Genomic DNA, 41635 nt, shown 5'->3' on the forward strand with positions numbered 1-41635 from the left:
TGTGTCATCGATTGCACACAAACGGAACACGATTCCACGGAAATCCTTACACTACCGAACACCGTTGGAAGTATTTTTGAGTTACTTAGATGAAGCAGTTTTGTCTAGCTTAATTTGACAAATCAAAAAACTAAAAAATATAGTAAGCGATTTACATCAGGTAGCTTCAAAGTTAAGCATTCATAGACCTGAGCACCTACTCCGAGATTTCTATTAGAAAATAATTTGAAATTATCTATATTTTATAATTGTGATTGATTGACTAATTAACAAAATAGTCATATGATAGTATGTGTGGTTGCACACTATTTATTTTACTTAATTTTAACACTAAAATGAATACTTTAAAATTACATAGATCAGGAGGTGACTCATATGGACTTTATGTCAATCGCCTTCGCGATCGTTGCTTTAATAGTTGGAATTATAATCGGCTTTTTAATCAAAAAAGTGTCAGACAATAAACGTATTGAGGGTGCGAAAGCAAATGCTGAAGTCATTGTTGACGATGCAATTAAACAAGCTCAAAATCTTAAACGAGAAGCGCTATTCGAAGCGAAGGAAGAAAATCTAAAGTACCGTAATGAGATTGAGGCGGAATTAAAAGAGCGTCGCAATGAAGTCAGTAGATCCGAGAATCGTTTAATTCAAAAAGAAGAAAATTTAGATCAAAAAGGTAATAATTTAGACAAAAGAGAATTAAATATTGAATCTAAAGAAGATGATTTGAACAAACGACTACAAAGTGTTACTGATAAAGAAGCAAGAGTGAATGAAATAATTCAACAACAAAAAGATGAATTAGAACGTGTCGCAGCATTGTCTCGAGACGATGCAAGAGAGTTAATTATTGACGAAACAAAAGATGGTTTAGCTCAAGACATAGCAATAATGGTTCGTGATGCAGAGCAACAAGCTAAAGACGAAGCAGACCGTAATGCGAAAAATATTATACTACAAGCAATTCAAAGAACATCCACCGATATTGTCACTGACAATTCAGTGAGTGTTGTTCAATTACCTAACGACGATATGAAAGGTCGTATTATAGGTAGAGAAGGTAGAAATATTCGAACATTCGAAAGCTTAACTGGTATCGATTTAATTATTGATGATACACCAGATACTGTCGTATTAAGTGGATTTGATCCAATTCGACGCCAAATTGCAAAAATTGCTTTAGAAAAATTAATCCAAGATGGACGAATTCATCCTGCTCGAATTGAAGAAATGGTTGAAAGAGCTAGAAAAGAAGTCGATGAAAAAATTCGAGAAGTCGGTGAAGAAGCTACATTTGAATTAGGCATTCATTCACTGCATCCAGACTTGATTAAAATCATTGGTCGATTAGCTTATCGAACTAGTTATGGTCAAAACGTCCTAAAACATTCCATCGAAGTAGCTAAATTAACGAGCTATATGGCGGGTGAGTTAGGTGAAGACGTTGTCGTAGCTAAACGAGCTGGTTTATTACATGATTTAGGTAAAGCATTAGATAATGAAATCGAAGGTACACACGTTGAGATTGGGACAGAGATTGCAAAACGTTATAAAGAATCAGACGTTATTATTAACGCAATTGCTTCCCATCATGGAGATACTCAACCAACTTCAATGATATCAGTGTTAGTTGCTTTAGCAGATGCATTTTCTGCAGCAAGACCTGGTGCTAGAAGTGAATCACTTGAGAATTATATACGTCGACTTGAACAATTGGAAGAAATTTCAACAAGTTTTGATGGAGTCTCTCAAGCTTATGCAATTCAAGCTGGACGAGAAGTCAGAGTAGCAGTTAGACCAGACAAAATCAATGACGCACAAGCGGCTAAAGTGGCTCATGACATTCGAAAACGTGTTGAGTCTGAAATGAATTATCCAGGAAACATTAAAGTAACGGTAATTCGCGAAACAAGATCTGTCGAATATGCCAAATAATTGAGTTAAAACTACGAGCGTTAATGCTCGTGGTTTATTTTTTTGGGTATTAAAGTAATTTTAAAAAGCTAAATAAGATAAATATAATGCAACAATCAGATGAAGTCGGATCATTCTGTCGACTTTATTTTACATGAAAATATTGATATGATACTAGGTAAGATTAACTGGAAAGAGGACTTGCATGAAAATATTATTTATAGGCGACATTGTTGGAGTAAGTGGGCAAGAGGCAATAAAAAAATATTTAACTCAACTGAAACAAGAACACAAACCACAAGTTACGATAGCAAATGGTGAAAACATTGCAGACGGGCATGGAATTACAGAAACACTCTATAAATGGCTAATGTCATCAGGAGTAGATGCGATTACACTAGGAAATCACGCTTTTGATAACCGAAATATTTACGAATTTATTTCAGACGCAAAGTGTTTAGTGCGCCCAGTCAATATGCCAGAAGGAACTCCAGGTAAAGGTGTTCACTATGTTAGAGTGAATGATATGGAATTGGCTATTATTAATGTCATAGGGAATGTATTTATGAAGCCTTCACTTGATGCATTTAATTACTTGAAGCCGTTAATTGAATCGGTTAAGAAAAGAACAAACCATATTTTTATTGATTTTCATGGTGAAACAACGAGTGAAAAACAAGCGATGGGCTTTTTATTTGATGGGCAAATCTCTGCACTTGTAGGAACGCATACACATGTTCAAACAAATGATGGCAGAGTCCTGCCACAGGGAACCGCTTATATATCAGATGTCGGCATGACAGGTGCTTTAAATAGTGTGATTGGTTTCCGTAAAGAGGATTCCATTCGGCGTTTTACAAGCCAATTGCCAACGCGCTTAGAACAAGAAATTTCGAATGAAGCTGTTATTAGTGCAGTTGTCATCGATATCAATTCGTCAACAGGATTAGCAAAATCAATTAAAACAATATATCAGCAAATTAGATAGGAAGATATAAATGGCAAAAAAGACGAAACAAACGCCAATGATGGAACAATATTTAAAGATTAAAGAAAGTTATCCGGATGCGTTTTTATTTTATCGGTTAGGTGATTTTTATGAGTTATTTCATGAGGACGCAATCCAAGCATCGAAAATATTAGAAATCACTTTAACATCCAGAAATAAAAATGCTGATAATCCGATACCTATGTGTGGGGTTCCGTATCATTCTTCAACAGAGTATATAAAACGCTTAATTGAAGCCGGTTATAAAGTTGCGATTTGTGAACAAATGGAAGACCCTAAGCAAGCAAAAGGTATGGTCAAAAGAGAAGTCGTCAGAGTGGTGACACCCGGGACAATTCTTGAAGATGATGCGATACCAACAAAAGAGAACAATTATCTTGCATGTATCCATATCGGTGATAATGGCTATTATTTAAGCTACATTGATATCTCAACGGGGGAATTATATTTGACCAAAACGACTATTTGGAATCAATTAGTCAATGAAGTCAAAGGGATTAATCCTTCAGAGGTGATCATTGATTCCAAGATTGATAGCGAATTATTAGAGAAATTAAAACAACATTTAGGTAGTTTCTTTACTTTATTCGAAAGTAACCATGAAATAACACATTCATGGAAGATAGCTGAACCAACAAAGGATGAATTAATAAACTTAAATATGCTTTATGGCTATTTGGAAAGTATTTATATTACTAATTTAGAACATATAAAGGAAGTTGAACGTTACGAACTCAGTTCTTATATGCAAATGAACTATTATGCGAAGTCACAATTAGAATTGACTCGCTCATTGCGTTCACAAAAGAAAAAAGGTTCCTTACTCGACTTAATTGATAAAACTAAAACAGCCATGGGCGGCCGAAAATTACATCAATGGTTAGACAAACCCTTGCTAGATATGAATGATTTAACTGATCGACATCAAAAGGTTGAAAACTTAATGGGTTTTTATTTTGAGCGTGTAGACTTAATGGACAGTTTGAGCCAAATCTATGATTTAGAACGACTTATAACAAAGATTAGTTTAGGGAATGCAACTGCACGTGATTTAAATCAATTACGTAATTCATTGCAAGGCATTCCTAGAATCAATAAAATATTAGAAGTCATTAACAATCATTTAGCTCATGATGTCAATACTACGCCATTTAAATTATTAGATGAATATAAATCATTATTAGAATACGTCGATTCAGTATTAGTGGATGATCCTCCCATTTCAATCACTGAAGGAAATATTATAAAAGATAAGGTCAATGAACAATTAGATACATATAGAGATGCCTTGGAAAACGGACAAAAATGGCTCTCAGAGCTACAAAAAAGAGAGCGCGAACAGACAGGTCTTAAAACGTTAAAAGTGGGTTACAATAAAGTATTTGGCTATTATATTGAAATTAGCCGACTCCAAGCAGCAAACTTTAATGATGACCGCTATATTCGTAAACAAACGTTGACGAATGCTGAGCGATATATTACTGAAGAATTGAAAGAAATTGAAGCGACTATTCTCGGTGCCCAAGAGAAATCAACGTCTTTAGAGTATGATTTATTTATTGCACTGAGAGAACACGTAGCAAAATATGTGAGCGACTTACAAGAGCTAGCTCATGAAGTAGCTACATTAGACGTACTAGTCAACTTCGCTAATATTAGTGAGTCTGAAGACTATGTTCGTGCGGAATTAACCCATGAAGCTAAAAGAATTGAATTAGAAGATTCACGACACCCAGTTGTCGAAAGTTTAATTGGAAAAGCCAATTTTGTGCCTAATTCTTTATCCGCTGATGATGATCGATCTTTATTTTTACTAACTGGGCCAAACATGTCAGGCAAAAGTACATTTATGCGTCAAATTGCATTTTGTGTTATTTTAAATCAAATCGGCTGTTTTGTTCCGGCTAAACGTGCAAAACTACCAATCGTAGATAAAATCTTTACACGTATTGGAAGTTCAGATGACACGACAAGTGGTCAAAGTACATTCATGGTTGAGATGATGGAGACGAATGTGGCCTTGGAAGAAGCGACAGAGAATAGTTTACTTTTATTTGATGAGATAGGACGAGGAACAGCGACCTTCGATGGGATGGCCTTGGCTGAAGCAATTATTAAATACATTGCTAAAAACGTCAAAGCGTTGACTATCTTCTCAACTCACTATCATGAACTGACTGAATTGGATAAAACCATTGATGAAGTGAAAAATATTCATGTCGGTGCCCAAGAATACGATGGAAACTTGATATTCTTACATAAAGTTCTTGATGGACCGGCAGATAAAAGTTATGGGATTCATGTGGCTAAGTTAGCAGGTTTACCTGAAAGAGTCTTAGAGGAGAGTCAAGAAATTCTATTCGAACTCGAAACCAATGCGAAAAACTTACGTGAATCTGGAGCAGTTCAATTAGATTTATTTGCTGAACGAGAAGCTGAAGTCATTCAAGAAGTGGTACCAGATAATATTCAATCAATTGTGGATGATTTACGTTCACTTAATATTAATCAAATGACTCCCATCGAAGCAATGCAAAAACTTTACGAATGGAATCAAGAACTATAGTATATTGTTGGAGGTGATATAGTGGGAATTATTAAGCAAATGCCTGACTTTTTGGCGAATCAAATTGCTGCAGGGGAAGTCGTTGAACGACCAGCCTCGGTAGTAAAAGAATTAGTGGAGAATGCCATAGATGCTGAAAGTACACAAATTATTGTTGAATTAATCGAAGCAGGTATTCAAAAAATTAAAGTGACCGATAACGGTAAAGGGATTATTGCCGAAGACTTGCCAATGGCGTTTATGGCACATGCAACAAGTAAGATATATGAATCAACAGATTTATTCAATATCAATTCCTTAGGTTTCCGTGGAGAAGCTCTAGCAAGTATTGGTTCTGTAAGTAAGGTTCGTGTCGAGTCAATGACAGAAGATGACGATAGTAGACATTTTATTGAGATAGAAGGGTCTAAAATCATTGAAGAAGGATTGACTCAAGCAAAAATTGGTACAACGGTTGAAGTGAATAGTTTATTCTACAATACACCAGCCCGTCTTAAGCATTTAAAGACAATCAAGACAGAATTAAGTCATTCCTTGAAATTCATACAAAATATTGCTTTAGCCTATCCTGCTATTCGGTTTAAACTGACCCACAATGGTCAAGAGATTTTCGCCAGTCATGGAAACGGTAATCTCCAACAAGTGATTGCGAGTGTGTATCAACCTGCATTTGCAAGAGATTTAATTTCAATCCAAAGCGAATCGGATGATTTTTCAATCAATGGATTTATATCTAAACCGACCTTAACTCGTACGAGCAAACAATATATCCATTGGATTATTAATGGTCGTTCAGTGAAGAGTTATATGTTAGATGAAGTGTTAATTAAAGCGTATGGTAGACAATTGATGATTGGGCGTTATCCCATCGCTATTATTCGAATTCAACTCGACCCAAGACTGGTGGATGTGAATGTGCATCCAACGAAACAAACGTTACGTTTAAGTAAGGAAGATGAATTAAGTGAGTTAATTACACAAGCGGTGCACCAAACGTTAGATGTAGTCAATCCAATTCCTTCTTTAGAAGAAAGTGATTTGCCCAATGTTAATAGAAACAATACAAATTATAATCCAGTTCAGTTTAACTTTTCGCAAAAAGCACCGCCAACAAATATCGAACCGGACTGGGTTCAAAACACAGAATCCGAAGCGAAACCGATGGATTATAAAGAACAATTGCAACATGCGCTCAATAATAATGGCACAAATCGAAGTGGTTCCATTGGAGAACCAACTGATGTAATCTATCAGCGAAGTGAACCAACGAACGAAACAATTCAAACAAATGACTTCGATTCTTCAACAACAAACAAGCAACCTGTAGAAGAAAGCAAACGATATTCCTTAGACTTTTACAGTTTAAGATATGTCGGTCAAATTCATGGGACCTATTTAATCGCAGAAAATGAGACTGGATTTTATTTAATTGACCAACATGCGGCTCAAGAACGCATCCGTTATGAAGACTTAATGAACGAAGAGGTCGATGTTACTATCCAACAACAGCTACTTATGCCAATTATCATCAATTTTACGACAAGTGAAATGGAGATCATTAGCGAATTAGAAAATCAATTCGAGAAATTAGGTCTTTATTTGGAATTGATGGGGCCTACAAGCTATAAGTTGGAAAGTTATCCGGATTGGTTGTATTATGAAGAGGTCGAAGGATTAGTAACGGATTTAGTAGAACTTTTGAATAAGCAACCGAATCTGACAGTTCAAGAATTAAAAGAACGGTCAATTATTATGCAAAGTTGTCGGGGCGCGATTAAAGCGAATCATTATTTAGATGATAAACAAGCAATTGCTTTAATTCATGGACTAGATGGATTAGAAGATCCATACCATTGTCCACATGGCCGTCCTGTATTTGTCGAATTTGATCACAACACATTAGAAAAACTATTCAAACGAATCCAAGATACACACGAGAGAGGGGTATTTAGATGAGTAAAGCAGAAAAATCCAATGAAAATATTAAAAAATTAAATGAATTACAGTATAATGTGACACAAGAAAGTGCGACGGAGCGTCCGTTCACTGGAGAATACGATGATTTCTATGAAAAAGGTATATATGTCGATATTGTCAGTGGAAAACCGTTATTCTCAAGTTCAGATAAGTATGATGCGGGTTGTGGTTGGCCATCATTTTCACAGCCAATTGAAGAATCATTTGTTACTGAACATGATGATTTCAGCTTGAACCGTAAACGTACTGAAATCCGCAGTTCCGATGCCGATTCACACTTAGGTCATGTATTTCCAGATGGGATAGAGGAATTGGGTGGCCTGCGCTATTGCATTAACTCAGCGGCATTAAGATTTATTCCTGAAGAAGAGATGGCAGAAAAAGGATATAGCGAATATCTTAAATATGTAAAATAGGAGTGAGTATAATGGCTAAATTAGATTATCAAGAACAAATTAAAAATTTAAATGAAACTCAATATCAAGTAACACAAAACGAAGGAACAGAAAGACCTTTCACGGGAGAGTATGATGACTTTTATGAAAAAGGCATTTACGTAGATATCGTAAGTGGTGAACCTTTATTCTTAAGTAGTACTAAGTATGATGCGGGTTGCGGATGGCCATCTTTCTCACAACCAATCACGAAGACAAATATTGTCGAAAATACCGATTTAAGTCATGGGATGGTTAGAACTGAAGTGAGAAGTACCGATGCTGATTCACATCTAGGACATGTATTTAACGATGGACCACAAGATCAAGGTGGCTTACGTTATTGTATTAACTCAGCTTCATTAAAATTCATTCCTTTTGAGGAAATGGATGAAGCGGGCTACAGTGAATATAAAAGCCAAGTGGAGTAATTAGACTATGTATGAATTTATAGAAGGAATATTACACTCTGTTACGCCACAATATATTGTTATTAATGTGAATGGGATTGGCTATAAAATTATTACAGCCAATCCTTTTCGTTGGCAAGACTACTTAAGTCAAACCGTTCAATGTCAAGTTGAGTTAGTCACTCGAGAAGATTCGATGACTTTATACGGTTTTTACGATGCCAACGAAAAACAATTATTCCATAAATTAAATAAAGTATCCGGGATTGGACCTAAAAGTGCTTTATCTATCTTAGCTTTAGATGATCATGATGGGTTAATTCAAGCGATTGAATCGGGAGATAGCCAGTATTTAACGAAATTTCCAGGTGTGGGTAAAAAGACTGCCCAACAAATGGTACTAGACCTAAGAGGGCAATTAGACTTTGCCTCTGAAGTAGCTAAGAGTGACACATCACAAAGCACAAGTGCATCAGATGAGATTAATGAGAAAGTCATCGAAGCACTCGAAGGTCTTGGTTACTCGCAACGTGAAATTAAACGTGTTGAGAAAGCAATAAAGGCTGAGCAATTTAACTCAACCCAAGACGGCTTGAGTTATGCCTTCAAATTATTAATTAAAAACTAACAAGGAGGGCAGAGTATGAGTCATGAAGACCGTATTTTACAAAACGAACCGTTAAATGAAGCAGAAGAAATGCAAGAACAATTACTGCTTCGACCTAAATTACTTAAAGATTATATTGGTCAAGACAAATTAAAAAAAGAATTGTCAGTCTATTTACAAGCAGCTAAAATGCGTGAAGAAGCATTAGACCATATTTTAGTTTATGGCCCTCCAGGCTTAGGTAAAACAACATTAGCAATGATTATTGCAAATGAGTTAGAAGTTGGAATACAAACAACGAGTGGTCCAGCCATAGAAAGACCTGGGGATTTATTAGCGATATTGAATGAACTAAATCCAGGCGACGTTCTCTTTATCGACGAGATTCATCGTCTTCCTCGTATAATTGAAGAAGTATTGTATTCTGCGATGGAAGATTATTTTGTTGATATCGTCATTGGGCAAGGATCAGCAAGTCAGCCTATCCACTTTGAATTGCCACCGTTCACACTGATAGGGGCAACAACGAGAGCAGGAATGCTTTCACAACCTTTAAGAGACCGATTTGGGATTGTGTCTCATTTGGAATACTATAATACAGAGGATTTAAAAGCAATTGTTAATCGAACAGCAAATGTTTTCCAAATTGAGATTGATGACCATGGCGCGCAAGAAATTGCTTTAAGGAGCCGAGGAACTCCCCGAATTGCGAATCGATTGCTAAGACGTGTGCGAGATTTTGCACAAGTTAAAAGTAATGGAAGAATAACTCAATCAGTAACAGACGAATCTCTGCAAATTCTTGATATTGATGAGTACGGTTTAGATGGCGTAGACCGAAAATTACTATCAACAATGATTGAATTGTATGATGGTGGTCCGGTTGGGCTAAGTACGATTGCGATAAACATCAGTGAAGATACAGAGACAGTCATTGATATGTATGAGCCTTACTTATTACAGAATGGCTTTATCCAAAGAACACCCAGAGGCCGAGTAGCAACTAAAAAGACATATGAACACTTAGGCTACCCATGGATGGAAACGAAAGAGGAATAAAATGTTAACGACAAAAGATTTTGATTATGAATTACCAGAGCATTTAATCGCTCAAACACCCCTAGAAGACCGAAGCGCTTCGCGTCTCTTAGTTCTTAATAGAGAAGACGATACCTTGGAAGACACAGATTTTAAACATATCCTAGATTATGTAAATCCTGGAGATGCTTTAGTAGTCAATGAAACGCGAGTAATTCCAGCACGCATCTTTGGTGTAAAACCAGATACCGGTGGACATCTAGAAGTATTACTATTAAATAATACTCAAGGTAATGAGTGGGAAGTGTTAGTTAAACACGCGCGTCGAGCCAAAGTAGGAACGGTCATCGAATTTGGTAAAGAAGCTCAACTTCGCGCAGTAGTTAAAGAAGAATTAGAGCATGGTGGGCGAATCATTGAATTTGAATACGAAGGTGTCTTTTTAGAAATATTGGAGACATTAGGTCAAATGCCGCTCCCACCATATATTAAAGAAAGACTCGAAGATCCAGAGCGTTATCAAACGGTTTATGCAAAAGAAAATGGTTCGGCAGCTGCACCAACAGCCGGTTTACATTTTACAAATGAGTTGTTTCAACAAGCAAAAGAAAAAGGAATTGAAATTATTCCACTAACACTGCATGTAGGTTTAGGAACATTTAGACCAGTGTCTGTTGAAAATCTAGAAGAACATGAAATGCATTCTGAGTTTTATAACTTAAGTGCTCAAAGTGCTGAGCGCATTAACAAAATTAAAGATAATGGCGGAAAAATTGTAGCAGTTGGAACAACTTCTGTTAGAACCCTAGAAACAATTGCAAATGATAATAACGGAGAAATTAAAGCAGGTTCAGGTTGGACATCAATCTTTATTACACCTGGTTATGAATTTAAAGCAGTGGATCATTTAATAACGAACTTCCACTTACCTCAATCAACGTTAGTGATGTTAGTTAGTGCATTCTATAACCGAGAAAGAATACTGCAAGCTTATAGACATGCTGTAGACAATGAGTATCGATTCTTTAGTTTTGGAGATGCAATGTTAATTTTGTAAGTAAATTTGAGCGCTTTGTTGGTCAAACCAACAAGGTGTTTTTTTCTCTCTCAAAGTTTGAAGATAGAGGGAATAGAAGCGATATGGTATGATATTAACGAGAATGATTAGGAGGTGAACCGATGTTATTAAATGTTCAAAGTGAGTATTCACTTTTGAGTAGTACGTTAAGAATCAATGATTATATTAAAGAAGCCAAACGATTAGGTTATGATGCGATTGGCTTAGCAGATAATCAAGTGCTTCACGGAGCGTTACAATTTTACACACAAGCGAGAAAGATGGGTTTGAAGCCTTTAATTGGTTTAAACATTACGCTAATTGGTGGAATCAGACAAGATGAGCGTTACCCATTTATGCTGTATACAAAGAGTGAAACAGGTTATCATCATCTAATAAAAATTTCAAGAATGGTCGAAAATAATCACATTGATGATTTAGAAGTTTGGGCTTATTTAGAACAACAAGCAACTGATTTAGTATATATATCATCGGGAAGATTGAGTGAGATGGAACAAGCCATTATTCATGAGGATGGCGAACATGGAAAGAAGATAGTAACTTATCTTAATCAAGTATTCGGAAATAATCATGTATTTATGGGAATGACAATCTATCCCTACAACAAATTCGAAATTGAGATGTTATCACATTTTGCGCAGGAAAATCATATCCAACAAGTGATAGCTCAATTAGTAAATTCATTAAAAGAAGACGAAGCTTTCAGTTTACAAATCCTCAAATCCATTAAAGACAATGAAACGATTGATCATTCATTACGTTATTCAAAAGGATCAAACTTTTTATTTCCAAAAGAAACACTTCGTTCAATGTATGTTAATAACGGATTAGAAGAAGTTTGGAATAATACAGAAAAACTTGTTGAAAAATTGAATGTGGCCATTGATTCAAGCCAATCCTATTTACCAAAGTATCAAGCGCCTGATGATTTAACGGCCTCAGAATATGTCAAAGAATTGACGTTCAATCAACTAGAGAAAATAGGCAAAAGTCAAGATGAAACATACATCCAGCAATTAAATCATGAATTGCAAGTCATTGATCGAATGGGCTTCAGTGACTACTTCTTAATTGTATGGGATATTATCAAATATTGTCATGAGAAAAATATTCGAATCGGACCGGGTAGGGGTTCGGCAGCGGGTTCACTGGTCAGTTATTTATTACAAATTACATTAGTTGATCCTATCGAATTTGATTTATTATTCGAACGTTTTTTAAACCCAGAACGCTACAATATGCCCGATATTGATATCGATATTCCAGATAATAAAAGAGAAGCAGTATTAAAATACATTCAAAAAAGATACGGACATGAACAAGTCGCTCAAATTGTAACTATGGGAACCTTTGGTGCGAAAGCTTCAATTCGAGATACTTTGCGTGTCGTTGGTGCGGAAAGTGATCAACTAAAACGTTGGTCGCAAGCAATACCATCTGATCAAAACCAATTAATGACTTTAGAGAGAGCAGTCAAACAATCCAAATTATTACAAGCAATTGTGTCAGAGAGCGAATTTAATCGAGACATTTTTAATGCGGCACAAACTATAGAAGGATTACCTCGTCATAATTCGACCCATGCGGCAGCAGTAGTAATTAATGATTTTCCGCTTGATTCGATTATTCCCGTCAAAGATCGTGAGAATGATTTGTTAATCACACAGTTTACAATGAACGATGTCGAACAAATGGGCTTATTAAAGATGGATTTTTTAGGATTAAGAAACTTAACAATTCTTGATAATATTATCCGAAATATTAAAGTAAATAAAAATATCGATCTCTTAGCACAAGATATACCAATGAATGATTATGAAACGATTAAACTGTTTCAGGAAGCCGATACAAATGGGGTATTTCAATTTGAATCAGACGGAATTAAAGATGTACTAAAACGATTGAAGCCAGAAAACTTTGAAGATATAGTCGCCGTTAATGCACTGTATCGACCAGGACCAATGAAACAAATTGATTCCTTTATTCGAAGAAAGCACGGCAAGGAAAAAATCGAGTACGTCAACGAAGTCTTAGAACCAATATTGAATACGACTTATGGAATTATTGTTTATCAAGAGCAGGTCATGCGAATTGTCGTTGATATGGCTGGATTTTCTCTGGGTGAAGCGGATATTTTACGGCGTGCGATGGGGAAAAAACAAGTAGACGTCATGGAAAAGGAAAGAGAGCATTTTGTGAATGGAGCCATCAATAAAGGTCATACAGAACAGGCTGCTAAAGTTGTCTACAATTATATATATGAATTTAGTAATTATGGGTTTAATCGAGCTCATGCCGTTGTTTACTCAACCCTGGCCTATCAATTAGCTTATTTGAAAGCTAATTATACAGAAGAATTTTATCAAGCGATATTAAACAATGGGCGCTCGCAATCGACTTCTTTTAATCATTATATCCAAGAGGCTAAACATAGATTACAGAAATTATTACCGTTGGATATTAATAAAAGTGGGGCAGGATTTAATGTTGATGAAGGTTTGCGCATTGGTTTCAACTCAGTCAATGGTGTTAGGGGAGAACTTATTGACCATATCCTGGAAGACCGGAGTCAAATGGGAGCATATAAAAATCTATTGAACTTTCTTCAGCGATTACCACTCAAGTTATTAAAAGTAGATATGATATCGCCATTAATTTATGCTGGCGCTTTTGATGGATTTGGTGCAAATCGGGCAACATTGGTACATAATTTACCTGCTATGATCCAATCCGTTGAATTCAGTGGCCAAAATATTAATTTATTTCAAGAAATGGAACCTAAAATTGAATGGAAAGAAGATTTTTCACTGATCGAACGGTTGAATCATGAGAAAGAAGCACTCGGATTTACAGTTTCAGGGCATCCGCTAGATGCGTATAAAGATATTATTAATAATGATCCTGATTTTATTAATATTTCTGATGCTGTAAACGCTCCATTAAAGAAAAAAGTAAAACTAATCGCACTGGTTCAGACTGTAAAAGTAATCCGAACAAAGAAAAATGAATTAATGGCTTTCTCAACAGTTGGAGATGAATTTTACACCATCGACCTTGTTGTTTTTCCAATGATTTTTCAAAAAAGTATGCAATTACTGAGAGAGGATAATATATTAATTATCGAAGGTACGATAGGTGTTGACCGGCGCGACAACTTACAAATCGTCGTTGACGGATTAAAACCCGTCAGTAAATATAAAAATAATCAAAAAATGCCACCACCAACAAATACCATTCGTCGTTGTTTTATACAAATAGAAGATTTCACCCAAGATCATGCAAAAATTGAGAATGTGAAGCAATTGGCCTTGGACAACTTTGGACCAGCTGATATCATTTTAGTCGACCGAAATCGACAAACAATTCAATTGGATTCGCCTTATACAATTAGTTATAGTTATCGAGTTCAACAACAACTTAAAGAAATCTTTGGTCAGGAACGAGTAGTTTTTAAATAAATCATTTAATTACCGATATTAAAGCAAGAAAATGAAAATGAAAACGTTCCTTTCATAAAAAAGAATTGAAATTATATGACTTTATATATGAATAATGATAAAATAACGGCAGTGGTAAAAATCTTACCAATCTGTATTATTGAATTAGAGGTGGAAAATGGAAATCAAACGTATTGCCGTTTTAACTAGTGGTGGTGATGCTCCTGGTATGAACGCAGCTGTTCGTGCAGTCGTTGAGCAGGGGATTCATCATGGTTTAGAAGTTTATGGAGTATACTATGGTTATCGTGGTTTAGTAGAAGGAGATTTCCGACTACTAACACTCTCAGATGTGCATCATAACATTCGACGTGGTGGAACAATGTTATATTCAGCACGTTATCCTGAATTTAAAAACAAAGAGTATCAAGAAAAAGCAATTAGCCAATTAGAAAAATTTGGTATTGATGCTTTAGTTGTTATTGGTGGTGACGGATCATTTGCCGGAGCTTTAAGTTTATCTAAATTAGGTTTCCCAGCCGTAGGAATACCTGGAACAATTGATAATGATATCCCTGGAACAGAATACACTATCGGATTTGATTCAGCTGTCAGTGTCGCCTTAGACGCGATTGATAAAATTTCAGATACTGCTGCATCACATAATCGGACATTTGTTGTAGAAGTGATGGGAAGACACGCTGGAGATATCGCAATTTGGGCAGGGGTAGCTGCGGGTGCAGATGCAATTATTATCCCTGAAGAAGAATTTTTAATTGAAGATGTTGTTCGCCGTACAGAAGCAGGACGCTCAGCAGGTAAAGATTATTCTCTAGTTGTTCTAGCTGAAGGGGCGATGGATGTTGATAATTTCGTTGAACAATTCCAAGTATTAGCACCGGATCAAAGTGTTCGCGGTGTTACGTTATCACATATTCAACGTGGTGGAACACCTACTGCACGTGACCGTGTCTTTGCAACTTTAATGGGAGCTCGATCTGTTGACTTAATAATTGAAGGACAAAAAGCTATCTACTTAGGTGTTCGTGAAGAGCAATTAACTGTATTTGATATTGTAGAAACTTTAGAAAAAACTGAACACCATGTTAGACAAGATCTATTCCAATTAAATCAAGAATTAACTGATCGTGGAAATTAAATCTAATTAAAAGGAGAATATTATCAATGAATATTAAAAAAACTAAAATTGTTTGTACTTTAGGACCAGCAAGTGACGCTCAAGAAACAATGGAGCAATTAATTGAATCTGGAATGAACGTTGCTCGTTTTAACTTCTCACATGGTGATCATGAAGAGCAATTAGTTCGTTTCAACACTTTAAAAGCTGCTCGTGAAGCAACTAAACAAAACGTAGGTATCTTATTAGATACTAAAGGACCAGAAATCAGAACTCATTTAATGGCAACAGATATTGTTAAATTAGATAAAGGTAAAACTGTTCGAATTTCTATGGAAGAAGTTGCTGGTACCGAAGAAAGATTCTCTGTTACTTACGATCAATTAATTAACGACGTTAAAGTCGGCGGGCACATCTTATTAGATGATGGTTTAGTTGATTTATTAGTCACTGAAATCGATCACGAAAATGGTGATATCGTAACAGAAATCCAAAACAACGGTATTCTTAAATCTCGTAAAGGTGTGAACGTACCAAACGTATCACTTAATCTACCAGGTATCACTGAAAAAGATGAAAATGATATTCGTTTCGGAGTACGTGAAGGAGCTGACTTTATTGCAGCAAGTTTCGTACGTCGTGCATCAGACGTTATGGAAATTCGTCAAGTACTTGAAGAAGAAGGACGTCCTAATGTTAAAATTATTTCTAAGATTGAAAACCAAGAAGGTGTAGATAACTTAGATGAAATTTTAGAAATTTCTGATGGTATCATGGTTGCCCGTGGTGACTTAGGGGTGGAAATCCCAACGCCAGAAGTTCCAATTGTGCAAAAACACATTATCAAAAAATGTAATGAAGCTGGTAAAGTTGTAATTACTGCAACTCAAATGCTGGATTCAATGCAAAGTAATCCTCGTCCAACACGCGCCGAAGCCGGTGACGTTGCGAACGCAATCTTTGATGGTACAGACGCAGTTATGTTATCAGGTGAAACTGCCGCAGGTGATTACCCAGTTGAAGCTGTTAAAACAATGTCAAGTATTGCATTACGTACGGAAGAAGCATTAGTTGGTCAAGATGCGGTTACTCTTAAAGAATATGACAAACGTGACTTAACTGAAGCGATTGGTCAAGCTGTAGGACATACTGCTAGAAACTTAGCTATTAATACAATTGTAGCAGCGACAAGTTCTGGACATACTGCTCAAATGATTTCTAAATACCGTCCTCAAGCTAATATTATTGCAGCGACATTTGATAACGAAATTAGTCGTTCATTAACATTATCATGGGGAGTACAAGCTTTCGAAATCGAAGCACCAGGATCAACAGATGAGATGTTAGACTCAGCAACTCAATTGGTTCAAGAAACAGGTTTTGCAAGTGAAGGTGACTTAATTATCATCACTGCAGGTGTCCCAGTAACTGAATCTGGTACAACTAACTTAATGAAGATCCAATTAATCGGAACATTGTTAGCGCAAGGTGAAGGTGTTGGTAGCGGAAACTACATCGGTAAAGCTGTTATTGCAAACTCTGCTGAAGAAGCAAATATTAAAACAGTTGTTGGTTCAGTATTAGTTGCTAAAAACACAGATGCTGATTATTCTGAAGCAATTAATAAAGCTGGAGCACTTATTGTTGAAGAAGGTGGAATTACTTCTCATGCTGCAGTTGTTGGACTTGAACGTGGAATTCCAGTTATTGTTGCAGTTGAAGGAGCATTATCTTCAATTAAAGCTGACGAATTAGTTACAGTAGATGCTCGTCGTGGACGCATTTACCGTGGGGCAACAGTAAGTATCTAATCTTATATTTTAATTAAGAGCACCATCAAATCTACGTATTCTAACTTCGATTTGATGGCGCTCATTTTTTTATGAATTTTCGTATAAAATACAGGTAACAATGATTATACAAGGTTTATAATGGATGTTTATGAAGAAATCCATGTCGACTTTATGTTAAAATAGAAATTAAAGAGCAGTAAAAATTATAAGAAGGAGGGCTTAAATGGTTCAATTTGGAGACATAATTGAAGCAAAAATTATAGATGAAAATGATCTAAGCTATTTTGCCCAAAAAGACGGTATTACATTTAATATTCCAAAGGATTCTACTGATGAAACTTATAAAAATGGTGAAATAGTAGAGGGATTAATCTATCAAGATAAAGACGAGACGAACATCTTACAAGTAGAATTACCAAATATACGCCCTGGTTATTATGGTTGGGGAAGAGTTATTCAATCAATATATAGTCTTGGAATTTTCGTTGATGTTGGTTTAATTAATAAAGACATCGTAGTATCTCTGGATGATTTACCAGAAGATAATAAAAAATGGCCTCGTCACGGAGATAAGTTATACTTAACATATCAAGTTGATAATAAAGACCGTTTTTGGGGTGTTCTAGCACAAGAAGAGGATTTTAATAAATTAAAACGCAAAGCACCAGCCCGTATGATGAATCAGGAAGTTAGTGCAACAGTAATAAGCAATAAAGGTGTGGGTGTTCAAGCGATATCTGTCGAAGGTTTCGAGATATTTGTTCATGAAAGTGAAATGGAACACCGACTTCGTGTAGGTGAGTCAGTACAATTAAGAATTATTCATGTTCATAAAGATGGTACTTTAAATGGATCTGCGAAACCACGTGCTTTTGAAGCATTAGATGATGATTCAGAAATGATTTATGCGGTCTTAAGTAAGACACCTGATAAATTCTTACCTCTACACGATAAATCAGATCCTGAAGAAATCAAAAATTATTTAGGGTTGAGTAAATCACAATTCAAACGTGCCGTTGGAAGATTGATGAAGAACGGCCGTGTTACACAAGAGAAGGAAAAAGGAATTTTTCTGAAGGATTAGTATAGGAGTGATTGAATGGATGAATTAATAGATGATTACGAACGTTATTTATTGATTGACCAAGGAAAATCACAAAACACCATCCAAAGTTACATGAGAGATTTGAAGAAGTTTGTTACATTTATTAACAAACTGGAACTTGACGAAATTAACAATATTAATAAAGACACAATACAATTGTATATTATAAGCCTAAACAAAGCGGGATTTGCAGCGAGTACAACGAATCGAATGATTTCGACCTTAAAAAACTTTTTCCACTATTTAATTAGAGAACAAAAGATGGATCACAACCCAATGGATTTAATCCAAGGGGCAAAGAATCGCAAACATTTACCAAAAACATTGAGTTCAAAAGAAATTAATCATTTACTTGAAGCACCGGATACGGAAACTAATAATGGTATCCGTGACCGAGCGATATTAGAAGTGATGTATGCGACGGGGTTACGGGTCAGCGAGTTAACTCAATTAAAGATGAATGAACTTCATCTCGAATTAGGCTTTATACAAACAGTCGGTAAAGGAGATAAAGAACGAATTATCCCCATCGGTGAAGAAGCTCTTTTTTGGATTAAAAAGTATCTTGAAGAAGTTTATCCAATTTACGCTAAAAAATCGACCGATTCTACCATTCTATTCTTAACCCAACGTGGTAAACACTTTACCCGGCAAGGAATTTGGAAAAATTTAAAAAAATATGTTAACTTGGCTGGGATTGATCACGAAGTGTCACCTCATATTCTGCGACATTCCTTTGCGACACATTTGTTAGAGAATGGGGCTGATTTAAGAATGGTACAAGAATTACTTGGGCATTCAGACATTTCCACCACACAAATTTATACTCATGTATCCAAACAGCGACTACAAGAAATATATCGTAACTCATTTCCAAGAGCGATAGATTAAAGGAGTAAAAATATGACATTTGATAGAATACATTTACTAGTTATGGACTCAGTAGGTATTGGAGAAGCAGCAGACGCTAAAAAATTTGGCGATGTTGGATCAAATACTTTAGGTAATATTGCAAACACGGTTGGTTTAAAATTACCAAACTTAACAAAGATGGGTTTAGCTAATATAGCGCCAATTAAAGGCATCGAACCAGTTGAAAATGCTACTGCATATTTTACTAAATTAGAAGAAGTATCTGCAGGAAAAGATACAATGACTGGACATTGGGAAATCATGGGTCTACGTATTGACCAACCATTCCGAGTTTTCCCAGAAGGCTTCCCAAATGAATTAATTGAAAAAATTGAAACATTTTCTGGTCGCAAAATTATAGGGAATAAACCAGCTTCAGGAACTGAAATTTTAGATGAATTAGGCCAACACCAAATTGAAACAGGTGATTTAATTGTCTACACATCAGCGGACTCTGTTCTTCAAATTGCAGCTCATGAAAAAGTAATACCATTAGAAGAATTATATAAAATTTGTGAGTATGCAAGAGAAATAACTTTAGAAGATCCTTATATGATTGGTCGAATTATTGCTCGGCCTTATCTAGGTGAAGAAGGTAATTTTGAAAGAACAAGTAATAGACATGATTACGCATTAAGTCCTTTTGGAAAAACAACTTTAGATTACTTGAAAGACGAATCATTTGATGTTATTTCTATTGGTAAAATCGAAGATATCTTTAACGGTCAAGGAATTACCGAAGGCTACCGAACTGAAAGTAATATGGATGGTGTCGATAAATTAATCAAAGTGATGGATAGAGACTTTAAAGGCATAAGCTTTACAAACCTAGTTGATTTTGATGCTAAATTCGGTCACCGTCGTAACACACAAGGATATGCAGATGCATTAGAAGAATTTGATGCCCGTATTCCAGAAATGATAGACCACTTAGCTGATAATGACTTATTAATTATTACGGCTGATCACGGGAATGATCCAACTTTCACTGGAACTGATCATACACGTGAATATGTGCCAGTATTAGTTTATAGCAAAGCAATCAACGAACCAAAAGAATTAGATGCAACTTACTTCAGTGATATTGCTGCGACAATCTCTGATAACTTCTCAGTGAAACAAACTAAAGAAGGGCAATCTTTCCTAGACCAAATAAAATAAAAGGGGTATAAACTATGTTTACAGAAGCTATTGATTATATTAAAAGTAAAGGAATCACAGAACCAAAAGTAGGATTGATTTTAGGATCTGGTTTAGGTGATTTAGCTGACGAAATTCAAGAGTCTATTCAACTTGATTATTCTGATATTCCTAGTTTCCCAGTGTCGACAGTTGAAGGTCATGACGGAAAATTAGTATATGGAACACTTGCTGGGAAAAAAGTTATCGCTTTAAAAGGACGTTTTCATTATTATGAAGGCTATGACTTAGACAAAGTAACCTTCCCTGTGCGTATATTTAATGAATTAGGTGTTGAATCAGTTGTTATTACAAATGCTGCAGGTGGCGTAAATGAATCGTTTAATCCTGGTGACTTAATGATTATCACTGACCACTTGAACTTTACGGGTTCCAACCCACTCATTGGTCAAAATATTAGCGAACATGGACCACGTTTCGTAGACATGACTGAAACATATAGTTTACGCGGTCAACAATTATTAAAAGATATTGCTAAAGATAATGACTTCCCAATTAAAGAAGGTGTTTATACTTGGTTTACAGGACCAACTTATGAAACACCTGCTGAAATTAGAGCGACACGTGTGATGGGCGGAGATGCAGTTGGAATGTCAACTGTACCAGAAGCCATTGTTGCAAAACATTGTGGTTTAGAAGTATTTGGTATTTCTTGTATTACTAATCTAGCTGCAGGTATGCAAGCTGAATTGAATCATGAAGAGGTTGTTGAAGTTTCTACTAAAGTAAAACCAAGATTTAAATTACTTATTACAGAATTAATTAATCAAATTTAGCCAATGCATTTGGAAAAAGACAGGATAAGTTTATAATGATAAATTGTGTTTTCTTAGTAGTCGATTATATTTCTTTGTCTACTAAAAAACAGTTTGAATTATAAAGAAGTATCATGTCTTTTTTCAATGTGTTTGTTTATATATAGAATCAACTTAATGTACAATTTCTTGAAATAATTATCATAACATGGTAATATCACTCAAGTGATTAAGGGACGAGGAGGTTACCATGTTAATTAGTTCAAAAAACAAAAACGAAAAAATTATATTAGGGTTACTTTCTTACACTTATGACGATGAGAAAGCGAATTTGAGTGAAATGAGCAGTCTATTAGAGTCATACCGAGAAGATCCTAATTTTGATATTTTGTTATATAAAAATGATGAAAGTGAAAATTTTATTGGATTAATATGTATTGAAAAAAATACGTTAGAGTCTCAAAATGAAGATACACCCTCATCGACAACAATTATCGTACATCGAATTGCGGTTGTGCCTTCTTTTAGAGATGAAGGTATCGGGTATAAAATGTATGAACTACTGCGTAAGCAACACCCTAATGCCACTGTTATCGGTGCGATGAATACGGTAGATATCTTAGCAAAATGGAGCACAAAATATAATCAATCTTTATAGAATTTTCGAATGTAATGGGGAGATTATTTGCAAAACACAGAATTAAGAATTGAATTAGAATCATTTCAAGGTCCATTTGATTTGCTTCTTCATTTGATCAAACAGATGGAAGTTGATATCAATGATATTCCCATGACTGAGATTACTAATCAATATATTAAATATATTGAGGCAATGAATAAGCTAGAATTAGATATTATTGGAGAATATTTAGTTATGGCTGCAACGTTATTAGAGATTAAAAGTAATATCTTACTACCAATTGAACCAAGTCCAGATTATGAAGAAGATTACGATGAGGGTGATCCGCGTGATATTCTTGTTCAACAATTGCTTTTATACCAGCAATTCCAAACCGTTGCGACTCAATTACAAATCAAACAAGATGAGAGGGCGCGACTATTCTCACGTCAGATGGCTGATTTAAGTTCGTATCAAGAATTTGTACCTTTAGATGAAGATGCACTTTCACTGACTGATTTAGCTGAGGCGATGGCCAGTGTTGTTGAAAAAGCAGCGAGTCGAGAACCACTTGAAAGACAAATTCAACATGAATCATTAACGGTTTCAGATCAGATGGATAAGATTATGGCTGCATTTCAGTTTGATACAGATAATGATTCAGTGACTCTTGATCAATTTTTCCAATACGGAACACGTAATGAAATTATAACGACTTTTTTAGCGATGTTGGAATTAGTAAGAAAGCAACATCTAATCTTTCTTCAAAAAAGTAAAGATGATCCAATTCAAATGAAGAAATTAGAGGAGTAAGATTTGTGAATGAGTTAATAAAGAGAGTATTTAGTATATTATTTGTAGCAGGTGATGATGGGGTGAGTCGGCAAGAGTTGGCTCAGAGTTTAGAAGAGCCAATTAGTAGCATTGACGACTGTCTTGAACAGTTGAAACTTAATTTTCAAACGGATGATTCATCAGCGCTTGAAGTTGTGAATTTCAATCAACGATACCGATTAATTACCAAAAAAGAATTGGCAAAAGATGTAGAAAAATATGCTCAAGCTCCATTTTCACAAAACCTAACCAGAGCATCGATTGAAACATTATCAATTGTAGCCTATCGCCAACCAATTACGCGTATGGCTATTGATGAGATTAGAGGTGTTTCTTCGAGTAGTTTAATACAAAAACTAATATCTCGAGATTTGATCAAAGAAATTGGAAGGATTGAAGCACCGGGACGACCAGTGTTATACGGGGTCACCGATTACTTTATGGATTATTTTGGTTTAAAAACATTAGAAGATTTACCAGAAATTGAACCCATTGCATTAAATGCAGAACTTTCCTCCGAAGAATTGTTTGACTTGAAAGAATGGCCAATTGAATTATATGACGAAGAAAATAATCAGAATGAGGATGAGTAACTAAATGGAAAGATTACAAAAAGCAATGGCGAATGCGGGTGTCGCAAGTCGTCGTAAAAGTGAAGATTTAATCGTAGATGGACATGTTAAAGTAAATGGTAAATTAGTAACGGAATTAGGTACAAAAGTATCTAAGACGGATGTTATTGAAGTAGATGGGGTTCCTATTTATAAAGAAGAACCAAAATATATTATGTTATATAAACCAAAAAACGTTATCAGTGCTGTGAGTGATCCCACTGACCGTAAAGTAGTTGTTGATTTTATTCAGGGAGTAGAAGAACGTATTTATCCTATCGGTCGCTTAGATTTCGATACAACCGGTTTAATTTTATTAACAAATGATGGTGATTTTGCGAATTTGTTAACTCACCCACGCTATAATATAGATAAAGTATATATTGCAACGGTGAACGGTATTGTTGACACAAAAGCACTGACTAAATTAGAGCAAGGTGTCATGATAGATGGTAAGAAAACTTCTAAAGCCCGAGCGAAAGTTATTTCAACTAATAAAGAAAAGAAAACTTCCGTTGTACAGTTAACAATACATGAAGGTTGGAATCACCAAGTGAAAAATATGTTCGAGGCTGTAGGACATGAAGTCTACCGCTTGAAACGCGAACGATTCTCTTTCTTGGATTTAGGTACATTACAGCCAGGTGAGTGGCGTGATTTAACAGCTTTTGAAGTAGGTAAGTTAAAGAAGATTGCTTTAGATGAATAAAATTTAAAGTAATAAATTGAGTGCATGAAATGATGATAGTTAAAATTTCGTGTGTTTTTTCACAAACGACTTGCCTTATTCAATTGAATATGCTAAGGTATAATTAAATAAAATACAATACGTCTTCAGGGCAGGGTGTAATTCCCGACCGGTGGTAAAGTCCACGAACTCGAGTCATCGAGCTGATCTGGTTAGATTCCAGTACCGACAGTAAAGTCTGGATGGAAGAAGATTAAATGATATACACTTTTTTGAGTATATTCTTTTAAAGTACGTCTTTTTACCCTGGGAAAAGTAGGGTGAGAAGGCGTATTTTTTTAGTCTTGGGACGAAAAAGGAGAAGAAAAATGCAAAAAAGATCACAGGTTAGAACTATGATGTTATTGGCTATATTAGGTGCTTGGGGAGTTATTCTGAGATTCTTTGATTTCCCGATTTTACCAGCTGCACCGTTTCTAAAGATTGATTTTAGTGATTTAGCTGTTTTGGTTGGAATGTTAATTCATGGACCGGTTGGTATTGTTGTAGTCGCGTTTATCAGAGATACTATTAACTATATCTTACAAGGCGGGCAAGCAGGATTTCCAATTGGAGCTGTCATGAGTTTTACTGCATCAGTTGTTATGTTTATTCCGACACACTTCATTCTAAATTCTCTTAAGAAAGTTAGTTGGAAATTCAAAGCTGTATTAATGAGTATTACTCTGACAGTCGGTTTAGTGGTTTCAATGTCGATAATAAATTACTATATCGCTTTGCCAATTTATACAACCGTGTTGAATTTCCCAATTGATGATTACTTCGGTTATATTCTAGCTGTTGTAGCACCATTTAATTTAATAAAAGGTATCTTTTTAAGTGTAGGTCAAATTTTGGTCATCAAAATCGTTCCAAATTTATTAAGAAAAAGAAATGCTATTTATCCTGGATATAATTTATTGAGAACAAATTAAAACAAATAATATATATACAAGCGAGTTGTTCACATAAATTGTGAATTGCTCGCTTTTTATTTGTTTGTAGTTAAAGATTGTACTAAAATTATTGTATGGAGATATCAATTTAAAACATAAAAAACAAAACTAATGACGAATATATTCATATAGTAGTGGAATAAGCAGAAAAATAATGTATAATGTAGAATGATAAAGCAAACCTGTTTGTTCTATTACCATTGCTTTACAGATTCTTTTCAGTATGATGTTATTGATAATAGAAATCTATTTTATTGGCAAAAAAAAGATTAAGTTATGGTAATATAATAGGGAAAGTTAACTATGTATTAAAATGAATCATCATTAACTATGCATATTTAGGAGGGATTCTTATGTCTAAGGAACAAGATAAAGATCAAGACGTTTTTGAATCTGAGGTTGAAGAAACTATTGAAGAGACACCTTCAAAAAAAGAAAGCAAACCTTGGAATCGAAAATTTGGAGAAGATGAAAATTTAAAAAACCGTCAATATTCAAGAACTGCACGCAACCAACCAGCAAAAGAAGCAACAACACTTTCTAAAGTGTTGTTAGCAATTATTGTAATTACGGTTATTGCGCCTTTCTTATTGTTTATTTCTGTGAATACACAATTAGATAATGACGAAATACCAAATCGTAGTGCTGAACAGATTAATTTTTCTAGAAATTCTGAGTTATCACAAGTGTCAAGTGCTGATGAAAGTGAATCAAGCACAGACGAAAGTGAAAGTGAAGAAGAGTCCAGTTCAGAAATTAGTAGAGAACCAATAGAATCAATTGAAGAAGTTGAGCCTGAACCGGAATTACCACCTACACCAACTGAACCAGTTATACCTGAAACACCTGTAGAGACACCACCTACAACGGGCGGAACATATACAGTTCAAGCAGGGGATTCATGGTATGCTATTTCTAGAAATACCGGCGTAGATCTTTATGCATTATTAAGTGCGAATGGGGCAACAACTGATACAGCTATTTTCCCAGGAGACACAGTCGTATTACCATAGTATAAGTTTATAGAATAGAGATCTGTTAAAGGTCTCTATTTATTTTGATTAAAAGGAGAATTTTTAATGTCGAATTTTCAAATTGCCATAGATGGACCCTCTTCATCAGGGAAAAGTACTGTCGCACAAGCCATTGCTAAAAAACTTGATATTGTCTACATTGATACAGGGGCAATGTATAGAGCGGTCACTTTAGCTGTTTTACAAGATAGTATAAACGTAAGTGATGTTGAAAGAGTGGAAAAAATATTACCAACACTTCATATAAGTTTTAAAAGATCAGATAAAGGTATTCAAGAAATGTATTTGAATAATCAAAATGTTAGTCGTGAAATCCGATCGGATGTGGTCACAGCAAATGTATCAGAAATTTCAGCTTATCCATTTGTTCGAGAAAAACTAGTGGAAGACCAACGGAATATGGCAAGTACACATTCAGTAGTCATGGATGGTCGGGATATTGGGACCGTGGTCCTACCACATGCGGAGTATAAATTCTTCTTGAATGCTTCAGCGAAAGTGCGAGCGAAAAGACGTTTCGATGAAAATATTGAAAAGGGCTTATCTAATCAAAAACTTGAGGAAATAGAAGAAAGTATTGTCGCAAGAGACCATTATGATTCAAATCGCGAGCACAGTCCGTTGAAAAAAGCAGACGATGCAATCGAGTTAGAAACGGATCATTTATCAGTGGAACAAGTTGTAAATACAATAATTAATCATATTAAGAAATAAGTATTGTTAAATCGCTATTATATTGTCATTTTACTAGACTGATGACTGAATATTTGATATGATATGCTTATATACGGTTCTTAAATTATAAGAAGAACCACTATTTTTTAGGTAACGCTTAGGAGGAATTGGGTAAATGTCAGAGTTTGTAGAAAATCAAGAATTAAATGAAAATGAAGAAGTGGTTGAAGAGACAGAAACTACAGAAGTAGAAGAGTCTATGGAAACTATGGAAGACGCTTTAGGGAGTGTTAAAGAAATTAAAGTTGGCGATACTGTTCAAGGTGATGTATTAGCCTTTGATGACAATCAAGTACGTGTTTCTATTCAAGAAAGTGGCGGACTTGAAGGAGTTATTCCACGCAATGAATTATCAGCTACACCTGTTGAAGAATTAACGGATGTTGTTAATATTGGTGATGAAATCGAATTAGTGGTATTAAAACCAATTAAAGATAAAGAAAATGGAAACTTTTTATTATCTAAAAAACGTGTAGATGCTAAAAAAGTTTGGGAAGAATTACAAGTTAAATTTGAAAACGAAGAAACTATCGAAGCACCAGTTAAAAACGTTGTAAAAGGCGGATTAGTTGTAGATGCAGGCGTACGTGGATTCGTTCCAGCTTCAATGGTTGAAGATCACTTCGTAGAAGACTTCACACCATACGTTGGACAAACTTTAAAATTCGTTATTGTTGAAATTGAACCAAGTGAAAACCGTTTAATTTTATCACATAAAGAAATTGCACGTAAAGAAAGCGAAGCAAAACACGCTGAACGTTTAGCTGAATTAGAAGAAGGTTCAGTTGTTGAAGGTACTGTAGCTCGCTTAGTAAACTTTGGTGCATTTATCGACTTAGGTGGAGTGGACGGATTAGTTCATATTAGTCGTATTGCACATGAGCATGTTGATAAACCAAGTGATTACTTAACACCAGGCGAAACAGTTAACGTTAAAGTTCTTTCAGTTGATGAAGAAGATGGCCGCGTATCTTTATCTATTAAAGATACATTAGCAGGCCCATGGGATAACATCGAAGAAAAAGCTCCAGAAGGTTCTGAATTAAAAGGAACTGTTAAACGCTTAACTAGCTTTGGTGCATTTGTTGAAGTATTCCCAGGAGTTGAAGGGTTAGTACATATTTCACAAATCGCTCACGAACACATTGCGACACCTCACGAACGCCTTGAGGAAGGTCAAGAAATTGATGTTAAAGTATTAAGTGTAGATCCAGAACAAAACCGCTTATCACTTTCTGTGAAAGCATTATTGGATCAACCAGAAGGTATGGAAGAATCTCCAGCTCCTGCAGCTAGCTCTAACAAACCACGTCGTGAGAACAACAAACGTAATACAGGAAACAAAAAACAAAACCGTCAAAGAAACTTCCAAGACTCATCTGATGACAGCGATTCAGGATTTACTTTAGCTGACATGTTAGGTGATCAATTAGACCAATTCAAAGGTGAATAGGAATAATATTTGACTTAAAGAACGAGGCTGACTTTTCATTAGTCAGTCTTTTCTTAATTTATGGAGGTGAAATGAATGAGTAAAGTACCAGTAGTTGCTTTAGTAGGTCGACCAAATGTTGGTAAATCAACCATATTCAATCGACTTATTGGAGAGAGGGTATCGATTGTAGAAGACCATCCAGGAGTAACTCGTGATCGTATTTATGCAACAGGTAGATGGATTGGTAAAGAATACCGTTTGATTGATACCGGTGGGATTGATATGAGTAATGAGCCATTAATGAATCAAGTACGTTACCAAGCAGATTTAGCTATGGATGAAGCGGATGTTATTGTAATGGTGACGAGTGTTAGAGAAGGTGTCACTCTTGAGGATGAAGAAGTAGCCCAAAGACTGCATCGAACAAATAAACCAGTTGTCCTAGCGATTAATAAAGCAGATAATCCTGAACAACGACAAATGATTTATGATTTCTATACTTTAGGCTTAGGTGATCCTATTCCAATATCTGGTTCACATGGGACCGGAATTGGTGATTTATTAGATAAGATAGTGGAATTGTTCCCATCAGATTCTAGTGATACAGATGATGATGATTCAATTAAATTCAGTTTTATTGGTCGTCCTAATGTAGGTAAATCTAGTTTAGTGAATTCAATATTGAAGGAAGAACGCGTCATTGTATCAAATATTGAAGGAACCACGCGTGAGGCAGTTGATACTAAGTTCAAAACAGCTGATGGTAAAGAATATACAATGATCGATACCGCAGGAATTCGTAAAAAAGGTAAAGTTTGGGAAAACACTGAAAAGTATAGTGTTATGCGTGCTTTATCTGCAATTGAACGTAGTGATATTGTTTGTATGGTATTAGATGCTGAAACTGGAATTATCGAACAAGATAAACGCGTCGCTGGATATGCTTATGAAGCTGGTAAAGGTATTATTATTATTGTTAACAAATGGGATGCCGTTGACAAAAGTAATAATAAATTCGACGAGTTTACTAAAGAAATTCGTAAAGAATTTCAATATTTACGTTTTGCACCTATCTTATTTGTGAGTGCAAAAACAGGACAAAGATTAAATAAACTACCTGAACTAATTAATATGATTCACGAGAACCGCGCAAGACGTGTTCAATCTTCTGTATTGAATAACGTAGTAATGGATGCTGTTGCGATGAATCCAACACCAACGGATAAAGGTAGACGCTTAAAAATCTACTATATGACACAAGTTGCGATCAACCCACCAACTTTTGTTGTGTTTGTGAACGATGTTGAGTTAATGCACTTCAGTTATGAACGCTTTTTAGAGAACCAGTTACGTGAAAGTTTCTATTTTGAAGGTACTCCGGTACATATAATTACACGTGCGCGTTCATAATGCTTAAATTTTAGTTTAGATTTATTCAAGAATAGTGTAAAACGTTGTATTATAAGCTTTTATGTGTTATTCTTATAAATGAAATATCCGTTAAAGAGATGTCGTATATTTCAAATATCTCAAATATGAGGATTTATATAAGGAGGAATACTAATGGCAAATAAAGCACAATTAGTAGAAAAAGTAGCAGAAAAAACTAACTTAACTAAGAAAGACGTAACAGCAGCGGTTGAAGCCTTATTCGAAACAATCGAAGAAACTTTAGCTTCTGGCGATAAAGTTCAAGTTATCGGATTCGGTACATTTGAAGTTCGTGATAGAGCTGCTCGTAAAGGTCGTAACCCACAAACTGGAGAAGAAATTCAAATTCCAGCAAGTAAAGTACCAGGATTCAAAGCTGGTAAAGCATTAAAAGAAGCTGTAAAATAATTTAAGCTTTTAACCCCTAGAGCCACAAGGCTTTAGGGGTTTTATTTTTGGGTTTAGGACGTTCTGCGGACCAATTGCGGACTAAATATTTTAATATTACATATTTTGTTTATTCCTTCCAATTTAAATATACGACACATAATATTCAATTATTCGCCGATTAATTTTGGCAACAATACATGTCGGTGGTATAATAAATAAGAATGAGTAAAGGAGGGTTTGATAATGACAATCCTAGATGAGATTTTAGAAGAATTAGGCAATGTAGATACCATTGAAGAACAACGGTTAGTTATTATTGATTATATAGAAAGAGCGAGTGAAGATAGTAGTTATATACCCGCACTTGAAAGCTTAGCTGATATACTATTTAAAACGGGATCAGTCGATCAAGGATTGACTGTATTAATTGAATTATTTGAATTAAAAAGATATAAAAAATATGCTAAGCAAATTGTGAACAAATTGTACCAATATGAAGCCTATGACAAGGCGTACTTTTATTGGTTAGATTTAGCGAAATCTGACAATGAAGATCCTGAACTCAAATTATTGGAAGCAAGATTACTTAAAAATTTAAATCGTCATACTGAAGCGATTGATATGTATCGCCAGATTATTAAAAGCTATCCGACACTAGGAGAAGCCTATGAAGATTTAGGAGATATTTACTTAGAACAGCGAAATATTAGGCAAGCAGAAAGTTATTATAGAGCGGTGTATGAGTATTTAGATGATTATGAAAATATCCGTGATGTTCGACTGAAATTAGTTGAAGTTGAGTCTTTAAAAGAAATTATTGATTTAGCAGCTGTTGAAAAACTCGAAAAAGACGAGCGAATTCCACTAGAAACAGAAGATGAGTTCTTTGTATTTGCTAATGTGTATAAGTCATTATTTCAATTCGATAAAGCAATTGATTACGCTAAAAAAGCACTACAAAAAGATTCAGATAATATAAATTATTCAATCCTTTTAATTGATTTATACAAAACAACTGGACAGAAATCTAATTTATATAAAGAATTAACATGGTCAGCCAAAACAATACCACCCTTAGATCCAATGATATTAAACATAGCAACAGTAGCCGATGATTTGGATCATTTAAATGATGACATCATTGAAAAGCTCATCGATTATACAAACTTAATTGATAATAGCGAAGATTTTTATTTGGCAATTAACATTATCGTAAATTATTACTTAGGTAAAAGTGATGCGGCACAAGCCTTACATTATTTACGAGTATTTGAAGGGCAACAAATTGATCATGAATATATGAGTTATCACTTTGCGATTGTTTATGAAGCTTTAGGTCTTAAAGATAAAGCAGAAGAAGATTATTTAAGTGCGCTTGATTATTTACTACCTCACGAGGAATTAGCTTTCCGTCTAGCTAACTTTTATTTTACGAATAAAGAAGTAGAGAAGGCATTAGAAGTCATCAATCAATATAATAATACGTTTTATGATATACCAAAATTGAAAGCTTTGAGTAAAGAAATACAGTCTAAAAATGACTTTTCTGATTTAGATGAATATAAAGAATGGGAGTAAGAAAATGGAGAGAAATGAAAGGAAAAGACAATTTTTAAAATGGTTAATTTCAAATTACCAACATTCTAATCCATCTGTGAATTATTTATTGCAATTTCTATCAACAAATTCTGAGCTAATGAATAATATACTATTTTCTGAAGGGGCAAAGTACGCTCCGCGTGGAATTTACATTTCCTTTAATTCGAATACAAAACTGCCTTTTATTTATTATAAAGATCAGTTAAGTTATACTTTAAGCGACCAAGCCTTTCATGATATTCGCTTGAACCATCGTTTTTCAAAGCAAGATTTTTATGTTGAATTGGATATTCCCCACCTTTATCAACAGCTATACAGATTTGATGTTTTTGAAGATAATCCGTATATCCCAGGAAATCTACAATTTTTGGTGGACTTAGAAGACAGTCTATATCAAATTTCATTGGAAACGAAACTATCTTTATTAAATAAAGGTTTAAATACCGCATTAGAGAAATACGACTTTGATAAAGTGAGTTATTATTTAACACAAATTGAAAAATTGAAAGGTGAATAATATGTTTGTATCACTGACAGATCCATTATTTCAAGAAGCAATTCCTGTATTAGGACAAATTGAGTCTCATGGGCATGAGGCTTATTTTGTTGGGGGTTGTGTAAGAGATACATTATTAAATAAAAAAATTAACGACATTGATATTGCAAGCAGTGCAAGACCAGAAGAAGTTGAAGCCATGTTTCCAATTACATTTGATGTCGGGAAAGAACACGGTACGATTGTAGTCGTTGTTGATAAAGCACCTTATGAGATAACAACCTTTAGAACGGAAGGCGACTATACTGATTTTAGACGGCCAGAGGAAGTAAATTTTGTTCGAAATTTAAGAGAAGACACATTAAGACGTGATTTTACAATTAATGCGATGGCATTTGACCGTCAAGGCGAATTATATGACTACCACGGTGGTTTGAAGGATTTAAATGACCATCTAATCAGATGTGTTGGTAATGCACAAGAGCGCTTCTTAGAAGATGCTTTAAGAATGATGAGAGCGATTCGATTCGCCTCTCAACTAGGTTTTGAGATAGAAGAAGAGTCATTTAAAGCGATTCAAACTTTAAAAGCAAATTTACAACATATTTCAATTGAACGAATCAGAATTGAATTTAGTAAATTTTTACTAGGGAATTCATTTGCAGATAAAGCTCAGTTACTCGTCAACACAGGCTTAGCCGATTATTTGCCTGGGTTTACGCAAGCGTCAGCAAAAATAGTCATGACTGAATTAAGTAAAGATTTTGAAAACATCTCCAATAATTTACGAGATGAGCGTTTAGTTTGGGCTAGAATGCTAAAGCACATGGGAATCATTCAGCCAGAAACAATCAGAAGTTTCTTAAAAGAATGGACACACAGTAATGCATTTATTAAAGATGTGATCCAAATGATTCAATTGTTTGACTACTTTAAAGAAGAACTAGTCACAAGTTGGGAAGTTTACAATTATGACTACTTGAATGTTCAACTTGTTGAAGACTTTTTATTTGAAACTCAATTTTTAGACCATAAATTTGTCGCTGATATCTACAACGCATTACCTATTAAAAGCAAAAAAGATATAGCCGTTAATGGAAAAGATGTTATGACAATCCTTAATCTTAAAAAAGGCGGTCCAGAAATTGGGGCATGGTTAGATAAGATAGAACGATTAATTATTGAAATGGAACTAGAAAATACTTATAGTATGATTGAAACTTATATAAAAAATAGAGGCAGTATAGATTAGGAGTGTTTGTATGCCTAGGTTAAAGAATAAAATTGCAATCGTTGATATTGAAACGACAGGTCCAAATATTGACGAGGGTGACCGAATCATCCAAATAGGAGCAATTATTATATCTGATGGCAATATTGTTAATACATATTCGATGTTAATAAATCCTAATCGCGAGATTCCAGATCACATTGCTAAGTTAACAGGCATCAAAGAAGAAGATGTGGTGAATGCACCACAATTTAATAGTGTAGCAACTTTATGGCATGAGAGACTCAAAGATTGTGTCTTTATTGCTCATAATTTAGGCTTTGACTTACGTATACTTAAAGAAAGTTTTGAAAGATTTGATCTGGATTTTAATCCTGTCGCTTTAGATTCAGTAGTTCTTGCGAAAATTATCGTTCCAACTGCAATCGGGTTTAATTTAACTGATTTAAGTCGTCATTTTAATTTAGAATACAGTGAAGCTCATGATGCCTATTCAGATGCATTAATCACTGTTGATATTATGAGTGAGTTAGCTAAAATTGCGAAAAAGATTCCGATTGAGACTCTTAGTCGAATGGAACCTTTCTTAAGGAACCTGAGATATAATGAAATAGAATTTTTTACTAATCCAGATAAGTTTATTTTAAACGAGATAGTTAGTGTCAAAAGGACAAAAGTAAATTTAGAAGGGGAAAACTTACCTAAACAGAACCTAACCCTTTCTGAATTTATAAATGAAAAATGGCAAAACCATCCTTTTGCTGTGTTAGAAGATACGCATCGTCCCATTCCATATGATGTGATATTTAATGAAACGATTTTAAAAGAGGGACGTTATTTATTATCTTTTCCAACGTTAGATGAATCGAATTATTGGAATGACTTGATTGTAAATCACACATCATTAGAAAAGATAGCTTTATTAAAGTCACAAGGAAATTATTTACATGAAAAAGCTTTCGAAAATTATATTCTTCAATATAATTTTAAACGTAATAATCAACAGGAATTACTCGTAATAGCGGCATCTATACATTGGCAATCATTTTCAAAATTTGGCGATTTTAGCGAAATAAATAAAGAATTGTCTATTAAAAATTTATTAAGCAAACATCAGACAAAGGACTTATTAGTCAAGAATCATTCGAATTTTCATCAAGTAATTGAGTATGCTAAAAAAGCAAATATTATTATAACTTATGACGTTAATTTGCACAGTATGATGCTAAAAAACAGAGAACAAATAGAGTATTTATTCAGTCGAAAATTAATTATAGGTAATGTTAATTCTTTTATTGATTCTGCTCGCTTTATTCAACAAAGGAATATTGAATTGAGTGATTTAAATAATCAATTACTTAATTTATTCGATGATATACAACAAGTTTACAGTGATAATCAGTATATTGTTCATTTAAGCAAAGAGATTCAATCGATGAGAGACTTAAGTAATAATTTGATTTCGATAATCAGCAATATATTAAAAGAAGAATCATTTGATAATAAAATTCAACAAGAAAAAGTTCAAACTTTCGTGAATATTGAATCCGATGACGCGAATAAGATCATGGACTTTGCCAATAGGATTAGAGATAAATTAGCTAGTTTTTATAAGCAATTAGATGCTGAGTCTGAAAAGGTGAAGAAAATTAATCAACCAGTGCTACTTTTACATCGCTTCATAAACCAACTAGAACAAATGAATTTGATGAATGACGAAAACAATTATATGACAATCAGTGCAACACGAGTCAATAATAAATTTTATAATATTTCTATTCAAGTGAAGCCTATTCGTATTAAGAAAGAAAGTCTTACTTGGCTACTTGAAATGCAAAGTGCATTATTAGTTAGTTCAGGAAACTATTATAATTCTAGAATGACTGGAGATTCCAATTGGATTCAATTGGATGTGGCCTTCGATTATTTAAAACTCCCAACATTGTTTAAAGAAAATAAACACATCATAAATCATCCTGTTGAATTTATTCAAGGTGAAGATAATGCCACACGAATTTCTGATTTATCTGACTTTATAAATAGTGATCGAAAGATGTTAGGTGACAAAATAATAATTATTATGCCGAATCAGTTTTTAGTTTCGGATTTGTTCCATAAGTTAAATCTTAATGATGAAATTTCTAAAGATTATCATATCTTAGCTGAGTCCATAACAGGTAGTTTAAATCGAATTAGAAGGCGGATTCATGAAACTGAAAAAGTTATTGTTATTCTTAGAGAAAGAAGTTTCACAGATCTTCTTTGGGGAGATAAGCAAACTGAAATTTCAGTTCTGTTATATAATTTACCTTTTCAATCTCCAGGTGAAACTAAAATTCAAGCGAAGTATCATTATCTAAAGAAAACAAAAGATCAAACCGAATTATTTGATGATATATTACTACCACAAATGATTCAAAGAATTAAAAACCTCATCAATTTTATTAGTAATAATTATGCGAATGAAAAACTTTATATTATGGATAAGCGTTTATATACAAAGTACTATACAAAAGAAATATTAGATCAATTAGAGTCAATGGTTGAAATTAATATATTGAACTAACGACATTAAGTGTTTATTCAATTTACGTCAAAAATATGTTATTATATAACGGTCATGAAATTAGAAAGTAATCTTGAAAGGAGGCCAAACGTTGAACCGTAAAGTAGTATCAGGATTAACAATTATATTGTTAATTGTACTTATTGCATTATTATTTATCTATTCCCAAAGTATGGGTTCGATGGTGCAAGCTCAAGAGGAAACTGTTGATTTAGTTTCTTTAGATCATACTGTCGAAGAAGTTAACGATTTCTATTGGGTAACTATTGATGAATCTTACTTTACACTAGATTTTACAGATGAAAATGGAAATCAAATATATGCAATTATTACGCAAGACGGAGGAGATATTCAGTATTATACTTCTCAAGATATCATATCTCATCAAGATGCCTTATCAATTACACTCAGTGAAAATGAACCAACGAAACTATTACGACCACGTATTGGGATGATGGGCAAGCAACCCGTTTGGGAGATTTCATTTAAAGCTGAGAATAATACACTATCGTATTATTATATTAATGCGTCAAATGGCGAATGGATTCAAACTATCGCTAATATTTAAGATTATAGGGGGAATATTGTGGATACAATTACAATGCGCCAAGCAGGCGACTATATAGATAAACAAGTAAAAATTCATGCGTGGGTTACAAACAAAAGAAGTAGTGGGAAAATTGCATTCCTACAATTACGCGATGGACACGAGTACTTCCAAGGTGTCGTGTTAAAAAACCAAGTAGGCGAAGAGACTTTTGAGTTAGTTAAACACTTAGGACAAGAAACTAGTGTCGAATTAACAGGTGTTATCCAAACAGATGACCGTTCAAGTTTAGGTTATGAACTGTTAGTTGAATCAATTAAAGTGATTGGTGAAAGTCATGAATACCCAATTACACCTAAAGATCATGGAACAGACTTCTTAATGGATCACCGTCATTTATGGTTACGTTCATCAAAACAACATGCTATAATGCAAATTCGTAATGAAATTATTCGAGCAACTTATGAATTCTATAATGATCGTGGTTTTATTAAAGTGGATCCTCCTATCTTAACAGGAAGCTCTCCTGAAGGTACAACTGAGTTATTCCATACTAAATACTTTGATGAAGATGCATTCTTATCACAGAGTGGTCAATTATACTTAGAAGCTGCAGCAATGGCTTTTGGTAAAGTATTCTCATTTGGACCAACGTTTAGAGCAGAAAAATCAAAAACACGTCGTCATTTAATTGAATTTTGGATGATGGAAGCTGAAATGGCAAACTACAATCATGAGGAAAGCTTAAAAGTACAAGAAGAGTATGTTGCTTTTATTGTACGTAATGTGATTGATCATTGTGGTTCAGCTTTATCTACTTTAGAACGTGATGTTGCTACGTTAGAAAAATATACGAAATTACCTTACCCACGTGTATCTTATACTGATGCCATTGCATTATTAACGGAGAATGGCTTCGATGATATTGAATGGGGAGACGACTTTGGTTCACCTCATGAAACATTTATCGCTAGTAAATACGATCGTCCAATCTTTATTGTTAATTATCCAAAAGCAATTAAACCATTCTACATGAAGATTAATCCAGAAGATCCTCGTACAGTCTTATGTGCCGACATGATTGCTCCAGAAGGATATGGTGAAATCATTGGTGGTTCAGAACGTGAGAATGATTACGAAATCATGAAAGAAAACATTACTAAATTTGGTTTAGATTTAGATGCTTACCAATGGTACCTAGATATATCACGTTATGGTAGCGTACCACATAGTGGGTTTGGAATGGGTCTTGAACGTGTAGTGGCTTGGTTATCTGGAATTGAGCATATAAGAGAAACAGCCCCATTCCCAAGATTATTAAACCGTTTATATCCATAAGACAAATTATTTATTGTGTAAAAGCCATTTTCAGATGGCTTTTATGCGTTTATAGGGAAAATTTTAATAGAAGGGAGTTAAAGATGATATGAGAAGCACGGCTTATGATTGGATTAAAGACGGTTTTACGTCGGTACCTAATATTCTTTTTGATCAATACCATCAGCTTGAATTAACCGGTGATCAAATGGTTTTATTATTATATATTTTTTCTCAAATCAATCGAGGAAGATTATCTGAAGATATGAACCGTATATCCATTAATCTTGGTTGGAGTAGTCATAAAGTGAGCGATACATTAAGTCAACTTATGAATAAAGATTTCCTAGAAATCGAATTGGTGCCGAATAATGAAGGCAAACAAACTGATCATTATACTTTGAGACCATTATTCGACAAGTTAGATGAGATAAACTTCCAACAAAGTGCTCAGAGCGCACAATATACGAAAAAGAACCATTCTACTCCCAAAAATGAAGGATTAAATATTGTAACATCATTTGAACAAGAATTTGGAAGACAGTTGACACAGATTGAGTTAGAAACCTTAAATGACTGGGTAAATATATCTAAATACGATGAAAAATTAGTTCAATTAGCTTTAAAACAAGCAGTTTTAAACCAAGCATTGAGTTTAAAATACATTGATCGTATTTTACTCAATTGGGAAAAGAAAAATATTCGAACGGCAGAAGAAGCTCAAAGGGACATTGAGCGATTTGAGAAGCGAAATAATCAGAATAATTCACAAATGGTGGATGATTCACAATATGAGCATATCGAAATACCACTTAATTACTGGGACAACAATTAATAGGAGAGACATATGACATTAAATTCAGAAGAAGTACTTGATATTATCCACCGTATGGATCGATTAATTCCAGATGCAAAATCTGAATTAGATTATGATGATCCCTTCCACATGCTAGTTGCTGTAATGTTAAGTGCACAATCAACAGATAAACAAGTGAATAAGATAGCACCTGCCTTATTTGAAGCTTTTCCAAATCCAGAATCAATGAGTCAAGTCACAGCTCAGGAAGTTGAACCCTACATTAAAACACTTGGACTTTACCGTAATAAAGCGAAGTATTTAGTAAGTGCTGCTAAAGATATTGTTGATAAATTTGATGGGAAGATCCCTGATAACCGTAAAGATTTGATGTCACTTTCTGGAGTAGGACGAAAAACTGCAAATGTTGTACTTTCAGTTGTTTTTGATACACCAGCGATTGCAGTAGATACTCATGTTGAAAGAGTATGCAAGAGATTAAACATCGTTCCTGAAGATGCTACACCCGTACAAGTAGAGAAGATATTAATGGAAAAATTACCTGAAAAATATTGGAGCCATGCACATCAGTTGTTAGTTCTATTCGGAAGATATTACTGTACTGCTAGAAGTAACAAATGCTATGAATATTTAGAAGACGTATAAAAAAACAGCTTCGAAGTGAAATCACTTTGTAGTGAACCCTTAAAAACGGACTTTAATTGAATATTTTTACTAAGCGGCTTGTAACCTATATTGAATAGGCGACAGGCCGTTTAGTTTTGTTTTAATTCGTTCGTGATTGTACCAGTAAATATATGATCTGATTCGTGCTTCTAACTCTTCGATACTATCGAAAGTTTCACCGTAGTACATTTCTTGCTTCAATAAACCAAAAAAGTTTTCCATCGGTGCATTATCTAGACAGTTCCCTCGTCGGGACATACTCTGACAAATATTGTTTTCTTCAAGTAGCTTGACCCATGACCAGTGTTGATAATGAAATCCTTGGTCGGTGTGTACCATTAAGTCGTGTTGCTCAGGTAACTTTGTTAATGCATCTTCAAGCGATTGATTGGTAAATTTAACTGTCGGAGATTGACTGAGACTATACGCGATAATTTCACCATTATAGAGATCCATGATCGGCGATAAATACAATTTACTTTCTGAATGGGCTACTTTAAATTCGGTCACATCACTCAACCAAACTTGATTCGGTTCTTCCGTAACAAATTGGCGATCCAGATGATTATCAGCGATGGTTCCAACTTCTCCTTTGAATGAACTATATCGACGACTTTTACGGCGGAATTTCACACACAAGAGCTGATTTTCTCGCATAATTCTTAAGACACGCTTATGATTAATTTTACGTCCTCGCTGATTTAGAGCTAAGGTGACCCTGCGATACCCATAACTTTGACTTGACGCTTCAATGATTGCTTTAATTACTTCGATGAGTGTATTCTCTTCCGTATCCTCCTCGGGTTGATTTAATTTCGCCTTCCATTCATAGAATGAACTCTTAGGAATGGCTACCAACTCAAGCCAAGTATTAAGCTTAATCACTGGGAATTCACGCCTTAACTCCAGAATTATTTTTGTTTTTTCTTTGTGTTTGATTGTTTCTGGATCAAGGCCTTCAACTTTTTTAGATACGCGTTTTCCGCTTCTAAATACATAGTTTTTTCTCTTAATTCAATAAGTTCTTCTAGTTCAGATTGTGATAGGTTTCGAGGTTGCTTATCTTGATGAGTCATTGCACGGTCTCCTTTGTTTTTTGGACGTCCCGGTGCCCCATTTAAGCCTTCAAACCCTTGACTATCATACGCTCTCTGCCAGTTGGCAATCGTGGAGCCTTGTTTGATATTAAAGTGTTCAGCCGCTTCCCTATAAGACACCTGATGTATGTGTCTATAGTTTAAAACAGATAACTTGAATTCGCCACTATATTTCGTTTTAGACAAGCTATTTTCAATCCCAGCCTCACCATACATTTGATATTGATAACACCAATTTTGAATTGTATTACGTGCCACACCGTATTTTTTAGCTAAACTCTTGTGTGAAACACCTGCTTCATTTTCTTTAACTACCGTCAATCTTAGCTCTTTATTATATTCTTTTTCCATCTAAAAACCCCCTAAATCCATGTCCGGATTCAGGGGGGCACTACACTTTGAAGCTGTTTTTTAACGTCTTGAGCGATTAACCCCTATGAAGATAATGGGTGTAATAATTGTTGCTAAAATCGCTTCTGGAATACCATTGGCCGTAACAATTCCCCATAAAATCGGCCATAATTGACTGACATTTGCGCCATCTATGGCGCCAATATATTCTGTAGGTTTGAAGATTCCAATAGCGCCAAGAACTAGAATCGTATTTAAGATGCTACCAATGAAGCCTGCAACAGCACCTTTAGTAGAATCAGAAAAACGATCAAGAATATATTTAATACATAAACCTAAAAGAAGTGGCATAAGAATTCGTGGTAAAACACTAACTAAAGGCGACGTGAAGATCATTCTTTCTACCGGATTACCAATAAGCCATGCACGAACAAGTGAGTTTAAACCAAAAACTAGGCCTAGAATCATACCATCTCTAGTACTGAGCCACAATGTACTTAATATTACCGTAATGGGAATAATAGTCATTGCAATTGGCCCAATGGTAATAAAGCCAAGGAAGGGTACCCAACTTTGAATGATGATTAATGCAATAAATAGACCTAGAATAACTAGTCTTCTTGCGTTATTATTAGTATAACTACTTTTCATTATTTAACTCCTTATAACTATTATGGGGAGCGTCAAGAAGTTTGTGTAAATAAAGAATTCCTTCTGTAAAAAAATCAGCTCTCTGCTAGTGTTCCAAACATTTCCCATAGCTCTGCTTCAGCTTGCTGGAAACCGCGGTGGCTTCGGGTTAA

The 41635-nt window shown here is 34.7% G+C and carries 37 protein-coding genes, 1 pseudogene and 1 riboswitch; of the genes and pseudogenes, 35 read left to right on the plus strand and 3 right to left on the minus strand.

Features of this window, described 5'->3' with window-relative positions; translation table 11 throughout:
• From ACEN3Z_RS06045 to nth, 35 genes and pseudogenes are all read left to right on the plus strand, one after another.
• Nucleotides 1-118, plus strand: a pseudogene (locus tag ACEN3Z_RS06045) (IS30 family transposase); the annotation flags it as partial.
• A 257-nt stretch (nucleotides 119-375) separates the two neighbouring features.
• A complete protein-coding gene (gene rny, locus ACEN3Z_RS06050; protein ID WP_407090095.1) occupies nucleotides 376-1935 on the plus strand; it encodes a ribonuclease Y in 1560 nt (519 codons plus the stop codon).
• A gap of 184 nt (nucleotides 1936-2119) precedes the next feature.
• Nucleotides 2120-2902 (plus strand): TIGR00282 family metallophosphoesterase, encoded by a 783-nt coding sequence (locus tag ACEN3Z_RS06055; protein ID WP_407090096.1) that lies wholly within the window; start codon nucleotides 2120-2122, stop codon nucleotides 2900-2902.
• Between the two features lie 10 nt (nucleotides 2903-2912).
• Nucleotides 2913-5489, plus strand: a complete 2577-nt coding sequence (mutS, locus tag ACEN3Z_RS06060) for a DNA mismatch repair protein MutS (RefSeq protein ID WP_407090097.1) — start codon at nucleotides 2913-2915, stop codon at nucleotides 5487-5489.
• A gap of 21 nt (nucleotides 5490-5510) precedes the next feature.
• Entirely contained in the window at nucleotides 5511-7445 is a 1935-nt protein-coding gene (gene mutL / locus ACEN3Z_RS06065; protein WP_407090098.1) for a DNA mismatch repair endonuclease MutL, read from the plus strand.
• Nucleotides 7442-7882 carry a peptide-methionine (R)-S-oxide reductase MsrB gene (gene msrB, locus ACEN3Z_RS06070; protein ID WP_407090099.1) on the plus strand — a complete coding sequence of 147 codons (441 nt, stop codon included), beginning with the start codon at nucleotides 7442-7444 and terminating at the stop codon, nucleotides 7880-7882. Before mutL ends, msrB (ACEN3Z_RS06070) begins: the two co-directional genes overlap by 4 nt.
• 11 nt (nucleotides 7883-7893) lie before the next feature.
• Nucleotides 7894-8331 carry a peptide-methionine (R)-S-oxide reductase MsrB gene (msrB, locus tag ACEN3Z_RS06075; protein WP_407090100.1) on the plus strand — a complete coding sequence of 146 codons (438 nt, stop codon included), beginning with the start codon at nucleotides 7894-7896 and terminating at the stop codon, nucleotides 8329-8331.
• A 7-nt stretch (nucleotides 8332-8338) separates the two neighbouring features.
• Nucleotides 8339-8938 carry a Holliday junction branch migration protein RuvA gene (ruvA, locus tag ACEN3Z_RS06080; RefSeq protein WP_407090101.1) on the plus strand — a complete coding sequence of 200 codons (600 nt, stop codon included), beginning with the start codon at nucleotides 8339-8341 and terminating at the stop codon, nucleotides 8936-8938.
• A gap of 15 nt (nucleotides 8939-8953) precedes the next feature.
• Nucleotides 8954-9976: a Holliday junction branch migration DNA helicase RuvB gene (gene ruvB / locus ACEN3Z_RS06085; protein ID WP_407090102.1), complete on the plus strand. Its 1023-nt coding sequence runs from the start codon at nucleotides 8954-8956 to the stop codon at nucleotides 9974-9976.
• Between the two features lies 1 nt (nucleotide 9977).
• On the plus strand, nucleotides 9978-11012 hold the full coding sequence (gene queA / locus ACEN3Z_RS06090; protein ID WP_407090104.1) for a tRNA preQ1(34) S-adenosylmethionine ribosyltransferase-isomerase QueA: 1035 nt from the start codon (nucleotides 9978-9980) through the stop codon (nucleotides 11010-11012).
• 122 nt (nucleotides 11013-11134) lie between these two features.
• The gene (locus ACEN3Z_RS06095; protein WP_407090106.1) at nucleotides 11135-14491 is read left to right on the plus strand and encodes a DNA polymerase III subunit alpha; all 3357 of its coding nucleotides are present in this window, start codon (nucleotides 11135-11137) and stop codon (nucleotides 14489-14491) included.
• 163 nt (nucleotides 14492-14654) lie between these two features.
• The gene (locus tag ACEN3Z_RS06100) at nucleotides 14655-15629 is read left to right on the plus strand and encodes an ATP-dependent 6-phosphofructokinase (RefSeq protein ID WP_407090143.1); all 975 of its coding nucleotides are present in this window, start codon (nucleotides 14655-14657) and stop codon (nucleotides 15627-15629) included.
• Between the two features lie 32 nt (nucleotides 15630-15661).
• Nucleotides 15662-17419 (plus strand): pyruvate kinase, encoded by a 1758-nt coding sequence (pyk, locus tag ACEN3Z_RS06105; RefSeq protein ID WP_407090145.1) that lies wholly within the window; start codon nucleotides 15662-15664, stop codon nucleotides 17417-17419.
• A gap of 205 nt (nucleotides 17420-17624) precedes the next feature.
• A complete protein-coding gene (locus ACEN3Z_RS06110) occupies nucleotides 17625-18485 on the plus strand; it encodes a S1 RNA-binding domain-containing protein (protein WP_407090108.1) in 861 nt (286 codons plus the stop codon).
• Nucleotides 18486-18500: 15 nt separating this feature from the next.
• On the plus strand, nucleotides 18501-19397 hold the full coding sequence (xerD, locus tag ACEN3Z_RS06115; protein ID WP_407090109.1) for a site-specific tyrosine recombinase XerD: 897 nt from the start codon (nucleotides 18501-18503) through the stop codon (nucleotides 19395-19397).
• Nucleotides 19398-19409: 12 nt separating this feature from the next.
• Entirely contained in the window at nucleotides 19410-20579 is a 1170-nt protein-coding gene (gene deoB, locus ACEN3Z_RS06120; protein ID WP_407090111.1) for a phosphopentomutase, read from the plus strand.
• 14 nt (nucleotides 20580-20593) lie between these two features.
• On the plus strand, nucleotides 20594-21394 hold the full coding sequence (locus tag ACEN3Z_RS06125; RefSeq protein ID WP_407090112.1) for a purine-nucleoside phosphorylase: 801 nt from the start codon (nucleotides 20594-20596) through the stop codon (nucleotides 21392-21394).
• A 229-nt stretch (nucleotides 21395-21623) separates the two neighbouring features.
• Nucleotides 21624-22031, plus strand: coding sequence for a GNAT family N-acetyltransferase (locus ACEN3Z_RS06130; RefSeq protein ID WP_407090113.1), 408 nt, complete (start codon nucleotides 21624-21626; stop codon nucleotides 22029-22031).
• A gap of 27 nt (nucleotides 22032-22058) precedes the next feature.
• Nucleotides 22059-22805 carry a segregation and condensation protein A gene (locus tag ACEN3Z_RS06135; protein ID WP_407090114.1) on the plus strand — a complete coding sequence of 249 codons (747 nt, stop codon included), beginning with the start codon at nucleotides 22059-22061 and terminating at the stop codon, nucleotides 22803-22805.
• Nucleotides 22806-22810: 5 nt separating this feature from the next.
• Complete coding sequence (scpB, locus tag ACEN3Z_RS06140) at nucleotides 22811-23419, plus strand: SMC-Scp complex subunit ScpB (protein WP_407090116.1); 609 nt, start codon at nucleotides 22811-22813, stop codon at nucleotides 23417-23419.
• Nucleotides 23420-23423: 4 nt separating this feature from the next.
• Nucleotides 23424-24146, plus strand: a complete 723-nt coding sequence (locus ACEN3Z_RS06145) for a pseudouridine synthase (protein WP_407090118.1) — start codon at nucleotides 23424-23426, stop codon at nucleotides 24144-24146.
• A 117-nt stretch (nucleotides 24147-24263) separates the two neighbouring features.
• Nucleotides 24264-24383, plus strand: a riboswitch (FMN riboswitch).
• Between the two features lie 110 nt (nucleotides 24384-24493).
• Nucleotides 24494-25099: an ECF transporter S component gene (locus ACEN3Z_RS06150; protein WP_407090120.1), complete on the plus strand. Its 606-nt coding sequence runs from the start codon at nucleotides 24494-24496 to the stop codon at nucleotides 25097-25099.
• 374 nt (nucleotides 25100-25473) lie between these two features.
• The gene (locus tag ACEN3Z_RS06155; RefSeq protein WP_407090122.1) at nucleotides 25474-26133 is read left to right on the plus strand and encodes a LysM peptidoglycan-binding domain-containing protein; all 660 of its coding nucleotides are present in this window, start codon (nucleotides 25474-25476) and stop codon (nucleotides 26131-26133) included.
• Nucleotides 26134-26199: 66 nt separating this feature from the next.
• Nucleotides 26200-26868 (plus strand): (d)CMP kinase, encoded by a 669-nt coding sequence (gene cmk / locus ACEN3Z_RS06160; protein ID WP_407090124.1) that lies wholly within the window; start codon nucleotides 26200-26202, stop codon nucleotides 26866-26868.
• Between the two features lie 136 nt (nucleotides 26869-27004).
• The gene (gene rpsA / locus ACEN3Z_RS06165) at nucleotides 27005-28342 is read left to right on the plus strand and encodes a 30S ribosomal protein S1 (protein WP_407090125.1); all 1338 of its coding nucleotides are present in this window, start codon (nucleotides 27005-27007) and stop codon (nucleotides 28340-28342) included.
• 75 nt (nucleotides 28343-28417) lie between these two features.
• On the plus strand, nucleotides 28418-29734 hold the full coding sequence (gene der, locus ACEN3Z_RS06170; RefSeq protein WP_407090127.1) for a ribosome biogenesis GTPase Der: 1317 nt from the start codon (nucleotides 28418-28420) through the stop codon (nucleotides 29732-29734).
• A 153-nt stretch (nucleotides 29735-29887) separates the two neighbouring features.
• Nucleotides 29888-30163: an HU family DNA-binding protein gene (locus ACEN3Z_RS06175; protein WP_138403718.1), complete on the plus strand. Its 276-nt coding sequence runs from the start codon at nucleotides 29888-29890 to the stop codon at nucleotides 30161-30163.
• 225 nt (nucleotides 30164-30388) lie between these two features.
• On the plus strand, nucleotides 30389-31723 hold the full coding sequence (locus tag ACEN3Z_RS06180; RefSeq protein WP_407090129.1) for a tetratricopeptide repeat protein: 1335 nt from the start codon (nucleotides 30389-30391) through the stop codon (nucleotides 31721-31723).
• A gap of 4 nt (nucleotides 31724-31727) precedes the next feature.
• Complete coding sequence (locus tag ACEN3Z_RS06185) at nucleotides 31728-32261, plus strand: YpiB family protein (protein ID WP_407090130.1); 534 nt, start codon at nucleotides 31728-31730, stop codon at nucleotides 32259-32261.
• A gap of 1 nt (nucleotide 32262) precedes the next feature.
• Nucleotides 32263-33492: a CCA tRNA nucleotidyltransferase gene (locus tag ACEN3Z_RS06190; protein WP_407090132.1), complete on the plus strand. Its 1230-nt coding sequence runs from the start codon at nucleotides 32263-32265 to the stop codon at nucleotides 33490-33492.
• A gap of 10 nt (nucleotides 33493-33502) precedes the next feature.
• Nucleotides 33503-36037 carry an exonuclease domain-containing protein gene (locus ACEN3Z_RS06195; RefSeq protein WP_407090134.1) on the plus strand — a complete coding sequence of 845 codons (2535 nt, stop codon included), beginning with the start codon at nucleotides 33503-33505 and terminating at the stop codon, nucleotides 36035-36037.
• 91 nt (nucleotides 36038-36128) lie between these two features.
• A complete protein-coding gene (locus ACEN3Z_RS06200; RefSeq protein WP_407090135.1) occupies nucleotides 36129-36605 on the plus strand; it encodes a PepSY domain-containing protein in 477 nt (158 codons plus the stop codon).
• A gap of 33 nt (nucleotides 36606-36638) precedes the next feature.
• Nucleotides 36639-37922, plus strand: coding sequence for an asparagine--tRNA ligase (asnS, locus tag ACEN3Z_RS06205; protein ID WP_407090147.1), 1284 nt, complete (start codon nucleotides 36639-36641; stop codon nucleotides 37920-37922).
• Nucleotides 37923-38010: 88 nt separating this feature from the next.
• The gene (locus ACEN3Z_RS06210; protein ID WP_407090137.1) at nucleotides 38011-38736 is read left to right on the plus strand and encodes a DnaD domain-containing protein; all 726 of its coding nucleotides are present in this window, start codon (nucleotides 38011-38013) and stop codon (nucleotides 38734-38736) included.
• Nucleotides 38737-38748: 12 nt separating this feature from the next.
• Nucleotides 38749-39363, plus strand: coding sequence for an endonuclease III (gene nth / locus ACEN3Z_RS06215; protein ID WP_407090138.1), 615 nt, complete (start codon nucleotides 38749-38751; stop codon nucleotides 39361-39363).
• 69 nt (nucleotides 39364-39432) lie between these two features.
• On the opposite strand, the gene ACEN3Z_RS06220 is transcribed toward nth, so the two are convergent.
• The 3 genes from ACEN3Z_RS06220 to ACEN3Z_RS06230 are packed head-to-tail and all read right to left on the minus strand — an operon-like array spanning nucleotide 39433 to nucleotide 41483.
• Nucleotides 39433-40398: an IS3 family transposase gene (locus ACEN3Z_RS06220; protein ID WP_407090149.1), complete on the minus strand. Its 966-nt coding sequence runs from the start codon at nucleotides 40396-40398 to the stop codon at nucleotides 39433-39435.
• Nucleotides 40296-40832 carry a helix-turn-helix domain-containing protein gene (locus ACEN3Z_RS06225; protein WP_407090140.1) on the minus strand — a complete coding sequence of 179 codons (537 nt, stop codon included), beginning with the start codon at nucleotides 40830-40832 and terminating at the stop codon, nucleotides 40296-40298. Before ACEN3Z_RS06225 ends, ACEN3Z_RS06220 begins: the two co-directional genes overlap by 103 nt.
• A gap of 60 nt (nucleotides 40833-40892) precedes the next feature.
• Nucleotides 40893-41483: an ECF transporter S component gene (locus ACEN3Z_RS06230; protein WP_407090141.1), complete on the minus strand. Its 591-nt coding sequence runs from the start codon at nucleotides 41481-41483 to the stop codon at nucleotides 40893-40895.
• Nucleotides 41484-41635 lie beyond the last annotated feature (152 nt).

This window comes from Ruoffia sp. FAM 26254, from assembly GCF_045528545.1.
Lineage (GTDB): Bacteria > Bacillota > Bacilli > Lactobacillales > Aerococcaceae > Ruoffia > Ruoffia halotolerans.

Bases quoted from the DNA above. Each gene is read 5' to 3' on its own strand.
- rny (WP_407090095.1), top strand. From the start codon at position 376: ATGGACTTTATGTCAATCGCCTTCGCGATCGTTGCTTTAATAGTTGGA.
- ACEN3Z_RS06055 (WP_407090096.1), top strand. From the start codon at position 2,120: ATGAAAATATTATTTATAGGCGACATTGTTGGAGTAAGTGGGCAAGAG.
- mutS (WP_407090097.1), top strand. From the start codon at position 2,913: ATGGCAAAAAAGACGAAACAAACGCCAATGATGGAACAATATTTAAAG.
- msrB (WP_407090099.1), top strand. From the start codon at position 7,442: ATGAGTAAAGCAGAAAAATCCAATGAAAATATTAAAAAATTAAATGAA.
- msrB (WP_407090100.1), top strand. From the start codon at position 7,894: ATGGCTAAATTAGATTATCAAGAACAAATTAAAAATTTAAATGAAACT.
- ruvA (WP_407090101.1), top strand. From the start codon at position 8,339: ATGTATGAATTTATAGAAGGAATATTACACTCTGTTACGCCACAATAT.
- ruvB (WP_407090102.1), top strand. From the start codon at position 8,954: ATGAGTCATGAAGACCGTATTTTACAAAACGAACCGTTAAATGAAGCA.
- queA (WP_407090104.1), top strand. From the start codon at position 9,978: ATGTTAACGACAAAAGATTTTGATTATGAATTACCAGAGCATTTAATC.
- ACEN3Z_RS06095 (WP_407090106.1), top strand. From the start codon at position 11,135: ATGTTATTAAATGTTCAAAGTGAGTATTCACTTTTGAGTAGTACGTTA.
- ACEN3Z_RS06110 (WP_407090108.1), top strand. From the start codon at position 17,625: ATGGTTCAATTTGGAGACATAATTGAAGCAAAAATTATAGATGAAAAT.
- xerD (WP_407090109.1), top strand. From the start codon at position 18,501: ATGGATGAATTAATAGATGATTACGAACGTTATTTATTGATTGACCAA.
- deoB (WP_407090111.1), top strand. From the start codon at position 19,410: ATGACATTTGATAGAATACATTTACTAGTTATGGACTCAGTAGGTATT.
- ACEN3Z_RS06125 (WP_407090112.1), top strand. From the start codon at position 20,594: ATGTTTACAGAAGCTATTGATTATATTAAAAGTAAAGGAATCACAGAA.
- ACEN3Z_RS06130 (WP_407090113.1), top strand. From the start codon at position 21,624: ATGTTAATTAGTTCAAAAAACAAAAACGAAAAAATTATATTAGGGTTA.
- ACEN3Z_RS06145 (WP_407090118.1), top strand. From the start codon at position 23,424: ATGGAAAGATTACAAAAAGCAATGGCGAATGCGGGTGTCGCAAGTCGT.
- ACEN3Z_RS06150 (WP_407090120.1), top strand. From the start codon at position 24,494: ATGCAAAAAAGATCACAGGTTAGAACTATGATGTTATTGGCTATATTA.
- ACEN3Z_RS06155 (WP_407090122.1), top strand. From the start codon at position 25,474: ATGTCTAAGGAACAAGATAAAGATCAAGACGTTTTTGAATCTGAGGTT.
- cmk (WP_407090124.1), top strand. From the start codon at position 26,200: ATGTCGAATTTTCAAATTGCCATAGATGGACCCTCTTCATCAGGGAAA.
- rpsA (WP_407090125.1), top strand. From the start codon at position 27,005: ATGTCAGAGTTTGTAGAAAATCAAGAATTAAATGAAAATGAAGAAGTG.
- der (WP_407090127.1), top strand. From the start codon at position 28,418: ATGAGTAAAGTACCAGTAGTTGCTTTAGTAGGTCGACCAAATGTTGGT.
- ACEN3Z_RS06175 (WP_138403718.1), top strand. From the start codon at position 29,888: ATGGCAAATAAAGCACAATTAGTAGAAAAAGTAGCAGAAAAAACTAAC.
- ACEN3Z_RS06180 (WP_407090129.1), top strand. From the start codon at position 30,389: ATGACAATCCTAGATGAGATTTTAGAAGAATTAGGCAATGTAGATACC.
- ACEN3Z_RS06185 (WP_407090130.1), top strand. From the start codon at position 31,728: ATGGAGAGAAATGAAAGGAAAAGACAATTTTTAAAATGGTTAATTTCA.
- ACEN3Z_RS06190 (WP_407090132.1), top strand. From the start codon at position 32,263: ATGTTTGTATCACTGACAGATCCATTATTTCAAGAAGCAATTCCTGTA.
- ACEN3Z_RS06195 (WP_407090134.1), top strand. From the start codon at position 33,503: ATGCCTAGGTTAAAGAATAAAATTGCAATCGTTGATATTGAAACGACA.
- asnS (WP_407090147.1), top strand. From the start codon at position 36,639: ATGCGCCAAGCAGGCGACTATATAGATAAACAAGTAAAAATTCATGCG.
- ACEN3Z_RS06210 (WP_407090137.1), top strand. From the start codon at position 38,011: ATGAGAAGCACGGCTTATGATTGGATTAAAGACGGTTTTACGTCGGTA.
- nth (WP_407090138.1), top strand. From the start codon at position 38,749: ATGACATTAAATTCAGAAGAAGTACTTGATATTATCCACCGTATGGAT.
- ACEN3Z_RS06225 (WP_407090140.1), bottom strand. From the start codon at position 40,832: ATGGAAAAAGAATATAATAAAGAGCTAAGATTGACGGTAGTTAAAGAA.
- ACEN3Z_RS06230 (WP_407090141.1), bottom strand. From the start codon at position 41,483: ATGAAAAGTAGTTATACTAATAATAACGCAAGAAGACTAGTTATTCTA.